At 39.4% G+C, this 57,671-nt stretch carries 50 protein-coding genes and 1 pseudogene (2 of these 51 cut by a window edge); 20 read left to right on the top strand and 31 right to left on the bottom strand.

Going from position 1 to position 57,671, the window contains the following annotated elements; all coding sequences use genetic code 11:
* The 10 genes from ATS75_RS05320 to ATS75_RS05275 all read right to left on the bottom strand — a co-directional run.
* Positions 1–1,073, bottom strand: the 5' portion of a protein-coding gene (locus ATS75_RS05320; protein WP_058559392.1) for a tetratricopeptide repeat protein. It extends 235 nt beyond the left edge of the window; only the first 1,073 of its 1,308 coding nucleotides appear in the window; its start codon is at positions 1,071–1,073; its stop codon lies off the left edge, out of view.
* A 31-nt stretch (positions 1,074–1,104) separates the two neighbouring features.
* The gene (locus tag ATS75_RS05315) at positions 1,105–1,710 is read right to left on the bottom strand and encodes an energy transducer TonB (RefSeq protein ID WP_201020949.1); all 606 of its coding nucleotides are present in this window, start codon (positions 1,708–1,710) and stop codon (positions 1,105–1,107) included.
* A gap of 15 nt (positions 1,711–1,725) precedes the next feature.
* Positions 1,726–2,136: an ExbD/TolR family protein gene (locus tag ATS75_RS05310; protein WP_058559390.1), complete on the bottom strand. Its 411-nt coding sequence runs from the start codon at positions 2,134–2,136 to the stop codon at positions 1,726–1,728.
* 48 nt (positions 2,137–2,184) lie between these two features.
* Entirely contained in the window at positions 2,185–2,712 is a 528-nt protein-coding gene (locus ATS75_RS05305) for a MotA/TolQ/ExbB proton channel family protein (RefSeq protein WP_058559389.1), read from the bottom strand.
* A gap of 3 nt (positions 2,713–2,715) precedes the next feature.
* Positions 2,716–4,083, bottom strand: a complete 1,368-nt coding sequence (locus tag ATS75_RS05300; protein ID WP_058559388.1) for a MotA/TolQ/ExbB proton channel family protein — start codon at positions 4,081–4,083, stop codon at positions 2,716–2,718.
* A gap of 12 nt (positions 4,084–4,095) precedes the next feature.
* A complete protein-coding gene (locus tag ATS75_RS05295; protein ID WP_058559387.1) occupies positions 4,096–4,848 on the bottom strand; it encodes a DUF3450 domain-containing protein in 753 nt (250 codons plus the stop codon).
* A 303-nt stretch (positions 4,849–5,151) separates the two neighbouring features.
* Positions 5,152–5,775 (bottom strand): DsbA family protein, encoded by a 624-nt coding sequence (locus ATS75_RS05290; RefSeq protein WP_058559386.1) that lies wholly within the window; start codon positions 5,773–5,775, stop codon positions 5,152–5,154.
* A 2-nt stretch (positions 5,776–5,777) separates the two neighbouring features.
* On the bottom strand, positions 5,778–6,866 hold the full coding sequence (locus tag ATS75_RS05285) for a GGDEF domain-containing protein (protein WP_058559385.1): 1,089 nt from the start codon (positions 6,864–6,866) through the stop codon (positions 5,778–5,780).
* Between the two features lie 24 nt (positions 6,867–6,890).
* Entirely contained in the window at positions 6,891–8,780 is a 1,890-nt protein-coding gene (locus tag ATS75_RS05280) for a methyl-accepting chemotaxis protein (protein WP_058559384.1), read from the bottom strand.
* Positions 8,781–9,222: 442 nt separating this feature from the next.
* Positions 9,223–10,497 (bottom strand): sugar MFS transporter, encoded by a 1,275-nt coding sequence (locus ATS75_RS05275; RefSeq protein WP_058559383.1) that lies wholly within the window; start codon positions 10,495–10,497, stop codon positions 9,223–9,225.
* A 289-nt stretch (positions 10,498–10,786) separates the two neighbouring features.
* Between ATS75_RS05275 and ATS75_RS05270 the strand changes: the two genes are divergently transcribed.
* A complete protein-coding gene (locus ATS75_RS05270) occupies positions 10,787–11,491 on the top strand; it encodes a hypothetical protein (RefSeq protein ID WP_058559382.1) in 705 nt (234 codons plus the stop codon).
* A gap of 2 nt (positions 11,492–11,493) precedes the next feature.
* Here the strand turns inward: ATS75_RS05270 and ATS75_RS05265 are convergent, their stop codons facing one another.
* From ATS75_RS05265 to ATS75_RS05255, 3 genes are all read right to left on the bottom strand, one after another.
* Entirely contained in the window at positions 11,494–12,006 is a 513-nt protein-coding gene (locus tag ATS75_RS05265) for an RNA methyltransferase (RefSeq protein ID WP_058559381.1), read from the bottom strand.
* Entirely contained in the window at positions 12,006–12,503 is a 498-nt protein-coding gene (locus tag ATS75_RS05260) for a YcgN family cysteine cluster protein (protein ID WP_058559380.1), read from the bottom strand. The genes ATS75_RS05265 and ATS75_RS05260 overlap by 1 nt, the downstream gene beginning before the upstream one ends.
* An 82-nt stretch (positions 12,504–12,585) precedes the next feature.
* Positions 12,586–14,412, bottom strand: a complete 1,827-nt coding sequence (locus tag ATS75_RS05255; protein ID WP_058559379.1) for a DUF885 domain-containing protein — start codon at positions 14,410–14,412, stop codon at positions 12,586–12,588.
* A 145-nt stretch (positions 14,413–14,557) separates the two neighbouring features.
* Here ATS75_RS05255 and ATS75_RS05250 point away from each other — a divergent pair, with 145 nt between their 5' ends.
* Both ATS75_RS05250 and ATS75_RS05245 read left to right on the top strand, forming a co-directional pair.
* Positions 14,558–15,823 carry a metal-dependent hydrolase family protein gene (locus ATS75_RS05250; protein ID WP_058559378.1) on the top strand — a complete coding sequence of 422 codons (1,266 nt, stop codon included), beginning with the start codon at positions 14,558–14,560 and terminating at the stop codon, positions 15,821–15,823.
* A gap of 194 nt (positions 15,824–16,017) precedes the next feature.
* Entirely contained in the window at positions 16,018–18,429 is a 2,412-nt protein-coding gene (locus tag ATS75_RS05245) for a TonB-dependent receptor (protein WP_058559377.1), read from the top strand.
* A gap of 57 nt (positions 18,430–18,486) precedes the next feature.
* On the opposite strand, the pseudogene adhP reads toward ATS75_RS05245, so the two are convergent.
* A pseudogene (adhP, locus tag ATS75_RS05240) lies at positions 18,487–19,496 on the bottom strand (alcohol dehydrogenase AdhP).
* 192 nt (positions 19,497–19,688) lie between these two features.
* On the opposite strand from adhP, the gene ATS75_RS05235 reads away from it, so the two are divergent.
* From ATS75_RS05235 to ATS75_RS05225, 3 genes are all read left to right on the top strand, one after another.
* A complete protein-coding gene (locus tag ATS75_RS05235) occupies positions 19,689–20,234 on the top strand; it encodes a GbsR/MarR family transcriptional regulator (protein WP_058559376.1) in 546 nt (181 codons plus the stop codon).
* 516 nt (positions 20,235–20,750) lie between these two features.
* Positions 20,751–21,143, top strand: coding sequence for a hypothetical protein (locus tag ATS75_RS05230; protein ID WP_058559375.1), 393 nt, complete (start codon positions 20,751–20,753; stop codon positions 21,141–21,143).
* Between the two features lie 115 nt (positions 21,144–21,258).
* On the top strand, positions 21,259–21,666 hold the full coding sequence (locus ATS75_RS05225) for a hypothetical protein (RefSeq protein ID WP_058559374.1): 408 nt from the start codon (positions 21,259–21,261) through the stop codon (positions 21,664–21,666).
* 261 nt (positions 21,667–21,927) lie between these two features.
* On the opposite strand, the gene ATS75_RS05220 is transcribed toward ATS75_RS05225, so the two are convergent.
* Together ATS75_RS05220 and ATS75_RS05215 are read right to left on the bottom strand one after the other, a co-directional pair.
* The gene (locus tag ATS75_RS05220; RefSeq protein ID WP_058559373.1) at positions 21,928–22,968 is read right to left on the bottom strand and encodes a lytic transglycosylase domain-containing protein; all 1,041 of its coding nucleotides are present in this window, start codon (positions 22,966–22,968) and stop codon (positions 21,928–21,930) included.
* On the bottom strand, positions 22,949–23,230 hold the full coding sequence (locus tag ATS75_RS05215; protein ID WP_058559372.1) for a YcgL domain-containing protein: 282 nt from the start codon (positions 23,228–23,230) through the stop codon (positions 22,949–22,951). Before ATS75_RS05215 ends, ATS75_RS05220 begins: the two co-directional genes overlap by 20 nt.
* Positions 23,231–23,399: 169 nt before the next feature.
* Here ATS75_RS05215 and minC point away from each other — a divergent pair, with 169 nt between their 5' ends.
* Genes minC through minE form a run of 3 tightly spaced genes read left to right on the top strand, consistent with a single transcriptional unit; the run spans position 23,400 to position 25,184 of the window.
* Complete coding sequence (gene minC / locus ATS75_RS05210; RefSeq protein ID WP_058559371.1) at positions 23,400–24,104, top strand: septum site-determining protein MinC; 705 nt, start codon at positions 23,400–23,402, stop codon at positions 24,102–24,104.
* A 5-nt stretch (positions 24,105–24,109) separates the two neighbouring features.
* Positions 24,110–24,919, top strand: coding sequence for a septum site-determining protein MinD (gene minD / locus ATS75_RS05205; RefSeq protein ID WP_058559370.1), 810 nt, complete (start codon positions 24,110–24,112; stop codon positions 24,917–24,919).
* 1 nt (position 24,920) lies between these two features.
* Entirely contained in the window at positions 24,921–25,184 is a 264-nt protein-coding gene (gene minE / locus ATS75_RS05200) for a cell division topological specificity factor MinE (protein ID WP_058559369.1), read from the top strand.
* Between the two features lie 240 nt (positions 25,185–25,424).
* On the opposite strand, the gene ATS75_RS05195 is transcribed toward minE, so the two are convergent.
* Both ATS75_RS05195 and zigA read right to left on the bottom strand, forming a co-directional pair.
* Positions 25,425–26,093: a DUF1826 domain-containing protein gene (locus ATS75_RS05195; protein ID WP_058559368.1), complete on the bottom strand. Its 669-nt coding sequence runs from the start codon at positions 26,091–26,093 to the stop codon at positions 25,425–25,427.
* On the bottom strand, positions 26,090–27,292 hold the full coding sequence (zigA, locus tag ATS75_RS05190; RefSeq protein ID WP_058559367.1) for a zinc metallochaperone GTPase ZigA: 1,203 nt from the start codon (positions 27,290–27,292) through the stop codon (positions 26,090–26,092). Before zigA ends, ATS75_RS05195 begins: the two co-directional genes overlap by 4 nt.
* A gap of 225 nt (positions 27,293–27,517) precedes the next feature.
* Here zigA and ATS75_RS05185 point away from each other — a divergent pair, with 225 nt between their 5' ends.
* Positions 27,518–28,177: an NADPH-dependent FMN reductase gene (locus tag ATS75_RS05185; RefSeq protein WP_058559366.1), complete on the top strand. Its 660-nt coding sequence runs from the start codon at positions 27,518–27,520 to the stop codon at positions 28,175–28,177.
* Between the two features lie 65 nt (positions 28,178–28,242).
* Here ATS75_RS05185 and ATS75_RS05180 read toward each other — a convergent pair whose 3' ends face one another.
* From ATS75_RS05180 to ATS75_RS05170, 3 genes are all read right to left on the bottom strand, one after another.
* Positions 28,243–29,241, bottom strand: a complete 999-nt coding sequence (locus ATS75_RS05180; protein ID WP_058559365.1) for an isoaspartyl peptidase/L-asparaginase family protein — start codon at positions 29,239–29,241, stop codon at positions 28,243–28,245.
* A 68-nt stretch (positions 29,242–29,309) separates the two neighbouring features.
* A complete protein-coding gene (locus tag ATS75_RS05175) occupies positions 29,310–32,159 on the bottom strand; it encodes a discoidin domain-containing protein (RefSeq protein ID WP_058559364.1) in 2,850 nt (949 codons plus the stop codon).
* A 116-nt stretch (positions 32,160–32,275) separates the two neighbouring features.
* Positions 32,276–35,257, bottom strand: coding sequence for a TonB-dependent receptor (locus ATS75_RS05170; RefSeq protein ID WP_082665406.1), 2,982 nt, complete (start codon positions 35,255–35,257; stop codon positions 32,276–32,278).
* A 392-nt stretch (positions 35,258–35,649) separates the two neighbouring features.
* Here ATS75_RS05170 and ATS75_RS05165 point away from each other — a divergent pair, with 392 nt between their 5' ends.
* Positions 35,650–36,390 (top strand): copper homeostasis protein CutC, encoded by a 741-nt coding sequence (locus ATS75_RS05165; RefSeq protein ID WP_058559362.1) that lies wholly within the window; start codon positions 35,650–35,652, stop codon positions 36,388–36,390.
* Entirely contained in the window at positions 36,383–37,261 is an 879-nt protein-coding gene (locus ATS75_RS05160; RefSeq protein ID WP_058559361.1) for a BadF/BadG/BcrA/BcrD ATPase family protein, read from the top strand. Before ATS75_RS05165 ends, ATS75_RS05160 begins: the two co-directional genes overlap by 8 nt.
* Here the strand turns inward: ATS75_RS05160 and ATS75_RS05155 are convergent.
* The gene (locus tag ATS75_RS05155) at positions 37,251–37,973 is read right to left on the bottom strand and encodes an AraC family transcriptional regulator (RefSeq protein WP_058559360.1); all 723 of its coding nucleotides are present in this window, start codon (positions 37,971–37,973) and stop codon (positions 37,251–37,253) included. The genes ATS75_RS05160 and ATS75_RS05155 overlap by 11 nt on opposite strands.
* A 161-nt stretch (positions 37,974–38,134) precedes the next feature.
* On the opposite strand from ATS75_RS05155, the gene ATS75_RS05150 reads away from it, so the two are divergent.
* From ATS75_RS05150 to ATS75_RS05120, 7 genes are all read left to right on the top strand, one after another.
* A complete protein-coding gene (locus ATS75_RS05150) occupies positions 38,135–39,295 on the top strand; it encodes a Gfo/Idh/MocA family protein (protein ID WP_058559359.1) in 1,161 nt (386 codons plus the stop codon).
* 7 nt (positions 39,296–39,302) lie between these two features.
* Positions 39,303–40,358 carry a sugar phosphate isomerase/epimerase family protein gene (locus ATS75_RS05145; RefSeq protein WP_058559358.1) on the top strand — a complete coding sequence of 352 codons (1,056 nt, stop codon included), beginning with the start codon at positions 39,303–39,305 and terminating at the stop codon, positions 40,356–40,358.
* A 13-nt stretch (positions 40,359–40,371) separates the two neighbouring features.
* Positions 40,372–41,589, top strand: coding sequence for an MFS transporter (locus tag ATS75_RS05140; RefSeq protein ID WP_058559357.1), 1,218 nt, complete (start codon positions 40,372–40,374; stop codon positions 41,587–41,589).
* Positions 41,590–41,625: 36 nt separating this feature from the next.
* Positions 41,626–42,318 (top strand): DUF1080 domain-containing protein, encoded by a 693-nt coding sequence (locus ATS75_RS05135; protein ID WP_058559356.1) that lies wholly within the window; start codon positions 41,626–41,628, stop codon positions 42,316–42,318.
* A 2-nt stretch (positions 42,319–42,320) separates the two neighbouring features.
* Positions 42,321–44,000 (top strand): GMC family oxidoreductase, encoded by a 1,680-nt coding sequence (locus tag ATS75_RS05130; RefSeq protein ID WP_058559355.1) that lies wholly within the window; start codon positions 42,321–42,323, stop codon positions 43,998–44,000.
* Between the two features lie 2 nt (positions 44,001–44,002).
* Positions 44,003–44,758 carry a gluconate 2-dehydrogenase subunit 3 family protein gene (locus ATS75_RS05125; RefSeq protein ID WP_058559354.1) on the top strand — a complete coding sequence of 252 codons (756 nt, stop codon included), beginning with the start codon at positions 44,003–44,005 and terminating at the stop codon, positions 44,756–44,758.
* A gap of 77 nt (positions 44,759–44,835) precedes the next feature.
* The gene (locus ATS75_RS05120; protein WP_058559353.1) at positions 44,836–45,708 is read left to right on the top strand and encodes a sugar phosphate isomerase/epimerase family protein; all 873 of its coding nucleotides are present in this window, start codon (positions 44,836–44,838) and stop codon (positions 45,706–45,708) included.
* A 48-nt stretch (positions 45,709–45,756) separates the two neighbouring features.
* Here the strand turns inward: ATS75_RS05120 and rnd are convergent, their stop codons facing one another.
* From rnd to ATS75_RS05105, 3 genes are all read right to left on the bottom strand, one after another.
* On the bottom strand, positions 45,757–46,887 hold the full coding sequence (rnd, locus tag ATS75_RS05115) for a ribonuclease D (RefSeq protein WP_058559352.1): 1,131 nt from the start codon (positions 46,885–46,887) through the stop codon (positions 45,757–45,759).
* Between the two features lie 50 nt (positions 46,888–46,937).
* Positions 46,938–48,590, bottom strand: coding sequence for a long-chain-fatty-acid--CoA ligase FadD (fadD, locus tag ATS75_RS05110; RefSeq protein WP_058559351.1), 1,653 nt, complete (start codon positions 48,588–48,590; stop codon positions 46,938–46,940).
* Between the two features lie 120 nt (positions 48,591–48,710).
* A complete protein-coding gene (locus ATS75_RS05105; protein WP_058559350.1) occupies positions 48,711–49,562 on the bottom strand; it encodes an alpha/beta fold hydrolase in 852 nt (283 codons plus the stop codon).
* A gap of 100 nt (positions 49,563–49,662) precedes the next feature.
* Here ATS75_RS05105 and ATS75_RS05100 point away from each other — a divergent pair, with 100 nt between their 5' ends.
* Positions 49,663–50,952 (top strand): alkaline phosphatase, encoded by a 1,290-nt coding sequence (locus ATS75_RS05100; protein ID WP_058559349.1) that lies wholly within the window; start codon positions 49,663–49,665, stop codon positions 50,950–50,952.
* Here ATS75_RS05100 and ATS75_RS05095 read toward each other — a convergent pair.
* The 6 genes from ATS75_RS05095 to ATS75_RS05070 form a co-directional block, all read right to left on the bottom strand.
* Positions 50,949–52,970: an EAL domain-containing protein gene (locus tag ATS75_RS05095; RefSeq protein WP_235591134.1), complete on the bottom strand. Its 2,022-nt coding sequence runs from the start codon at positions 52,968–52,970 to the stop codon at positions 50,949–50,951. The genes ATS75_RS05100 and ATS75_RS05095 overlap by 4 nt on opposite strands.
* Before the next feature lie 170 nt (positions 52,971–53,140).
* A complete protein-coding gene (locus ATS75_RS05090; RefSeq protein ID WP_058559348.1) occupies positions 53,141–53,473 on the bottom strand; it encodes a hypothetical protein in 333 nt (110 codons plus the stop codon).
* A 127-nt stretch (positions 53,474–53,600) separates the two neighbouring features.
* On the bottom strand, positions 53,601–54,311 hold the full coding sequence (gene tsaB, locus ATS75_RS05085) for a tRNA (adenosine(37)-N6)-threonylcarbamoyltransferase complex dimerization subunit type 1 TsaB (RefSeq protein ID WP_058559347.1): 711 nt from the start codon (positions 54,309–54,311) through the stop codon (positions 53,601–53,603).
* 13 nt (positions 54,312–54,324) lie between these two features.
* The gene (locus ATS75_RS05080; RefSeq protein ID WP_235591133.1) at positions 54,325–56,151 is read right to left on the bottom strand and encodes an ATP-dependent DNA helicase; all 1,827 of its coding nucleotides are present in this window, start codon (positions 56,149–56,151) and stop codon (positions 54,325–54,327) included.
* A gap of 321 nt (positions 56,152–56,472) precedes the next feature.
* On the bottom strand, positions 56,473–57,435 hold the full coding sequence (locus ATS75_RS05075; protein WP_058559345.1) for a sensor domain-containing diguanylate cyclase: 963 nt from the start codon (positions 57,433–57,435) through the stop codon (positions 56,473–56,475).
* Positions 57,436–57,520: 85 nt separating this feature from the next.
* Positions 57,521–57,671, bottom strand: the 3' portion of a protein-coding gene (locus ATS75_RS05070) for a hypothetical protein (RefSeq protein WP_058559344.1). Its footprint extends 83 nt past the window's final position; the window shows 151 of its 234 coding nt (coding positions 84–234); its start codon lies beyond the right edge, outside the window; the stop codon is at positions 57,521–57,523.

Genomic DNA, 57,671 nt, shown 5'->3' with positions numbered 1-57,671 from the left:
TTGTAATGCTGCGTATTAATTAGCACCTCAGCTAAACGTTGGTCAAACTTGCCATGAGTTGATAAGCCAGCAGCCTTTTCGAAAAACTGTGCTGATTTTTCATCTTCTTTCGCTTGTACCATTGCTTCAGCAATAAAAGCATAATTTTTAGCTGTTTTTTCGACTAAACCCGATGTCATAGCTTGCTGCATTACATCAGCTGCTTTATAGGAAAGACCGTTATACATATACACTTGTGAAAGCTGAGTTAACGCTGACTTAGAGGTTAAAAAGCCCTGCTGGTAAGCCGCTTCTAAAACAGCCAACTGTTTTTTCTCAGCCCCTGTTTCACCGTACATACCGCCTAATTGAACCCAGTACTCAGGTTTATTATAAAGTTTGACCATGCGCTCAAGCACGTCAACTACTTTTTGCGGTTGATTAAGCGAGTAGTACATTGCGCGCTGTAAGACTAACCAGTTCTCTTTAGGCTCTTTGCCTTCGCTATCAGCCTGAGCAATGGCTTGATTAATACTATTAATGCCTTTGCTGTAGTCTTTCATTTGGTAGAAAGCTTGGGCTTTTAGCACATAATATGCATCGGTTTTTGGCTTGGTGTTTATGTTATCCCAATCATCTAAAAATGAGATCACCTTGTTGTAATCACCATTGGCCATTGCCAACTGCGCTAAACTGAAAGTCGTGCTTAACCGTAATGTCTCAGGGATAGCCTCTGCATTAACAACATTCTCAAATGATGCAATTGCTTTCGCTAAATCGTTCTCGTTGTAATAAATAAAGCCATAAAAGTTATGCATCATGGCTATTTCATAGTCATTCATACTTGATGAACGCTCTTTGATGCTGTCTAGGGCGGCTAACCCGGCTTTTGCATCACCGTCATCCGCTAGCTTTTGCGCACGTGCTAGCTGGCTGTATACTTTTTCACGCAGTGCTGGCACGCGCTTAGTTTTTTGCTCTGCCGCATAAGCTGTCGCGATGTTTACGCCTGGTATAAAGCTAACAACTGTCGGCAACGCTATGCTAGTGGTAAATGCTGTTGCACAAATCAGTGCAATTCTCAATGGTTTCATAATCGCCTCGCTACGCTATCAAAATACCGGGTTAACCGCTAATTTGAAAAGAGATTTTATTCTGTACACCCGCGACTTCAACAGCTTCTCCGTTTACTACGCGTGGTTTGTATTTAAATTTAAGGGCCGCATCCATCGCAGCTCGATCAAACAGTGACTCAGGCTCTGCTCTAACAACCTGAGGGTCGCGAACCGTGCCTTGTTTTGTTACTGTAAATTCAACAATGACGTACCCTTCGATGCCTCTTGAAAGCGCTCTTCTGGGATAAACAGGCGCCACTTTTACAATCGGTAAGTATTCGCCATCACTTGATTCAAGTGCTAAACCGCCCGCAAGGTTTACGTCGGCTTCTACATTGGCACCAAAATCAAAATTTGATGCACTCGCGTTAGGATCACTGTTCTGCATTTGCGGCGAATCCATTGGCGGAGGCGGCTCTTTGGGCTTTGGCGGCTTTTGTGGTTTGCGCTCTTTCTTTTGTACCGTTTCTTCTTTTTTCAAACGTACAAAATCAAGTACATTGCCTTTAGCTGGCTCGCTCATAGCTCCTTCACCACCCGTTATCAACGCTTGCATGCCTAAAAACAGTAAGAAAGTAACAACACCTGCAATCACTAATGCAACTAAATATCGCAACATATCAGTTCCTTATCACGCTTCTTGCGCAGCAATTGAAACATCAAACGCACCTGCAGCACGTGATGCATCCATCACTTTAATTAATACTTCAGTGGTGGCTTTTTTATCTGCTTGAATAACTACACTACCTTGTGGGTTTTCTGCTTTTAAGCGTTCGATATTCGCTTGAACAGCACGCTCGTCTACCTTGCGTTTATTTATCCAAATTTCACCAGTATCAGAAATAGCAACTAAGATGTTTGCACGTTCTTTTTTAACAGCCGTTGCCGCTTCAGGGCGGTTCACATCGATACCCGCTTCTTTAACAAATGAAGCGGTTACAATGAAAAAGATAAGCATAATAAAAACAACGTCTAGCATTGGCGTCATGTTAATTTCTTCTGCTTCGTCTTCTTGTAATAAATTACCTAATGGGGCTCTCATTTTTTACTCCTTGGTAAAGCAGCCTTAAGCTGCTTTACAAAAATTATGTTAGTGGTCTAAAACCATATTATCTTCAAGTAGCTCTACTTCACGCTTAGCGCGGCGCTGTAAATAAGTAGAAGCAAATACACCTGATAACGCACCCACCATGCCCGCCATTGTCGGAATTGTCGCTTTGGAAACGCCCGACGCCATAGAACGAGCACTGCCTGTGCCAGTAATTGCCATTACATCAAATACTTCGATCATGCCTGTTACTGTGCCTAATAAGCCAAGTAGCGGACATAATGCAACCATTACATTGATAAGAGCTAAGTTAGAATTTAACTGCATACCAGCACGTGAAATCATTGCTTGGCGAATTTGTTCTGAATTCCAACTATTGCGCTCTTGGCGATTACGCCACGTTGCTTTTACATCGCGTTTGTAATGCTTATAACCTTGAAAGAAAAATATAAATCGCTCGAGTATCAATAACCACATCGCGAAGATTAACACTCCGATGACCAAGAGCACTTGGCCACCAGTGTCGAGAAAATCACGGATAGCATTGATTGAATCAATCAATAGCACCATGGTTTACGCTCCTTTCTCGCTACGCTCAGCGATAATACCTGCGCTTTGCTCTTGGATAATTAACAAGATGTTTTTAGCGCGAGTGTTAAGCAAGGTGTATAAAAATACGGTGGGAATTGCGACAACAAGACCCAGTACTGTTGTAACAAGTGCTTGTGAAATACCGCCTGCCATCAGCTTCGGGTCACCTGTACCAAATAAAGTGATTGCTTGGAAGGTATTTATCATACCGGTTACTGTACCAAGTAAACCAAGTAGAGGAGCCACTACCGAGATAATTTTAATCAACGTTAAGTTACGTGTTATTTTTGGCATTTCACGCAATATTGCTTCACTTAATTTAAGTTCTAGCGTGTCATAAGCAACATCTGGGTACTGATCTTTCACTTTCATTACACGGCCAAGTGGGTTGTCATCACGTGCAACGGTGTCTTTGAGTTGTCGACGTACTTTTCCACCAATCATTATCAACGATATGAAGCGTTCAATCGCAATCAGGAGGGCAATAACACCCACGCCTAAAATAACGTACCCTACCGTTCCACCTTGTTGTACTTGTTCAGTCGTGTCAGGCGCTTGTACTAATAAGCCAAGAATTGAACCACCTGTTGGGTCAAGCGCAAATTGAACAACACCACTATTTGCATTTTGAAGGTCTTGAGCCGTGGCAGTAAAGCGTGCTACAGGTTGACGAGTTAACTGGCTTATAGTGTTTGTACCCGCGTTATATTGTAGATATTTACCATCAGCAATAAGATTAAATGCACCAACACGAACAACCTCTTGTTGCTCTTTTGCGCCGCCATCGACAATAACCTCAGTAGTAAAGCGCGTCACTTTACCTTGCTCTGTCATTTCGCGTTGCAATTCATACCACACTTGTTCAATATCTTCGATAGAAGCAAGGTTTGACGTTGAACCCATTTTAACCGCAAGTTCATCCATAAATTTACTGCGATCTTGAATTTGCGCAGACACAACCGAAGTCATAAATTTATTGCTTGAATCACCGGCAACTTGTTGCAAAACACCAAACAACTCTTTTAGTGAGCCCATACGGTTTGATAACGTGTCAGTTAAATTAGCAAGCTTAACTTCGTTTTCTTCAAACTGTGTTTCAAGTCGCTCAGATTGAACAAGCATTTCATTGCGCTTTGCCTGCGTGTCTTGGAGCATTTGCACTTGTTCATTTTGACGTGATTTAAATTCTTGTTCACGTTGTTGATTTTGTACAGATTGCGCTGATTTACCTTGCTCTAAGGTTTTTAATAATGCGTCTAAATCCATTGGTTCTGCGGCGATACTCGTTGCAGCAAAGCCTAAGCCTGTTGCAAGTACGGCCATTTTTGTCATTTTGGTAAGTAATTTCATCGTAAAAACCTCTTATTCAGCCGCGTGTACTGGTAGTGTTAACATGTCTGGGGCAAGTTGCTTACGAGCAATTCGCAAGCCTTTACTGATTTGGCTAATTGTTGAATCAGGGAGTGCAACAAATGTCTTTGTTTGTTGATCCCAACTGCCTGCTTTTTTACCATCACGTGTTAAATAGATAAGCTCTAAACGACCAATGCGTAAAAAATCAACTTCACGCTCTTGACCATCCACAGACTGAAGAGCTGTGTACGCTTCAATAGTACGGCCGTAATCAACTTCAACTTGGTAAGCTTCTAAAAGACGACGAAACTTCTCGCTTGAATTTATATCTGCGCGGTCCATCATTTGTTTTAATGAACTGATTCGCTTAGCACGTTCATCTTTTAAAAAAGGCACATCAAGAGCGACAAATTGCTCAAGGCCTGTGATCATACGGATCATAAGAGGGGTTATTTGACGCTCAATAACAGACACTTTATCCATAGAAGCATTTAAGTCTCCCATTTCAGTCACTTGATTATTAAGTTGACGTGTTAATTGCGCGTTATAAACAGCTAAGCCATCAATTTCTTTATTAAGGGCCGTGAACTGTTGGAGACGACCTTGCATTGAATCTGCAATCTTGTCTATTTTTGTTTGTGATTGCGTAGCTGATTGATTTATTTCGCTACTTTTATCGATTACTCGGTCTAGTTCATTTGCATGTACTGTTGCAGTTGCTGCTACAATACCTGCTAGAATCAATGGTTTAACGCCTATCATCGCATACACCTTACTCGTTAATTACAATTGGTTTTATTTAATGAGCGAGATTTTATAGACTAAAAATGACAGGAGTGTTGCTTGAACAAGTCTATTTTATTACAACTGTAACAAATAATACAACTAACCCAACAATATCAAGGTAACGTATTGAAATATAATAATTAAATGAAAATAGAATAATAATAGCTTTATAAAAACATACTATTTTTGATTGTCATCTACTTGATATATATAATTAATTATTATGAAAGGGTCTATAGTGACATAAAGCAGCACACTCACTATAAGCAAGAGCTTTCATTAATTACTGATGATTTCGGCAATAGTGGCATACGTTACTTGCCAATCACTGTAATCAATCGAAATAGGAAGAATATTGGCTTGTACGTTTAAAACCAATGAGGGAAATCCTTGGATAGGTAATGAACGGGTGTATGTAACCTCTTTGAATAATTCAGTGTTTACGTCACAGGAGTCTAATTGTTGAATGAAATGTGTAACATCTGAGATACCAATTTCTTTAGCAAGCTCTGCAAGTACTGAAGTATCTGAAGGATTACGCGCATGAAGGTAATAAGCGTGCTGTATCGCTTGAATCATTTCACCCTCTTTACCAGCTCGACGGGCGAGCAGCACAGCTCTACACGCAAGATAGGTTGAACGCCTAGGCTGGCAATGATGCCAGAAATCAAAGTTAAATTGCGTGCCCAGCTTATTGCTAATCGAATGCCATGTATTTTGTAACATAGATTGCATGTCCAATGGCATTGGTTCTTCACTATCAGGGGCTAAGCCACCAACACGATATTCAATAGTTACAATGCCATCGAGGGCTTGTTTTAATTGCTGCCAAACAGGTGCATATCCCCAGCACCAACTACACATAGGGTCAAAAATATAAATAAGCTTGGCTTTGCTCTGCATTACTAAAAGTCATTCCCTGTAAAGACAACACAATTTCGACCATTTTTCTTAGCGCTATATAGCCTGTCATCAGCCAATTTAAGTGATTCATTAAAGTGTTTAATCTTAATCACTTCTGACACGCCAATACTACAAGACAGGTTTATTGGTGTATTATCATAAACAAATGATTTTTTTTGTACCTTTTCTTTTAAAGAATTAGCAATTTTTACAGCTGCAGAAAGGTTTAGTCCAGGTAAGATAACAAGAAACTCTTCACCGCCATAACGCACTTTGATATCCTGAGCGCGTAAATGTTCTTCCAGTAACGAAGCAAAATCGACCAACACATTATCGCCAATATCATGACCATGTGTATCATTAACCTCTTTAAAATGGTCTAAATCGATTAATAATAAACACATTGGTAAATACTTATCTGCATGCGTGTGTGCAAGCGGTAAAAAATGACTAATAATAAACCGTCGATTTGCCAGACCTGTTAAATGGTCTGTATGAGCATCTTGCTTTTGCAATAGGGTCATTCGTGCAATTTCTAAATGACTCTTATTCCTAAAATACTCACCAATAAAACTAAATAAGAAAACCAAAGAAAACGCGGCAAAAAAGCGACCTTTTTCTGTTTCAGGGTAATAAACTTGCCCAATGTCCGGGCCAAATAGTAAGAATGAAGACAAAATAAGCAGTAATGAAACAATTAAAAAGCCGATACGAAAACCCAAAGTAGAAAATGCCACAACCGGATAAAACATGACCCAGTATAAAGCGGTATTCTCCTTACCACCGGTGTAGACAAGTGCCAAGCACAATACGCAAATAATAGATAAAACAGTCACAGTGACTAATAAAAATCGACCTGTCTTATAAAAATACCATGCAAATAAGAGTAAGGTGATATCCGACACAATCAACATAACCGTTAGAAAAGTCGGGTATACATCGTGATTTGAGACAACTAATGATGTGATTAATACTAAAGCCACAAATATCATGGTGAAAAAAGTAAAAGCGCGGCGTTGGTTTTCCGCGCTATAAACATTTTCAATATTGATTAAATTTAACCAACTAGATTTACTATCTAATTTTGCCATTAACGATTTTTTATGCCTATAAAGTTATACTTTAAAACGAAGAACCATTTTTTCAAGCTCATCAAATTGTAGTTTCAATCGCGTACACTCTTCCAACGTGTTATTTAAATTGATTTGCCCTTGTTGTGATAATTCACTAATTGTATGAATATCACTGTCTAGTGATTGAATAACATGATTTTGCTCTGTTGTTGCATTAGCAACACTGTGGTTTACATTATCAATAGCCTCTATCGCTTTTGTGACATCTGCCATTTTATCACCCGCAACATGTGCTTGTTTAACACTATTACCACTTTCAAGTAAGCTGGCCTTCATTACATTTACCGCACTTTCAGACCCTTGCTGTAATTGCACTACTGTGTCTTCAATTTCTTTTGTTGATTGTTGTGTGCGATGAGCGAGTTGCCTTACTTCATCCGCCACAACAGCAAAACCACGCCCTGCTTCACCAGCACGAGCGGCTTCTATTGCTGCATTCAATGCAAGTAAATTCGTTTGTTCACTCACCCCTTTTATGACTTCCAGGACTTGCTCAATACTTGCAGAATGCTTAGCAACGCTATCAATTGTTGATTGCGCTTTTTCCATATTTGTAGACAGCGAATTTATTGCGGAAATATTTTCGTTTAACGATTTTTGGCTCTGCACTGATTGTGTATTTGCATCAGTTGCTAGGCTTGATGCATGGCTTGCACTGTTTGATATCTCAACCGCGCTTGATGAAAGTTCATTTATCGCTGTTGCAACGCTGTCTGTTCGCTTGGTCTGATCGCTATACATATTTAATGTTGATTCAGTTTGTTCAACAAGGCTTTCAACTGAGCGTTCTAATTGCACCGTAGTGGTTTTAACTTGATCAATAGAGGTGTGAATTTTATCAATAAACGCATTGAAGTAACCTGATAACTCACCAAATTCATCATCATTCTCAATTTCTAGGCGGCGTGTTAAATCACCTTCTCCCTGTGCGATATCTTTAATCGCATCATTGAGCCTTAACATTGGTCGCATTAAGTAGCGAAGTGAGTATTGCATCATTAGTACAATCGCAAACACACCTAACACCATGTAAATAGCAGCCATATTACGAAATGATGCAACAGAGGAGTAGGCTATCTCTTTGTTAATCACGACGCCTAAAAACCAATTCACATTTTCAATACCCTTAATTTTTGTAAAGGACACTAAAAAGTCATCACCATTAATTTCAACTTCAACGAACTCAGAATCCAACGGAAGGTTTTTAGAAAATAATTTATCCATATTTTGGTCATTTAATTTAGTATTAGGATGACTTAATATTCTGCCGTTACTATCAAGTAAAAAACCGTAACCAAAGCCTAAAAAGTCAATTTCATTCACTATTTTAGTGATTGTTTTCATGTCAATATCAGCACCAGCAACGCCATTGAACGATCCATTAATCGTGATTGGAGCAACTGCCGATATCGTCAATTCGTTAGTGGTTACATCTATATAGGGTGTGGTGAATGCAGTATTCGTTTTGTTTTCAACTAATTTGTACCAAGGTCGTGAAGTAGCATCATAGTCAGCAGGGAGAACCACGGTTTGATCATTTAAAACAAAAGTACCATCAGGCTTTCCTATGTAAGTATTTTTAAAACTACCTGCCATTTCGGCCATGTTAAGTTGGCTTAAAGTTAACGCTTGATTATCTTGTTGCTGGTGTGTCTTTGCAACAGATACAACAATAGCCAGCTTATTGTTAAGCCAGTTAGCAATATTTTGCGAAACAGACTGAGAACTTTCTTGTAAAACAGCAGAGAGCTGTTGCTGGGTTTGAGTTCTCATTGACATAAAGTTATTGATAGTAAACAAACCAAGCACCAACACTAATACAATCGATGCTGCAATGGTCACTTTGGTCGTAAACTTTAAGGAGCTTTGCATAGGGAGCCTATTTTATTTATTTTTGTTAGCATCTTAGTTTTAACAAAAAACAGTGAATTTGTCTCATTTAATCGTCACCAAGCGCGTTATCTTCAACAAAAATAAGTATTTAGTATTAATTACCGTAGTTCTGAAACTGACTAATCAGAATCTGATATACAATAAGTACAACTCAACTGCGCTAATGTTACTTTAAACATAACTATTTCAGTGTAGTAAATATTAAAATTTAGTCACGCTCAAAATTTTTGGAACGTTCTTTTTGGTTTTTTATTTTAATCTGCTGAATACGTATTCAGTGCTTTTAAGGTAAGTAGTTTTGTAACAAGTTTTTATCAATTAATGGTTTTTTGTTTTAGTGTCCGTTTGAAATTAAGTCTGGTTCAAATAAAAATGCACTAACCGAAGCGAGTGCATTTTAAAGAGTTAAGTTTATTAACGCTTATTTACTAATTTGTTGTTGCCATTTACTTGAAAGTTTAACCACATTAAGGCCATACCACGCAATGAAAACATAACACAACGCAGGAACAAAGAAGCTATCTTGAATGTTTACTGTATCCGCTACCACGCCTTGTAAAAGAGGTATTAACGCCCCCCCTACTATTGCTAAACATAACCAGCCAGACCCTTTACTCGTTTGAGAGCCCAAACCTTCAATTGCCAGGGAGAATATGGTTGGGAACATGATTGAGTTAAATAGACCAATCGCAAGTACGCTGTACAAGGCAACATTTCCTTGAGTAAAAATGGTCACTAGTAACAAGGCTATTACCGCAAATCCATTAAATGCCAGTACTTTAGACGGTGCAACTTTTTGCATCAGCGCTGAACCGATAAAACGACCAACCATTGCCCCCCCCCAGTAATAGGCGATAAGTGCTGAAGCAGCATGCTCTTCTAAGCCAGCAATATGCGCTTCACCGAAAAAGTTAACTAAAAAGCTACCAATGGCTACTTCTCCACCCACATAACAAAATATCGCAACAACACCCATAATTAGATGAGGTGCTTTTGTTAATGACTGATCTTTCGCTTTACAATCATCTTGAGTTTTGTGCGCGGTAATTTCTGGTAACTTTAAAAAGGCAAACACAACAGCAATGGTTAATAAGGCACCAGCGAGCATTAAATAAGGAATTTTGACTGATTCAGCTGAAGCAGCAGCGCCCGCTGTTAATGTGCCTGCGGCACCAAAAAAGAGGAGACCACCAACATAAGGACCCACCGTTGTGCCTAATGAGTTCAAAGCTTGCGCTAAATTAAGTCTGGATGAAGCTGTTTTCTCAGGCCCAAGCGCTGCAACATAGGGGTTTGCAGACACTTGCAATACGGTAATACCACCAGCGAGAACAAACAAGGCAGTTAAAAATAACCAGTATTCGTGTACAACAACAGCAGGGTAAAATAGTAGACAGCCTATTGAGGCAACAATTAATCCTGTTAACACCCCCTTTTTATAACCGAAGTTTTTAACTAATAATCCAGCTGGTAAAGAAACAATAAAATAAGCACCAAAAAAGCAAAACTGTACCAGCATCGCTTCGGTGTAAGATAAATCAAAAACGCCTTTTAACCGCGGAATTAACACATCATTGAGAACTGTTATAAATCCCCATAGGAAAAACAGGGTCGTCATCGCAGTCAAAGCTGGCAGATAATTTTTATTTTGCTGCTCATTCGTGTCAAAGCGTTGGTTTGTATTTATTTCACTCACGTGATTTTCACTCCATTAACAAGTTACATTTAATTCTACACATCAGTTCAAGAAGATCACAAAATATTATTAGGAACGTTCCAATTAAATACCTTTTAATTTTCTAGGTATCCTCCCCTTTTCTACGCTTATCTATTTTTTAAATGTACTTCTATTAATGTTCATAAACATCAATTCGATAATTTAATCACTTCATTAACCAGACTTCATATTTGTGACTATAATTTGATTTAACGGTGAAGGTTCTATCGCAGAAAATACTTTTAATTGTAATGATTTTAGGGTACCCATGAACAAACACGTAATTTATACCTCTGTGTTACTTATGAATGTGTTTTCGGTTGATGCCGTGTGCGATGAATTGCTGTTGAATAACTACACTCAATTAAAAAACCAAAGTTCAACTATAAACATAGACAGCCCACGTCTAAAAAACTCCACTCTAGTGCACCCTGAATTACGCATAAACAACGCGTTAGATAATTCAATGCCACGCTCAAGCTCTAATAGACAGGTACTTTCTTTTTTTGATACAGCAAAAACGCAAACTAAAATCATCGTGCATGTCACACCATTTGAAATGAACAAAAACACACTTTTAGACGAATCCAATTGGCAAAACACCATTGCTTTACAAAAATCCACATCCCTTGTTGAGCAACAACTGGTAGATTCCATACCAATGACGAGTTTAATTGGGCCTAAAGAATCAAATTCATTAGGCTTAGTACTTGGTTATTCATTGCACACACCTCTTAATTACAATTGGCAATTTACGTCATCGGCAGATATTGGCGGGTATGGTGTAAATGACACTATTTCGGGCAGTATAAATTTAGGGGTAAGTTACAAAATCAGCGCTCACTGGGATGTGTCAGCATTGTATAAGGGAAGTTACACAGAGTTTGATAATGACAGTACAGTTCAAAATTTTAGTTATGAACACGAAGCACTTACCCATGGGCCAGTAATAAGCGCTTCATTTCAATTTTAGGTCTAGGCTTTTTTCCAGCTCATTTTATTATTAGTGTCACGGCTTTGAATTATGGTGGAGTCTGAACTTTCAACACCGCCTAGCTTAGCGAGCCTATCGTATAAAACCACATTACACGTTGCTGCCAAATTCATACACCCAATGGTAGGCACATAAACGACTTCATCACACCATTTGAGAATATCTTTGCTTATTGAGCCATCTTCCGGTCCAAAAATATAAAACGCATTGTCAGGGTGTATGAACTCAGGTAACGGTGTTGCTCCCTCAATCAGTTCAATAACGACAACGGTTGCCCCTTCAGGTTGTGCATCTTTAAGGCTGTCAATCGGTGTTAAAGGAATACGTTCAATGACATTTTTTGTATCAGTATGAAACTTTTTGGCGTTTAAATAACGCGTGCCTGTAAAAAAAACATGATTGGCATTATAGCAACCTGCGGCACGCAAAACGCCGCCCACATTCGTCGGGCTTTTTGGATTAATCAAACCAATTGTAGAAAGTAACTGTGTCATTAATCAATATCCTGTGTCGGCCAGTGTGCTACATACAAATCAAAATCATCTAGGTCGACATCACAGTCTTTCACCGTTTTATCACGAACAGATATACCCAGTTCGTGCATCATTGCTTTACTGCCATTATTATTTAAAGGGTGCCAAGAGGCTAATCCTCGCCCTTCATGTAACCGACGGTAGCCACAACTTTGAGGCATAAAGAAAATATCTTTTAAATTTTCTTTGGTAAGCTTAACGCAAGACGGTACTAAAGTTTGTCGATTTGCGTATTCACTACACCCACATGTATCGTTGTCTAAATACTGGCAAACAATATTAGTGAAGATAAGTTCTTCACCTTCGCGAAGTTGATCCGTTGCGCTAAATTCTTCTTCGTCTTCGCTGTCGATGAATGTGTTTAAGCAACATTTACCACAGCCATCACAAATGGCTTCCCATTCAGGTTGTGACATTTGTTCTAATGATTTTTTTAGCCAAAATTGATTTTCTAACATGTTAAAACTCAGCGCCCCTAAGAGCGCGCATTTTAACGTAAACCACAGCAAGGCGCAAAGCCAGAGACCTTGCGCATAAAGATTAAAGCTGTTTCGCTACCCAGCGTTTAATTTTTGCTTCTAAAATTGGCATAGGTAAAGCGCCATCCACCAAAATTTGTGTATGGAAAGCCTTAATATCAAACTTATCTCCAAGAGCTTGTTGGCAGTAATCACGAAGCTCTTGAATCTTAAACTGCCCTAATTTGTAAGACAGTGCTTGCCCGGGCCATGCAATATAGCGCTCTACCTCAGCCACAATATCACTTTTAGCCATTGATGAATTGGCTAGCATGTAGTCAATACCTTGTTGGCGAGTCCAGCCTTTTGCATGAAAGCCTGTATCAAGTACTAATCGCATTGCGCGTAACTGCTCGTCCGATAAACGTCCGTACCACATATAAGGATCTGTAAACAAACCCAGCTCTTTACCTAGGCTTTCAGCATATAAAGCCCACCCTTCGGCAAACACCGTATAGCCACCAAATTTACGAAATAATGGTAAACCTTCAATTTCTTGCTGCAACGCAATTTGAAAATGATGCCCAGGTGCTGCTTCATGAATAGATAGTGTTTCTAGTAAAAACTTTGGCTGTGCTTTTAAATTAAATGTATTGATATAAAAAATACCAGGGCGTGAGCCATCTGGCGCAGGTGATTGATAAGAAGCCCCCGCCGCTGACTCGGCTCTAAAATCTTCTACCGCTTTAACAATGTAGTCAGCCTTAGGAGCGACATCAAAGAGTAAAGGGACTTTGGCGTCTATTTTAGCTTTAACTGCTTCATAGGCAGCAATTAATTCCTCAGGCGTGTCATAATAAAATTCATCTGAGGTACGCAAATGTTCAAAAAACGCGCTGAGATCACCGTCATATCCAACGGTCTCTTTCACTTTGTTCATCTCACTTAAGATGCGTGAAACTTCATCTAAACCAATTTGATGAATTTCATCAGCATTCAGTTCAAGCGTAGTGTGTTTTTTTATTTCATACTCATACCATGCCTTACCGTTAGGTAAATCAGCGTACCCAATTGTGCTTCTAGATTGTGGTATATATTCGTTAGCTAAAAAGTCGCTCATTTGCTGATAAGCAGGCACTAAGGTTTGCATAACCAATTTATTATAGGCAGCACTTATTTCAACACGTTGTTGTTGCGTAAAGTCATCAGGTAAATTATCTATTGGTCCCCAGAATAAAGAGTCTGGAGCAGTTGATACAATATGCGCTTGAAATTGAGGGAGTAATTTTTCAGCTAGGGGCCTAGGCAATACAACCCCGTTTTTCACCCCTTCTCGCATCATATTTTCAACACTTTGCAACCACGCAGTATATGCATGGGCGCGTTCTATGAATGCAGTATAATCTTGTGCAGTGTTAAATGGTTGTGCACTTTTACCTGAGCCAAAACCAGCGAACGTGTTATGCGCTCCCCCCATTTGGTTAATGGGCATAAAATAACTAGGAAACTCTGCACTTTGTAATGCTAATACAAGGTCACGTGCAAGAATTTCATAACTTAATAAATCTTGCCCTTGTAAAGCTGACTTATCAATTTTACTCAGTTTTTGTTGATACAACGCATAAAAGTCACGTTGTGAATCAATATTGCTTTGCGTCAACGGCGCGATGAATTGATTATTGTACTCAGCACGTCCTAAAAATGTGCCACCAAGGGGATTAAATGCCAATGCATCATCAAAATACTGTGTTAATAACAAGGTTAGTTTTTCGCTCTCATTCATTATCTGATCTGAACTGGCTGATGTTTGGGTATTGTCACTGAGGTTAGTTTCATTATTTGGGCCTTTACATGCACTCAGAGACAACACAATAGCAGTACTCAGAACGGCTAATTTTACTTTTTTCATAATTTATTCCTTAAATGAGAGAGCGATTGATTATGCAGTTTGAGCATATTACTTAGCAAGCTTTGTCTTTGCATTGACATTTTATTTACTTGTGTGGTGTGCGTTGCTAAATTAAACGCATTAATTACGCGGTAAAAATCAACTAATGAACATAAAAATAATCACGCTAAGCTTAAGTACGCTTACCTTTTGTAGCCCATTCGCTCAGGCAACAACTTATATAAGTGCTAAAGCAATGGTTGACGTGCAAACTGGTAAGTTAAAAAACAACCCACTTTTGCGCATTGATGATGGGGTAATCACCCATATTGAATTTGGTAAACAACCACACTTAAAACCTGGCGATGACCACATCAACCTCAGTGAATTAACCCTACTGCCAGGCTTGATGGATATGCATGTGCATTTAACTAGTGACCCAACGGTACCTAGGAGTGAACGCATTGGGCAATCAATCCCTCGTAAAGCAATTAAGGCGGCCTATTTTGCTAATAAAACTTTAAAAGCCGGCTTCACAACCGTACGCAATGTAGGCGCTGAAGGTTATAGTGTCATCGCTGTACGAGATGGCATTAATTCAGGTGATATTGTTGGCCCTCGGATTTGGGCTGCTGGTCCCTCGTTAGGTGTGACTGGTGGCCACTGCGATAACAATCGACTTCCGCCAGCGCTAAAATACACAGCAGAAGGTGTTGCTGATGGACCTTGGGCGGTTAGAACAAAAGTACGCGAAAATATAAAATACGGTGCCAATGCCATAAAGTTTTGTGCAACGGGTGGTGTGTTTTCAAAAGGCACAAAAGTCGGTATTCAACAATATAGCCAAGATGAAATGAACGCCATCGTCGATGAAGCCCATATGCGAGGTTTAACCGTTGCAGCACACGCACATGGAACCAGTGGCATCAAAGCAGCCATCGTAGCCGGTGTAGACAGTGTTGAACATGTTAGCTACGTAGATGATGAAGCCATCGCGCTTGCTAAAAAGCATGGTACGTGGTTTTCAATGGATATTTATAATACGGAGTACACTCTTACCTATGGGGAAGAAAATGGCGTAGCAGAAGAAAATCTCGCCAAAGAACGTCTCGTTTCTAAAAGACAGCGAGATAGTTTTTCTCGTGCCGTTAAAGCAGGTATAAACATGGTGTTTGGTACTGATGCAGCGATTTACCCGCATGGCGATAATGCTAAACAATTTTCACGCATGGTCGATTTTGGCATGACGCCACTACAAGCACTTCAATCAGCAACAATAAACAGCGCCAAACTATTAAAAGTAGAAAACCAACTTGGGCAACTAAAACCTGGTTTTGCTGCCGATATTATTGCTGTGGATGGCAACCCGCTTGACGATATAACACGATTAGAAAGTGTAAAGTTTGTAATGAAAGCAGGTATTGATTACTAAAACGTATTTAATAGGGGCTATTTAGCCCCGTAACACCCCATGATGGCTTTAATATGCTTTGCCAAGTAAATATATATTAACCAATAGGTTAATAAGGTGTAACTTAAATTTTAATTACCTTAAAATGGTAAAAATACATTGAAATGCAAATAAAACTAATTATCATTGCGATAAATTCACAATGGTAATTACGTATGACAACACATAAACTTTCTTTAATCACCCTCGCCTGCTTCGCGTCCTTCAACGCAATGTCGGCACAAAATTCTGACATCGAACACATTACGGTCTATCAAAAACAAAATCAGGTCGTCTTAAACTCAGGTTTAGCCACCAAATCAGACATGTCACTGATGGAAACGCCTGCACCGATTGTTGTTATTGACCAAGCACTTATTAATTCACAAGGTGTTGATAACTTACAAGACCTTGCACGCAATGTAAGCGGTGTAACCCAAGCAGGTAATAATTATGGCATTGGCGATAATTTAGTGATCCGTGGTTTAGGTGCAAACTATACGTATGATGGCATGTATGGCGGGGCCGGATTAGGGAATACTTTTAACCCTACTCGCTCGCTTACGAACGTGGAAGCGGTTGAAGTGCTAAAAGGCCCCGCGACCGGGCTATATGGCATGGGCAGCGCTGGTGGTGTAATTAATCTTATTGAAAAGAAGCCACAATTTGAAGCACAACATACTGTTAAAACGCAAGTGGGGCAATGGAATACATACGCCATCGCTATGGATAGTACCGATGCAATCACGGATAACCTTGCTTACAGAATCAATGTTAAAACTGCGCGTAGTGACGGCTATCGAGATTTAAAAGATGACAGAGATGAAATTTACAGCTCACTAAAGTATGTGTTCAATGACAGCAACGACATCATGCTCTCTGCGGCCTATATTAAGGATGCCATTGCGGTTGATTCTATCGGCCACCCAATTCGTATTTATAATGCAGAGTCTGTGGATGGGAAAACAGCTGGTCTTGTCACAGGAGCTGATTTAGTCAATGACCCGACCACTTCAGGCTTACAATTAACAGATACACAACGCCAACAGTTAGCAAACTCTTTAGCAACCTCAGATGGATTAACCCCTTATACATTCGGACATCGCGGTATTATCTCCCCCATGGCAAATGATAACGAAGGGGAAGAGTTACGCTTCAAACTGACTCATAACTATTTTTTAACTGATAATTTGTTTTTAAATCAGCAGCTACAATACCGTAACTATGAGTCGAGTTTCGCTCGTCAAACAGGCGCCTATAACTATGTATATTGGAACCGCAGAGGTATTATTAATGCAGATCCTCGCGCACCATTAGTGATTGACGACGTATTATATCCTTTTGCTGCGCGTCGCCAAGAATACCGCCAAGTAGAGGCTGATGAAAAGTCCTGGCAATACTTTGCAGATTTGCGATACGACTTTAATCTTGGTGCTATTGATAATGAGTTATTAGTGAATGCCAATTATGAAGATCGTGATATCCGATTTACACAATATTCTATTTGGGATAAAGATTATGTGCTCACTGATAATAACGGCGACATTACGTATCAAGGATCACTTCCCTACATTTTAGATATTCGCAACCCAAACTGGGGCGAAGGTAAATTCAGTGACTTTGACCCTCTCAAAACAAGTAATTACAACAAAAAAGTACAAGCATGGGGCTTAGGTATTCAACATGTTGCCTATATTCACGATACTGTAACTACCCGTGTAGGCTTTGCCTATAACGAGATAACGCAAAAATATGAACACTTTGGCGTTGATGCGCGCTATCGTGCAAGTGCCGCTGCTGCCACGCCAGAGGCTAGCACCTCAGATAACGGTTTAACTTTTAACCTAGGTGTAACCTATAAGGCCACAGATGACATATCATTATTTATAAATCATTCAAAAGGCCGCACAGCTTACAGTGTTTTAGGGTCTGTATCAGGTAATGAGGCAGACAGAGGCGATGCCGAATCACTCAGCACTGATCTAGGTTTACGTGTAAAAGGGTTTGACGATCAACTACTCGCCTCTGTCGTCGTGTTTGATACTGCGCGTACTAACTTAGAATATGCAAACCCTGACTACGATGAAGCAACATCACCCGCATCAGTACCACAAAGTTATTTTGATGGTGAAGAACAAACTCAAGGTGTGGAGCTTGATTTAAATGCGTATTTAAATGAACAGTGGAAAGTGAATATCAATGGTGTTTACCAAGATGCCCGAGATAAGAAGAACCCTAATTCCAGCGCATTTGATACTCGTCAAAAAGGCGTGCCTTATGTGACAGCAAGTACATGGCTAACCTACAGCGCACAATGGTTTGAACTATCAGAGCCGTTAAAAATAAGTGCCGGTGTTAAATATGTGGATGATCGCAGTACAAATTCATCATCATTCGGTATTCCTGACGGGTATGTACCCAGTTATACCGTTTATGATGCTGCACTGAGTTACAACACCGAACAATGGGGCGTACAGCTAAACCTGAACAACTTATTTAATGAAGTATATTATTCAAAAGCCATGTTTTTGGGTGGCATGCCAGGTGAAGAGCGTAATGCTAAATTAACGTTGAGTTACAAGCTTTAGGCTATCAGACTTCTTTTTTATAAAGCGCACGTTTAGTGCGCTTTAATTTATTCTTGTTCAAATAGCAACCACTACCCGGCCGTTAATTTCACCTTTTAACATATCGTCAAAAATCTCGTTAATGTCATCAAGGCGTTTTTCTTCAATTATTGATCTCACCTTACCCTGTGCTGCAAACTCTAAACATTCCTGTAAGTCTTTACGCGTGCCCACAATTGACCCCACGACAGACACTCCATTTAAAACTGTATCAAATATTGGCAATGGCATATCTTCTGGCGGAAGACCGACTAATACACACTTACCACCGCGCCTTACACTTTTATAAGCTTGCTCAAATCCCGGTTTTGAAACAGCAGTGCACACTACTGCATGGGGTCCACCTACTTTTTCAAAAATTGTTTCACTTGGCACACACTCTTTAAAATCAAGTGTAATATCTGCACCTAATTCAGCAGCTAAAGCGAGTTTTTCTGCCCCTGTATCAACCGCAATTACATTAAACCCATCGCTTTTGCATATTGCACAGCAAGGTGCCCAAGGCCAGCTACGCCAACAATGGCAACCCATTGGCCGGGTTTCGCATCAGACACTTTTAAAGCCTTATAGGTCGTAACCCCTGCACAAAACAAAGGGGCGGCTTCAGTGAAACCAAGGTTATCTGGAATTTTAACGACGTAATCACCATGGGCTAAGCAATACTCAGCATACCCACCATCAATTGAGTATCCTGTATTGTGCTGTGTCAAACAAAGCGTTTCTTTGCCGTCTAAACAAAATTCACAGTGCCCACAAGCACTTTAAAGCCAAGGCACACCGACCCTATCCCCTACTTTTAAATGCTGAATATAACTGCCTAACTTTTCAATCACCCCCATCCCTTCATGCCCCGGTACTAATGGCATTTTAGGTTTAACAGGCCAATCACCATGACATGCGTGCAAATCCATATGACATACACCACAAGCTGCAATTTTTACCAACACATCATTTACACCGACCGATGGAATAGGGAAATCAGTAATTTCTAAACGCCCTTTAAATTCAGTATTTATAGCAACTTTCATCTTTAATTCCTTGTGATAGCTGTAGACGTTAAAGGTACAGATTACACCAATGTAAAGGAATGTGATTTAATCTAAATCAAACTTTGGTCGCACGAAAAACAGCCAGCAGCACTCGTTAGAGCTTGAATTGCTTGCTATCGGGCTTAGGCATGCTAGCATTAGTTTCATTATTTATTGAAACTTAGAAAAGCCATGACACTATCAGATAAAAACTTTGCCTTTGTAATGCACTGTGGAGAAATGGGCAGTCGCTGGGGTTTTAATCGCACTATCGGCCAAATGTGTGGCTTACTCATTATCACTAAAGAGCCAATGACCGCCAATGAAATAGCCGAAGGGCTGAGCATTTCGCGCGGTAATGTCAGTATGGGCATAAAAGAGTTACAATCGTGGCGCTTGATTAAAGTTCAGCATATTCCCGGCGACCGTAAAGAGTATTATGCCCCTGCGGGTACAATTTGGGACATGGCTAACCGCGTATTTGAAGAGCGCAAAAAGCGTGAGATAGACCCAACACTCAGCCTTCTCCGTGACAACATCCTCGAGACACCCACTAACGATGATGAGAAATTTGCCCAACAACAAATGCATGAAATTCACGACTTGCTCGAAACTGTCACAAAATGGTCTGCTGAATTGCAGCGTCTCAGCCCAGAACAACTCCAAAGCTTAATGAAGCTCGGCTCAGGCATAGGAAAAGTACTCGACTTTAAAGATAAGATATTGAAGAAACCGTAGCAGCGATTTAATATCGCGCCTGTGTTTATTAGGTTCTAGGTTCTAGGTTCTAGGTTCTAGGTTCTAGGTTCTAGGTTCTAAAAAAGTTAACCACAGAATTCACCGAAAAGTAAATAAAATCAAAAAAGATTACTCTGTGCAGCACGAAGCGCCTTTGTGTTCTCAGTGTTGAATAAAAAGATAAGTTGTGTCAGATATAAAGCGCAGATAAGTACTTTACTTGACCTTATATAAATTCTGCTGACGGAGCTCTTTGAGCAAATTATAGTCATTGATATTGGCTAATAATTTACTGATTAGTCAAACAATTGTTTGCTCACATATTCAAGGATATGAGCGACACGCGTATATTGTTCCACTTAGCTTTGTTTAAAAGATATTAGAAAACTTAATGATAGTAATATCTTAGTTAATTTGTTAAAAATATATAAAGTATAAATATGAGTGTGGTTTGAGCAGAAATATCCGCCCTTCGCGCACTATAAAATTGTTAGTTGGCAAGGAGATTCGAATAAAATGGAGTTAACTGAAGAGGAAAGATCTTTATTGATTGAGCTTACCGACTTTGGAATGCCACTTTCTGAGGTTATAACAGATATACACTTCACTTATCCTAAAGCTTCGATTTCTCAGAAATACTCTATTGCTGAAAAACTAATCACAAATGTTATTGAAAAGGGAATTGTTTGTCTTTGCAAATTAACTTTAGAAAACACTGAAGATAATATTTATGAAATCAATGATTCTACAATCATGACAATTGAGGAAGTTACCGAGCATATTGCTAATCCACTGAATTGGCTGCAATATCAAGATAAATTTGATAAAACAATTTCATTTGAGCTAGCACCAACAAAGCTCGGAGAAAAAATTTTAGACGACATATTTACAGTCAAAAATGGCAACTAACATGTCGTTGTTTCCGACCGCTATTCTTGGCTCCTTTTTTTGCAAAAGAGCCGCAAAAAAGCAGCCAAGATCGGCGGCAAAACTTAGCGTTAAATGACAAAAGGATTTGCTGAAATTGCGTGGTATATGGTCAGGAAAAATAGAAACACCTCATGTTCCATTAGGTATTCCAATATCTGATGCACTAGATATTCTTAAAAGTGTACATGATGATATTTGTAAAACCGTTGAAGATGAAGAAGTGTCTTACAAAATATCAACAGCTTTCTTTGAGGTTGCTGTTTATGAAAAGAACGGAATAGCTTCGTCTGTTTGGTATAACGATCCTACAGGCCGTTTAACGTTCCTTGGAAAGAGAAAGAAAATTAAACTTTATCTATCACGTTATGGCCAGTCATCAAATTGGGAAAAGCGAATGAATAATGGTTGGATTACGTTCTATTTCAATGACACTGATAAATTGGCTATGGCATATGGAAATGACATGGATGTAATCCGTTTCAATAAAATATGTAGCCGATAATTGGCACTTAAAAAATAAAGGTGTCAAGGCTTGTTAATGCTAAGCCGAGGTGAAGGCTGATAGGATATTTTTTTGTTTGGTTTCGTTACACTCTACCCAACCTACATAGCCAAATTTAACTCCGAGCTTACAACTTAAAGCTTACCGCTCCTAGCTCGCTTATATTCTTTATAAACAAAAGCGCGAGATATACTCGCGCTTTGTGCAAACACCCTAGCACCTAGTTACCTAGATCCTAGCAATCTATCACCCAATAATTTACTAAATCGCTGGGTAACCAATGCGGTCTGATAAGTAGCCAACGCTGGTGGCGAAGTAGTATGAACGGTTCCAATGCATCAGTGATTTATAGTTATCATATGCAAGGTACATGCGCCCGCCCATGTCATCTGGCATGACGAGAGCGGCTGTCACTTCAACATTTGGAAGGTCTGTGCCATCCATTTTACGTAGGCCAAGTGCTTGCCAGTCAGCCAATGAACGCTCTGAGTCAGCCCAGTATTCTAGCCATTGCTTACGGGTGCGCGTGCCGCGTTTTAATACATAGTTTTTATCAAAGCCATCTGGTAGCTTAACTTGGCGCCCCCAGGTTAGATCGTCATTCCAACCTGCTTGTTTTAAGTAATTTGCGATTGATGCAAAGGCATCAGCCTGTGTGGTCCAAATGTCTTTACGGCCATCCTTATCATAATCAACCGCGTAGGCATTAAATGAGGTTGGCATAAATTGCGTTTGGCCCATTGCACCAGCCCACGACCCTTTGAATTTATCTAGCGTAATATGCCCTGCTTCTAAAATATCCAGCGCAGCCCACAGTTGGTTTTTGTACATGGTTTCGCGGCGGCCATCAAACGCCAATGTTACCACTGATGAAATAACATTATGCCCACCTTGAATTTTGCCAAAGTTACTTTCAAGCCCCCAAAGTGCAACAATAAAGCGCGCTTGCACGCCGAACTCGTCGGCAACTTGCTCTAAAATGTCTTTATTTTCAGCATATAATTTACGGGCACGATCTATTTTCCATTGCGGAACACGTTTTGGTAAGTAAGTTTCAAGGGTTTCTTTCACCTCAGGCTGGTTTTTATCCGCTGAAATTACTTTTTTCTTAAACTTAGCCGTTGCAAATGCCGCTTCAATCAATTGGCTGTCATAGCCTTTTTGAGCAGCTTCTTGTTTAAGGTTTGCAACATATTCATCAAATTTTGCTTGAGTATTGGCCAGTGCCGATGTGCTTATGCACGCACTGCAAATAATAGCGGCCAATTTTGTTAATACTTTTTTAGTCACTCTCAACTCCATTTTGTTTTTTAAACTCGCAAAGTAAATTATCTTCAGGTGGTGGAAGCTGCAAGTAAAACCCATCTTCTGTTAACGCTTGCTTAACTGTATTTAAATCAGCGCCACCTAAATGCTCTCGTTTTGCCAAGTTAATTAGCATGACATAAACAGGTTTACCAAACATCCCCATTAGAGGTTCAGGTACCTTGCTAAAATCATCTCTTTTTTCGACAAAAAGAAAGGTATCCGCTTTTTTCTTACTTTTATATACCGCAGTGAGCATTATGACCCTATAAATTCTTGCGTAACAGTGCGGCACACTATACCATGAGAGTAATAATAAGTTAGAAAAAATAGATTAGAAATTTCAAGTTAATCCACATAATTTAGGCCCTATTTGGGCTTTGTTTATTTAGATTTAATTTCTAATAAAATAATACAACTGAGTGTATATGTCGGACCAAATTTTTGAGTTAAAGGGAAATCTATTCACGCTATCAGTCTTACACCTGTACAGCACTGATATTAACCTTTTAGCAGAACAACTTTACATAAAAATATCGCAAGCCCCACGGTTTTTTGAAGGCGCGCCTATTGTTGTTAACTTAATTGAAGTTAAGAACAGCGAAATAGACTTTGCGCATCTTAAATCATTAATTGAGCGGCTCAACTTTAATGCTGTTGGTGTATGTAATGGCTCCGATGAACAACATACACTCGCTAAATCAGCAGGTTTATCTGTTTTAAATTATTCACAAGACGTTAAGAGTGAACCTGTTAAACAGGAACCTAACACGTCAATTGTTGAAAAAGCCGTACACCTACCTGCACAAATAATTAATGGCACGGTTCGTTCAGGGCAACAAGTCTACGCAAAAGACCGAGACCTTATTGTACTTGGCGCTGTGAGCCATGGTGCTGAGGTTATTGCTGATGGCAACGTACATATCTACGGCACACTCCGTGGCCGCGTAATTGCTGGCGCACAAGGTTTAAAAGAAGCGCACATTTTTTGCCAAAAATTAGAAGCCGAATTGGTATCAATTGATGGTAATTACTGGATCAGTGATTCATTGCAGGGTGAACACTGGGGACAGGCTGTGCAGATACAACAAAAAAACGAATCTTTAGAAATTTCAGCTTTGGTTAAAGGATAAATCTTATGGCAAAAATAATTGTCGTTACTTCGGGTAAAGGTGGTGTAGGTAAAACTACGTCAAGTGCTGCAATCGGCACAGGTTTAGCTCTTAAAGGCTATAAAACAGTTATCATTGACTTTGATATTGGCTTACGAAACCTTGATTTAATCATGGGTTGCGAGCGTCGAGTCGTGTATGATTTTGTAAACGTAATTAACGGTGAAGCTAACCTTAACCAAGCGTTGATTAAAGATAAGCGTGTAGAGAAGTTATTTTTACTTCCCGCTTCACAGACTCGTGACAAAGATGCACTTACGCGTGATGGCGTGGAGCGCGTGCTTAACGAGCTGAAAAAAGATTTTGACTACATTGTGTGTGATTCACCGGCCGGGATTGAAGCTGGTGCAATGATGGCGATGTATTTTGCTGATGAAGCAATCGTAACGACGAACCCTGAAGTATCATCTGTTCGCGATTCCGACCGTATTTTAGGTATTTTACACAGTAAGTCTAAACGTGCTGAAGAAGGCCTTGAGAATATCAAGGAACACCTTTTACTTACGCGTTACAACCCTGAGCGTGTTGAAAAAGGCGAAATGCTATCTGTTGAGGATGTACAAGACATTCTATCAATACCATTATTGGGTGTGATACCAGAGTCTCAAGCGGTACTTAGTGCCTCAAACTCGGGTCAGCCTGTTATCTTAGACTCTGAATCTGATGCTGGTTTAGCCTACGCCGATGCAATTGAGCGTTTATTAGGTGAGACTGTCGACTTTCGCTTCTTAGAAGTTGAGAAAAAAGGGTTATTTAAACGGATATTTGGAGGTTAATGTGGCTTTACTTGACTACTTCCGCTCAGAAAAGAAAAACACCGCATCTTTGGCAAAAGAGCGTTTGCAGATCATTGTTGCGCATGAGCGCTCACAACGTGGTACACCCGATTACCTACCACAGTTAAAACAAGACATTCTTGATGTGATACGTAAATATGTCAATGTGAGCACAGATGCAGTACAAGTTCAGTTTGATCAAAATGAAGATGATTTAGCCGTACTAGAGCTTAACGTCACTCTGCCTGACGAAGAGAAAAAATAGCTTTCACAAAAATTAATGTTTAATCAAAGGGCGCTTCACTGCGCCCTTTTGTTGTTAATTATTCGGGCTCATTTTTATACCAATCCGCAATACTACTTAATCATTTTGCGGGGCTGAACATGTCGCTACCTGCGTTATAAAATTTTCATTTAGAACAACTAAATAGCAAATTTTTTGCCTAGCTATCAACACGTTTTTCCATCCTCAAAATAGATCACTTAATTAAGCGAATCGGTATTACTACATAAAGTCCAACGTTAATAAAACACGCTGAGTATTATTTTTTACTGCTGGAGAGCGATGAACTAAACCGGCGCCTTCTGTATCTTGCCAATTCTCTCCTTTTAATAATGCAACATCACCTTGGGTTAATTGTTGTATATGCTCAGATTTATCAAATAAACCCGAGTCTTCATCCTTAAGACCATTATTGCCAGCACCTAACTTAGTCCGATCAACATGCTCAAGTGCAAGCCACTCAGTAGCAACGCCTTGGTAGGTTGAAACTAATCTACACGGTATTTTATCAACGTGAAAACGTGGGCACATCGCTTTGTCGAGCATGGTTAAGCGTAAGCCTGCTCTTTTTAAATCAAACAAACAACAAAACATATCCACTTGCAACGCAATATCTTGGCTCAAAATTGATGCAGCTTCAGAATCACCGAGAATACCAGTGAGCTCGTCATATGTATTCTCGGGTGTAACCGCTATTTCTACTGGTTTTAATTGCTTGGTATTTATTAGGTTATCGACAGCCGCACAAAGTGTGTCAGCAAGTTGTCTTTGCCAAATAACAATGTTTACATCGGGTTGATAAATATCAGCAAATATACTGGGTTGAGTATCTATAGCCGCACGACGCTCTAAAATATCTTCAGCTATTGTAGCAGTTGCAAGGGAATTCATACATCTTCCTCCCATACTGGAAATGGATCATTTAACGATGCCCAAAACTCTTTGCCTTTAAGCAAAATATCATCGTTTAATAAACAAGCATCAAGCGCGCCTTTCATCGCACTTTTATTTAATGACTGTCCTATAAATACTAACTCTTGGCGCATATCACCAAATGGCTCTTGCCATTTTTCATTAATTTCAGCTAACGTTTCTTCATCAGTCGGCCATTCACTTTTAGGCAAAGCTTTATAAAACATGCCTGCAAAACCATGATCGGCAATGCCGCCTGCTTGATTCCACTGACCACAAAAATCAGGCCGTGTTGCTAGCCAAAAATAACCTTTTGAACGAAGCAATTTGCCATATTGCTCAGTAGAGTGTAGGAACTGATAAAACTTATTAGGATCAAAAGGTTTATGTGCAACATAATTAAAACTGCTTATTCCGTACTCTTGTGTCTCTGGGATATGCTCACCTCGCATTTCTTTTAACCAGCCAGGTGCTTGATTTGCTTTATCAAAATCGAATAAACCTGTATTCAAAATTTCTTCTATCGCAACATTACCAGCCGTTATAGGAATAATCTTAGCCTGTGTATTAAGGGTTTTTAAGATTGCGGTGAGCTGAGAAACCTGATTTTCGCTAACCAAATCAGTCTTACTAATCAAAATAACATCTGCAAACTCAACTTGATCGACAAGCAAATCAGTAATGCTACGTTCATCTTCTTCGCCCAAAGACTCCCCGACTTCATGCAGTAATTGAGCTTGCTCATAATCTCGTAGAAAATTAACAGCATCAACAACTGTCACCATTGAGTCTAATCGTGCTACATCTGATAAAGAGACATTATTTTCATCGGCAAACGTAAACGTTTCAGCAACAGGTAGAGGCTCTGAGATACCTGTCGACTCAATGACTAAATAATCAAATTGCCCTTGATTGGCAAGCTTTGTAACTTCTATTAGAAGGTCTTCTCTTAAGGTACAACAAATACAACCATTACTCATCTCTACTAGTTTTTCATTGCTGTGGTTAAGTGACACTTCATTTTTAATAACCGCAGCATCGATATTAATATCGCTCATGTCATTTACGATGACAGCCACTTTTAAATTATCTCGGTGATTTAAAATATGGCTTAGCACGGTTGTTTTACCAGCGCCGAGAAAGCCAGATAAAACTGTGACGGGCAGTTTTTTATTCATTTTTTGGGCTCTTTAGTTAAACACTCACAGCAATGTTATATTATATCAACACTATTTACTAGCTCACTTATTTTTCATAAATAGTGAAATAGCTTTAATCTAAAGCAGGCAAAATGTTTTCTCCTGTATGATAAGGTAATTTACAAATAAACGTTTAGGCTGCTTACTAGAGAGCATTTAAAAGCACTTTTCTGTATTCTAAAATGACGAACAGGAGTATAAAGGATGAAATTTCTTATTTTTTTAGGCACAGTACGCGACAGTACCCCACCAAAGCCAGCAAGATTAGGTTTACGCGTTGCGAAATCTACTCTTAGTTATTTGCAAAACACTTATTCAGAACACCAATTTGAATTAATTGACCCACTAGATTATTCACTAGAACCTGTGTTTAAACCGCAATTCGCCTATGCCAAAGGTAAAGCTCCTGAGCCGCTCAACACCCTTGCAGAAAAAATAGCAGCAGCGGATGGTTACATTATGGTAAGCCCTGAATACAACCACTCTATGAGCCCTGCACTTGCTAACTTACTGAACCATTTTGCCAGCTCATCATTTTCATACAAACCAAGCGCGATTGTTACCTATTCAGCAGGACAATGGGGCGGCATGCGTGCAGCGGTTGGTATGCGTACATTTTTAGCTGAACTTGGTTGTTTATCAGTCTCAGCAATGATCCATATTCCTAAAGCTCAGGAAGTATTTGACGAAGATGGCTCAGTGCAAGCAACTGAAGACAAAAGTGCATGGGTGAACTACTACAGCCGTACATTTAACCAGTTAATGTGGTGGGCATCAGCAACACACCAATATAAACAAGAGGTTAACCCAAATGATATGGTCGGTGACTTTAAAAGCGCCCCATCACAACGAAATGCGCCTTAGTTGCTAAGATTAAGGCTTTATAAAGCTAAAGTTTAGCCCGACTATTAAATTATTTAATGCTATGACTAAACCAAGCTATTGGCATCGATTAATTTATTTTCATGTTTTGATTTAACGGCATAATTAAAGCCCGGTTGAATACAGTATGATCCATAATCACCCGTTTTATTTAATGCTAAGAACCCTACCTGAAATCGCTTATAATCACCTAACTTGCTGGCAATACGTTCAACAGCTGCCTTGCATGCATCTGTTGGTGACATTCCTTGGCGCATCATTTCGACTACAAGGTGACAGCCAACAGTTTTCATCATTAATTCGCCCATTCCAGTTGCTGTCGCAGCACCAATGTCATTGTCTACATATAAGCCAGCCCCAATAATAGGTGAATCACCTACTCGCCCTGCCATTTTGAAAGCTGCACCACTAGTGGTACATGCTCCTGATAAGTCACCATGACTATCTAGTGCTAACATACCTATGGTGTCATGATTTTCAATATTGATAACAGGTGCGTATTTTGATTCCACCCGCCAATCTTGCCAGGCTTTCTTGGCGTTTGCTGTGAGTAAGTTTTCCTCTAAAAATCCCTGTGTTTTAGCAAATTGCAGCGCGCCTTCACCAACCAACATCACATGCGGTGTTTTGTCCATTACAAGACGAGCAACTGAAATTGGGTGTTTTATATTTTGCAGATAGGCCACTGAACCACAGTTTTGGTTTTCATCCATAATACATGCGTCTAATGTAACGTTACCTTCTCGATCAGGGTAACCACCATACCCAACTGTCATCACATCTGGGTCCGCTTCAGGGATTCTAACACCAGCTTCAACGGCATCAATCGCTTTTCCTTGTTCAGCAAGCACTTTCCACGCAGCATTATTTGCCGCTAAACCATGTTCCCATGTCGAGACTACAATAGGTATATCCCGTATTATAGTCCTATCGCTATTGAATGATAAAAGCGCAGACTCTGCCATACTTTTACTCGTTAATGTTGAGGCACCTAACGCAAGTAAAGTTGTAATTGATTGTTTTAAAAATGTTCGCTTAGTATTCATTCTTTAACCTAGCTTCTCATCCATAATAAAAAAGGCCAGAATAAGCTCTGGCCTTTGGCCTGTTAAAATTACTGCCCTAAGCCAAGTAACTCAATTTCTGCGATTTGAACGAGCCCATCATTGTTTGCATTTTTACTAATGTTTAAACGATAGCTTAAATAGCCAAAACCGTTAGCGAAATCAAAACTACGGCGTTCAAAACGGGTATCCCAGCTTTCTCCTACCCATGCTGCAACTTCAACCCATGTCTCTCCACCATCATTTGAGCCCAGTAAACTAAAGTTTTCTGGGTCACGCTCTGGCGCATCATTTGCACTTGTAATAGCTAGGCCGCTAACAACTTGTTTTTGAGTAAAATCTACTTGTATCCAGGAAGGGTCATCAGTTGTAGGTGCACCTTGCCACTCATTGTGATCAAGCCATTTTGTATTAACATCACTATCAAACGCTTTATCAGCACTTTCACCATCACCAATGCTATAGCGAGCGCTGTAAATAGCATCAGGCAAGCGACTTAAGTCTGTGTAGGCATAATCAGGGCCAACCGTTGCAATTTCAGCAATTTGTACCAAACCATCATTATTCGCATTTTTACTCACTGAAAGACGATAATAGCGATAAGCTACTGCATTACTAAATGTGAGGTTTTTTTGTTCATAACGCTGCTCAAATGTTTCACCTACCCACGAAGCTAAATTAACCCAATCTTCTGCATTATTAGAACCCAAAATACTAAACGATTCCGGATCACGCTCTGGTGCATCGCCAGCACTGGTTATTGATAATGCATTCACCGCTTTTTCCTGTGGTAACTGGATTTGAATCCAAGCAGGGTCTTCATCAGTAGGTGCGCCTTGCCAATCATTGTGGTCAAGCCATTTTGTGTTAACGTCATTATCAAAGGCTTGAGCAGCACTTTCACTGTCGCTAATACTATAGCGCGCACTATACTTCACGCCATCTGCTTTGCTGTGATCTAAACCTGGATTCACAGGGCCGATTAAGTCTATATTCGCTATTTGTAGCAACCCATCATTAGTCTTATTTTTACTGATTTCTAGTCGGTAGCTTGTAAATGCTAATTGATTTTGAAATGTAAAAGATCTTCTTTGCGCTCGTTCATCAAATGATTCACCTACCCAATTTGCAAGTTTACGCCAAATTGTTCCGCCATCATTTGAAGCAAATAATGTAAAGTTTTCTGGATCGCGCTCTGGCGCATCATTAGCACTTGTAATCGCTAACGTATCAACGGCAACAGCACTGTCAAAATCCATTTGTATCCACGATGGATCCGCTTCGGTTGGAGCGCCGTTCCAGTCATTATGATCAAGCCATTTAGTCGACGGGTCGTTATCAAATGCCTTATCTTGGTTTTCTGCATCGCCAATGCTGTATCGAGCCGTTGCTGCGCCATTCATTTCATTCGTATGGTCAACACTATTAAACACTGGGCCAACCATTTGAATATCTGATAACTGAACTAAGCCATCATTATTTTTGTTCTTTGTTATGTTAATGCGATAGCTTTTAAATTTTTGAGCATTAGTAAAGCTGAACTCTTGTCGCAAAAGACGTTCATCAAATGATGCACCGACAAAGCTGGCAAGATTTGACCATGTTTCTCCAGCATCATTCGATCCTAAGATTGTGAAGTTTTCAGGGTCTCGCTCAGGAGCATCATTAGCACTGGTAATAAATAGACTGTTCACTGCATGAGGATTTGTAAAATCAACCTGTATCCACGAAGGATCATCCTCAGTAGGTGCACCTAACCAATCATTGTGGTCAAGCCATTTAGTATCAATATTTGAATCAAATGCCTTTACTGCATCCTCGGCATCACTTATTGCATTTCTTGCTGTGTAAACAGCACCCGCTAAATTTGCTTGTGTTGTCACCTCTTGTAATGGTCCCGTTGATACGGGTTCATCAAATAATGACAGTGATACATCTACAATTACATCAGCCGTTAATCCAAGTTGTTCTGTTAACGGATGAATACTGATAGCATCAAATGTTGTTTGACGAAGCGTCTCTAAAGCAACGCTATCCTCTGCGAGTGCCAACTGAATATTCTGCTGAGCAGAATCTAAAACTGTTTTTAATGTTTGAGTGTCATTAAATTGAGCAAATGATGCATTAAGTAAAGACAATTTAATGGTTTTTTCATCCGCATATTTAATTGAACAGATCTGCTCACCAGCATCATTTTCTTCGCAGTTTTCACCCTCAATAAAGTTTTCAAGTTTATCTGCACCAATCACCGGTGTTGTAAATACATTACTGTTACTTGTGTTCCAACCTAACACTCTTAATAACAGATCAGACACCTGACTTTGTGCTAATACCATCAATTCTGGTGTTGATACATTCTTACCTTCATTAATCTGTTGTTCTAATAATTGTGTTGCAAGTGTGGTAAGTGCATTAGCTTGGAGTGTTGCATCCTCTACGCCATTGTTTGTATTACCATAATCAACAGATAATTGACCTAAAGTGGTAAAGGTGTTTCCTGTAATTGCTCCTTCTGCTGTTAACTGTGCAAAGTCTGTCTCACCACACTGCAAAGCGTCGCACAACATAGTTGAGCTCTCACTCGTTACAACATTTAGCTTAACTGTGGTGTTAATTCCAAAGCCTGGGGCTGATGCCAATTCGACAAAAAACTTTCCCTCATTGTCTGTAAATTGAGTGCCACTAATTATTAGCTCAGTACCATTTAATGTACTTACTGATATATCTGCGTTTGCAATTGAACCTTTTACTACTGAACCAGCAATTTCTGCATATGTCACATCGGGTGTAACAGGAACATCCTCTTTTTGAGGATCGTTACTCCCTCCTCCACAGCCACTTAATAATCCAGCAGCGAGAATAGGAGCCCCTACAAGTTTAAAAAATTTTAGTTTATTCATAATAGTGCCTTAAAAATTCAGGTATTGTTTACACACTAACTTGCCCTAGTCGTTATTTTTTATGGCATAGGCAGCTTATTTTATTAGTGTATTAACATGTACTTATTGATATGGTTTTAAAAACGATAAGTCATGCCGGCATAGTATCTACGTCCGCTGTAACTACTACTACGCAAGCGATCTTTACTATCGTCACCATAATAAGTACGCGCTTCTTCCTTGGTTAAGTTGATTACCGATACAGACAGAATTAGATTTTCTATAATGTTATAAGACGCGTTCAAATCAACTTGTTGATAGGGTTCTTGTGAAACTGTTAAGCCATCTGCAAGGCCTAATGCCATTTTTCCTCGACGGTTATAAGAAGCTCTAACGCTGTAGTCTTGATTTTCAAAGTATGCAGAAAAGTTAAATTGATCATCTGCGCTACCAACAAGTGCAGATTCACCAACTTTCTCGCCATCCACGCTAACATCAGCTTGGTTAGTATCATTCAAGGTGTAGTTTGCATTGATCCCAAAACCATTTTCAAAAGAATGTTGTGCAAAAATTTCGATACCGCGAGATGTTGCATTAGTACCATTTGCTGTTGTAGTGAATGGAGTAACGGTGATATTACCTGCAGGCACTATTTCTTCATTTGTGAATGGGTTTGTGAAGCCTTCATATGGTCGTTCTGAGGTTATAATTAATGGCACAATAAAGTTATCAACATCTTTATTAAATAAAGCAACACCAACGGCAGAGCCAACACCATAGTAATATTCAGCCGACAAATCTAATTGTACTGATTCAAATGGTTCAAGGGCTTTATTGCCGCCCGAGCCACTCCATCCTTGATCAACTGGGTTACCTCTAAACTCAAGGCGATCATCAGCCCATTCTTGCGATATAAAAGTGAGTTGTTCTGGCGCACCTAAATCATTAAAAGGCGCTCGTGACATGGTTTTAGCTGCAGCGGCTCTAACTACAAATGAGTCATTTGCTTCCCAGACCAGATTTAAACTAGGTAGAAATCGCTCATCTTTTACACTGCGTGTTGTCATTGTTTCAACATCAACTAAACGTTCATCGCCCAAGATGTCTTCGCCAGTTGCGTCGTTTATATCATCCAAGAAATAATTAATCTTATCTGACGACATGATTTGGGTTTGTGTTTCAACATAACGCACACCCACATTACCGCGGAAATCACCAAACGAAAAATCTGCTTGTAAATAAGCTGCTGTGATTTCTTCTTCAATATCAAATACAAAATCAGGCTCTCGTCTGGTATATTTAGCGTATTCACTGGTAACGAGATCGCGGTACTTTTGCCAGTTGATACTTGGCATAGTATTAACGTCAAAACCACCCGCTATGTTTTGTTCTGACTCTGCATTAAGCACGTCTTGTAAGCTTGGCATTCCACCAATCCATTGATAGGCTACTTCGTCAATCGCACCTTGGCTGAATGGGTCTAAATCTCCACTCGCGATGCGGTTAGCGCCCTCTTGTGTTATGAAAAATGTATTGTTCGTTTCACGGTGTAAGCTTGCTTTTCTATATTTAACACCCACGCGAATTGTATCTACGATGCCATAAGCTATGTGGTAATCTAAATCCAATTGGCCGTAATCTTCTACCAAGTCACTGACAATAAAGCTTGAGCCTGTTGAGCCAGGATCGGGGTCGCCTGCAACGCCCGATTGTAAGTTTGCTAATAGCGCAGGATCTGCATAAAGTGATACGCGATCACCTAAACGCCAACCTGCAAACGATGCGGCATTTTCATTAACGCCTGAATCACTTCGGCTTGCTGGTTGACCACTTTTATAAGCCGCATTAAATGACTCAGAAGGCCCTCCACTTGCTTCTGTTCGACCAAATTTACCACTTAAATCAAACACGTCGCCTGCATATTCAAATGAAAAGTCATAGGTATCTGATGTGTCTTTTTCCTTTGTATAGCTACCTAAAATCCAAGGGAACTCTAAATTACCCTCACTGCCACCTGCCCCGCTGGTAAAGTCCATTCCGGTAACAATTGTTCCTGTTTCATCGAGTAAAACACCCGTTAAGTAATCTGGATTGTATTTCCACTCTGGGATCATTAATTGAGATGTCGTGCGATCTTGGCCCAGTTCAAAGTGAAAATGATTAAAGGTAAGTTCTAAATTATCTGATGGCCGCCATTGAAAAGTCGCTTGAATTCCAACTCGCTCGCGGGCCTCTTGCGTTATTCCAACACCAGCAACTTGAGGCGCCCAAACATCATCGTATGTGTTGCCATATGCATCTTCTAATGCATCAAAACGTCGAGTGCTATCTGTGATTTCGTTGCCATTAGTATCTGTTGCTGGTAAATCACTGCTCGTTGCCCAGCGCCACCCCCCGCCGCCTGACATATTGCCGGTTAACGTTCTGTTTGTACGTTCTTGATTAGTGTATCCAAGTAAAAAACCAAGGTTTTCATCTTCATTTTTCCAAGAATAGACACCACTAAAGTTAGGTTCATACTCTTTTGTAACATCCGCGTAAGTATACTCAACATTCAATACACCAGAGTTAGCTTTCATGTCTAAGGGTGTTCGGCTATTAAGGATAACTGTTCCACCTACTCCACCTTCATCTAATCTAGCTTCCGATGATTTAAATACTTCAACAGACTTAACCATGGTTGATGGTAATAAAGAATAACTAAAGGAACGTGATGGAGAGCCCGGAGACGACGCAATAAAATTACCGTTTAACTGAGTAAGGGTTAAGTCAGATGAGAGCCCTCGAATACTCACATTTTCACCTTCGCCACCACTTCTTGAGATCACAACACCTGGTACACGCTGCAAGGAGTCCGCAACATTTTTATCAGGGAACTTACCAATATCCTCAGCCGTTATAGCATCAACAATTGAATTTGAAAGACGTTTTATAGCTAGGTTCTCTGCCATTGAAGAGCGAATACCTCGCACCTCTATAACTTCTATTTCATCGTCTTGTTCGATATTTTGATTTTGCGCCAATGCATTACTCGAGCTTGCGATTATCGCTAACAGCAAAGCTGACTTCATAAACCGCCGAGGAAGGTTTGGCGATTCTAAACTATTATTATTGTTCATGTTTATCTCCATTCATTGTGTGTGTTCTTATTTCGTGTGACGCTTAACAAAAGTAAAAATATTATTTATATCTAAATAACAAATTATTTTAGAGGTTAATTTGTTGTTAAATCACAATCTCAGAATAGGGTTTTACCATTAAAAGCGATAATAGAAATTCGGTGAACACTGAGACAAATTCGGCGTTGAGTATATTTTAGCGTCTATTTTTTTATGAATTGGTTTATAGTCTTAATCCGATAAAACTTAAACTAGTTACTGTGAAACGTATTATATTCACAAAAAACAAATAGCTATATCATTAATTAAAAAGGGTTTTATAGTTTATTTTAAAGTAACGTGAAGCAATAAATAATTTATAAACAATAAATGATTTATTTTTAGGAAGCGTAGTGATAGGTAAAAATTTAGAAATTTGTATAAATTCCGACAACCTTATAACCCTCCCTATTAATTTGAATAGTGCATTTATCGGAGGAGCAAATAGAATTGAGTTGTGCAGTGCAATGCATCTTGATGGGCTAACACCAGAAAGTACTGCAATCAAAATGTGTGCACAACAAATACCTGCACACGGTGAGCTTCTCGTAATGATAAGACCTTTAGCAAATAAGTTTACTGTTAATAAAACACTATTAAATTCGATGATCTCTCAAATAATGAGTGCAGCAGATTGTGGTGCAACCGGTGTAGTATTTGGCGCAATATGTGGTTCAGAATTAGATAAAAATGCAACTCAACAACTTGTGTCATGTGCACAAAAGCACGGTTTAAAAACAACATTTCATCGCGCATTTGATTGTATAAGTAATAAACAACAAGCAATAAAGCAACTTATTGATTTGGGTATTGACCGAGTCCTAACCAATGGCAATCATTGGAATGAAGATCAGCCTATATTGCATAACATATATCAATTAGAACAACTCATTGAGGAGGCACAAAATAACATAGAAGTCGTTATAGGTGGTGGTGTAACCAGCCAAAACGCAGCTAAACTATGGCAACTCGCGGATGGCAATTTAGTATCGCTTCATACACACTCAGGCGTACTTAATAGCAAGGGCTTTATCAATCCATTATTGATAAGTAAAATTTTAGACAATACTGAAAAGCAGGCATTAAATGATTGATAAAAAACCACAGTTATTTTTGGGTATTGATGGCGGCGGAACAAAATGCCGTGTCAGGCTTGAAAACGCAGGAGGCGATTTACTCGCTCAAGCACAAAGTAGTGCTGCAAATATTGCAACGTCAGTACAAATAGCACAAGAATCTATTGTTGATGCAACAATGCAGGCACTAAAAGAGGCAAATTTACCCGCCTCTGTATTGCCTTCTATCAATGCTTATGCGGGACTTGCAGGGGCAAACATTGAAAGCGCAAAAGTTGCTATGTCAGAATGGTTGCATCCTTTTGCACAATTTAATTTCTCTACAGATTTACATATAGCCTGTCATGGTGCACACGGAAGTAAAAATGGCGCCATTATCATTCTGGGTACAGGTTTTTGCGCTGGTGTAATTAATAATAACCAAGTAACAGAACTAGGTGGCCATGGACTGCTTTTAAGTGATGGTGCCAGCGGTAGTTGGATTGGTCTTGCTCTTTTTCGTCATACTTTAGAAGTGCTAGATGGCCTTTTTTCAAGTACGCCATTAATTGAGGAGTTTTTAGCTCAGACTAAGTTTGCCAATGCACACCAGTTAACTCAACGTGCAATGAACGAAAAACCAGCTTATTTCGCATGTTTCGCACCACTGGTATTTGCTATGCATGAAGACCCCATTGCTAAGTCTATTATTCAAAAAGCTGCAGATTACACCACCCGTTACATCGAACATTTAGTACAGCTTGGATTTACAGATATATCCCTAGTCGGTGGCGTCGCAGATAAAATCAGCGCTTGTTTATCCACCAATATAAAAGGATACCTTTGTGATGCGAAGTATTCACCAGAGCAAGGGGCTATTCAACTAGCTAGAAATTACGCTAACGGTTAATGTTTTCACGCATTTGTGAAGGTACTTCACCAAATAAACGTCTAAATTGTTTACTAAAATAACTGGGTTCTGCAAAGCCACATTGGTAAGCTATTTGTGAAATAGGTAAACGTGTTTCAACTAACAATTTTCGTGCATTTTCTAAACGTATTTCGTTAATAAATTGGTTCGGCGTTTTCGCTAAATGTTTTTTGAAGCGCCTTTCTAATGCACTCACAGATAAATGAGCAAGATCCGCTAAGTGTTCTATGTTGATAGGCCGTGAATAATGTTCGCGAATATAATCTACCGGCCCTTCTATTGCCCTAACATGAGACAAGGCTTTAGAGGTTTTTTGAAGGTGGCGTGTAACACCATAAGTTCCGACAATTTCTTGATCCAAATAAATTGCTTTTTTAGATGTAGAAAACCAAGCTAGTTCTCCATTTGATGTGTGGTTTAATTCAAGCCTGTCGGTGACAGTTCCCCCCAACATCACTCGCTTGTCATCGTTTACATATTGGAACGCGAGGTGTTTTGGTGAAAAATCGTAATCAGTTTTGAACGCTATTTGATCAAACGTTTTATAACCCTGATGTTCAATAAAATGTTGATTAGCAAAAAGAACCCGGCTTTCAGTGTCTTTTACCCAAAATAAAATATCAGGCAACAAATCAAATGCCGAGATTAGTTGATTGACCCCTGCTCTATCAATAATTTGTTGAATATCCAATGCTTTTGACCTCGATAATTAACTTTAAACTAAATATATAAAACGCCGATTTTGTTGCATTGTCAACCGAATTTTTATTACCCCTAATGATCACCAATCTCTATTATTAATAACATGATGTTAACTAAGTTCAATAGATTACTATTGAGGTGATATTTTAGATGAATAATCCCAAAATCAGAATGGGAATGGTGGGTGGCGCTGAAGGCGCATTTATCGGTGCCATTCATCGTATTGCAGCTAGGCTCGATGGATTAATTGACCTTGTAGCAGGTTCTTTTAGCTCTAATCCTGCTCTCACAGAAAAAACAGCTACCATGCTTGGAATTGACTCCAGTAGGAGTTATGACACTTACCAGCAAATGTTTATTGAGGAAGCAAAGTTACCGGTTGATCAGCGTATTGATTTTGTAGTAATAGTCACCCCCAATCACCTACATTTCCCTATCGCGAGATTAGCGATTGAGAGCGGTTTTCACGTTTTATCAGATAAACCTGCCACATTAAACTTAAATGAAGCACTGAGCTTAAAACAAAGTTTAGATAAGAGTGATTGTTTATACGGCTTAACCCATACCTATACCGGTTACCCAATGATCAAAGAAGCGAAATATCGCATCTCCCAAGGCGAGATAGGCACTATTCGTAAAGTCATTGTTGAATACTCTCAAGGTTGGCTTTGTGATACCGAGGACGAACAAGTAAAGCAAGCCCAATGGCGCTTAGACCCAAAGCAAGCTGGAATAAGCTGTTGTATCGCTGATATTGGCGTGCATGCAGCTAATTTAACAGAGTATGTTAGCGGCCTTGAGATTAGCTCACTTTGTGCTGATCTCAATCACGTTGTGCCAGGGCGAACACTCGATGATGATGGTACAGTTTTGCTGTGCTTCAATAATGATAGTAAAGGTGTGCTACTCGCGAGCCAAGTCGCACTTGGCGAAGAAAATAATTTATCTCTTCGTATTTACGGTGATAAAGCAAGTTTAGAGTGGAACCAAATGGAGCCAAATAGCTTATGGCTTAAAAATCATAACGCGCCAACAATACTATTACGTGCGGGTGTTGCGCTAAAAAGTGAAGCAGCACAAAACGCACTTCGTGCACCCGCAGGCCACCCAGAAGGTTACCTTGAAGCATTTGCCAATATATACGTCAACTTTGCTAATCAAATAATCGCCAAAAAAGCCGGGAAAACAGCAACAAATGATGACTTCGATGTACCAGGTATAAAAGATGCGATTAGAGGCATGGCATTTATTGAAAATGCAGTAGCCGCCTCTAAAGAAGAGACTAAATGGCACACATTTAAAATTGGATAGAGAAAGTATGAAAAAAATAAAAGGCCCAGCAATATTTTTAGCGCAATTTATCAGCGATGAAGCGCCATTTAATAATTTTAAAGATATTTGCCAATGGGCGGCAGAGCTCGGTTATAAAGCAATTCAACTACCCACATCAGATACTAAGATATTCGATTTAGAAAAAGCAGCTCAAAGCCAAGAATACTGCGATGAAGTGACTAGCATTGCTAAACATGCAGGGCTTACAATCTGCGAGTTATCAACGCATTTACAAGGACAGTTAATTGCTGTACACCCTGCCTATGATGAAATGTTTGATAATTTTGCGCCAGAAGCGTTGCGTGGTAACCCAACAAAGAGAACTGAATGGGCAATTAAACAATTAATGTTTGCTGCCAAAGCAAGTAAAAATTTTGGACTTAAAAACCATGTCACATTTTCGGGTGCGCTACTTTGGCATACCTTCTATCCTTGGCCGCAACGACCACGAGGCTTAGTTGAAGAAGGCTTTAACGAGCTTGCTAAACGCTGGCTACCGATACTTGATTACTTTGACGAAATGGGAATAGATGTTTGCTATGAGTTACACCCAGGCGAAGACTTGCACGATGGTATTACATTTGAGCGCTTTTTAGCTGCAACAGGTAATCATCCAAGGGTAAATATTCTATACGATCCAAGTCATCTAGTATTGCAGCAACTTGATTACCTTGCATTTATTGATATTTACCATGAGCGAATAAAAGCTTTTCACGTTAAAGATGCAGAGTTTAATCAAAGCGGCCGCAGTGGCGTTTATGGTGGCTATCAAAATTGGCAAGATCGACCGGGCAGATTTCGCTCGCTCGGTGATGGTCAAATAGATTTTAAATCAATATTCAGTAAATTAACCCAATATGGATTTGATGGCTGGGCTGTTTTGGAATGGGAATGTTGCATTAAAGATTCTGAACAAGGGGCTAAAGAAGGCGCACCATTTATTGAACAGCACATAATTACACCTGCCAGCAAAGCGTTTGATGATTTTAGTGCAATGAATACCAATCCCCAACGTAATAAGCGGATATTGGGTATTAACTAGATAGGACTACACAATGAATAACAATAATAATCAGAACCTCATTTTTCGCCTATGTTGTATCGCGTTAATAGTCACCTCAATGACATTCGCGATTCGTGCCGGTATTTTAGGCCAACTTGGTGAGCAATTTGGCTTAACGAGCACCCAACTTGGTTGGGTCAATGCCATGGCTTTTCTAGGTTTTCCGATAGCGACGATGCTCGGCGGTATTATCTACAACGCCATTGGCGCTAAAAAATTAGTAGCACTCGCGTTTGCTTGTCATTTACTTGGCCTGTTACTCACAATCTCAGCAGATGGTTTTTGGGCGTTACTGATCTCAACATTTCTAATTGGTTTTGCAAATGGCTCTGTCGAAGCAGGTTGTAATCCGCTCATTGCGCAAATGTACCCTAATAATAAAACAACAATGCTGAACCGATTCCATGTTTGGTTCCCCGGCGGTATTGTTATAGGCGCATTAGCTTCAAGCGCAATGACATCATCTGGCTTCAACTGGCAATGGCAAGTGGCTTTAATATTAATACCCACTGCCATTTATGGTGCAATGATGCTAACAGCACAATTTCCTAAATTTGATGCCCAGAAAAACTCCACCAGCAGCAACGTGAAAAACCTGCTTTCACCCTTGTATGTATTTTTAATCATTTGTATGACGTTAACTGCAGTGACGGAGTTTGGTACTCAACAATGGATTGAACAAATTTTAGGTTCTTCTGGTGCCTCGCCTATGGTTATTTTAGCGCTTATTACAGGTCTTATGGCGCTGGGCCGTTACTTTGCAGGTCCAATTGTTCATCGTTTTAGTCCATCTGGCGTTCTACTAGGCTCAGCGGTATTCTCAACCATCGGTATATTTTTAATGAGCCAAGCTCAAGGGAACGCAATTTACTTTGCTGCAGCGCTATTCGCCATTGGTGTAACGTATTTCTGGCCGACCATGATTGGCTGTGTTGCCGAATATACACCTAAAACCGGCGCATTAGGTATGTCGTTAATTGGTGGAGCAGGCATGTTTGCAATGAGCCTGTGGAATCCAGTAATAGGTTACTGGATTGATGATGCCAAACAACAAGCGCAAGCGAGCAATATCTCAATTGAACAAATTGAAATCCTTGCCGGACAAGCTGTTTTAGAGAACCTATTAATCTTTCCAATTGTACTAATTGTTGTATTTTTTGGTTTTCACCTGTTTATTACAAAACAAAAAAATGTAGAGAAATGCGTTTAATAGCAATAAGTAGCACACAAAATAAAGGGGTAATATATGCTTAAATCAATTTCGATTATGTCACTTGCACTGCTCTTCAGTAGCAGTGTAATTGCACACACTCAAGATAATGAGTTAACAAAAGAAGAACGCGCTACAGGCTGGCAATTACTATTCAATGGTAAAGATATGTCTCATTGGCGTAACTTTAAAAGTGATGAACTTAGCTCAAAATGGAAAATAGACGATAGTGCAATGTTACTTACAAAAGGTGGTGGTGACATTTTAACAAAAAAAATCTATAAGAATTTTGACCTAAAACTCGATTGGAAAATTAGTGAAGTTGGCAATAGTGGTATTTTTGTCCTTGCTGATGAACTAGGCAGTTATATTTACTCTCACGCCCCAGAAATTCAAATAATTGATAATGAACGTCATGCGGATACCGAAATAGACTCGCATTTAGCGGGGTCAATTTACGATTTACTCTCAGCACCAACGGCTGCCCATAAACCAGCGATGCAATGGAATACGATGCGTATAAAAATGCTCAATAATCACTTACAAGTTTGGCAGAACGGCGTAAGTACAGTCAGTATGGTTATAGGCAGTAGCCCATGGAATACATTAGTAAAAAACAGTAAATTTGCTACATGGTCTAACTTTGCAACCTCAAAACAAGGCCACATAGGCCTGCAAGATCATGGTGATAAAGTCTGGTTCAAAAATATAAAAATTAAGGAGCTATAACGATGGCAAAATTCAACCATAAAGTGCTTGTTGTTGGCTCTGGTGCCGGTGGTGCAATGGCTGCATATACACTGACTAAATTAGGCCACAAAGTGTTATTGCTTGAAGCCGGTCGTGATTATGACCCTAAAACGGAGAGCCCGATGTTTCGCCGTAACAGTGAAGCACCTTTAATGGGCGCTGGAAATAAAGATAAAAACTTTGGCTTTTATGATGCAACCGTTGATGGTGGCTGGCAAGTACCTGATGAGCCATACACGAGTGCAAAAGGCAGTGATTTCTATTGGTGGCGTGCACGCATGTTAGGAGGTCGTACAAACCACTGGGGGCGTTATTCACTGCGCTTTAGTGAACACGACTTTAAAGCTAAAAGCCGGGATGGCCATGGTGCAGACTGGCCATTTGAATACGATGATTTAGCCCCATGGTATGACAAAACAGAAGAGTTAGTGGGTATATGTGGTACAAATACCGGTCATGATGATATGCCAGATTCTGGCCCTGGCATTTTACAGCCGCCACCTAAACCACGAGTGCCAGAGCTTTTAATTGCCGCTTCAGCAAAGAAAATGGGGATTCAGGCAGTGCCTATGCACCGTGCAGTATTAACACGCCCTAAAGATGACCGCTTAGCGTGTTTTTATGCAACACCTTGTGGCTCTGGTTGCTCAATTGGCGCTGCATTCCAGACCACCACTTCATTGTTACCAATGGCAAAAGCAACCGGTAATCTTGAAATAATAACTGATGCTATGGTTAAATCTGTAGCCGTTGACGATAATGGTAAAGTGACTGGTGTAACTTATGTTGATAAAAAGTCAGTAACTGAACATTCACTAAATGCAGATATCGTTATACTTGCTGCAAGTGCCTGTGAATCAGCGCGTATTTTACTTAACTCAAAACACAAAAAGCATCCTAAAGGCCTTGCTAACTCGAGTGGTCAAATTGGTAAAAACTTGATGGACTCAACGGGTGCATGGTTAGGTGCGCAAATTCCAGCGCTTAAAGGCCGCCCACGATATAATGAAGATGGGCATACAGCCAATCACTTATTTATTCCTTGGTGGGGCCACCAAGCGCAAGCCAAAAATGAACTCGATTTTCCGCGCGGTTATCACTTTGAAATTGGTGGTGGTTTTAGGCAGCCAGGCTCTGGTGTATCCGGTGATAAACAAGGCTATGGCCCTGCCCTTAAGCAACAAATTCGTGATGCGTATGGTTCGTATGTTGGTTTTGCACTGCGCGGTGAAATGCTACCAAACAAAGATACCTACATGGAAATTGATGAAACTGTCAAAGATAAATGGGGTATTCCGGTTTCAAAATTCCACTTTAAATGGTCAGACCGAGAATTAAAGCAAATCGAACATGGTTTAAAAACAGCAAAGCAGCTTTTAGAAAACATGGGTGCAACCGTTGGAGAGCTGCCACCTGCTGAAAAAGCCATATCAAAAGGGGGTGAAATCATTCACGAAGTGGGTACAACCCGGATGGGTAGCTCGCCTAAAGAGTCGGTCACTAATCAATGGGGTCAAACATGGGATTGTAAAAACCTTTTTGTTATGGATGCTGGTGTATTTGCTTCTAATCCGCATAAAAACTGTACGCTCACCATCATGACGTTGGCAATGCGTAATTCAACGTGGCTGGCTAAACAAATTGATAACGGAGTACTTTAATTATGCATCATCGTAACGAAAATGAATCATATAACTATGTTTCAAACATGAGCCGCCGTGAGTCATTAAAATGGCTTGGTTTATTAGCGGCAGGATCTGCGGTTGGTTTAACAGCAGGCTGCACAAAGGCACTTGAAGATGATGGAGCAGTTTCTGTAAAAGAACATTGGCCTGATTTAGATATTAAGCCAGTGACAGCAAAAGGCTATGGTCAAGATCCAAACTTAGTGATGCCACCAGAATCCCCTTGGCCATTGACCTTAACGAGAGACGAAATTACCTTAGTAGCGCTGTTAGCTGATTATATTGTACCGCGTGAAGGCGATATTCCATCAGCAAGTGAACTTCAAGTACCCGCAGTGATTAATGAATGGGTGAGTGCACCTTATGAAGGGCAACAACGAGATCGCATTAAAATATTAAACTCACTCGCTTGGCTTAACGATGAATCAAAGCTTCGTTTCAATATGCAGTTTGTTGCGCTCAATGAGCAACAGCATCGCGCAATTTTAGATGATATTGCATATTTAAATGAAAATACCCCAGTCCAATTTAAACGTATTGGTAAAACGTTTTTACGATTTAAAGAGTTAGTGCTAGGCGCTTTCTTTTGTACACCAGAAGGCTGTAAAGACATTGGTTACTTAGGTAATGTGCCCATAGCTGGTGATTACCCAGGCCCTACAAGTGAAGCAAAGCAACATCTTGATAGCGTATTAAATGAACTTGGTTTAAGCCAATATGCTTATACTGACTAATTAGTAATCTGAGTCCCTTTTTTCTTAGCCCAGTCCAAGCAGGGATTCATTCCCTGCTTATATTTAGGTGTAATCTTATGTTCAAATTCTCTCATTCCTTCTTAATTAATTCTATTGCGAGCATTTTAATCATACTCATGCTGCTACCTTTAACAAGTAACGCTAGTTCGTTCGAGTCGGCTAAGGTAAGCGTGCAATTATGGTCAGTTAAAGATGATTTAAAGGCAGATTTTAATGCAACCATTAAAGCACTTGCTGATATGGGTTTTGAAGGACTTGAGTTTGCAGGTGATTTTGGCCCCTATGCAGATAACCCAAGAGCATTAAGGAACAAACTCGATGATTTGAACTTGGTTGCAAGTAGTGCACATATTGGTTTTGATAAACTTTCAGACACCCAATTAATGGGTACTCTATTATTTTATAAGACACTCGGCGTTAGTAATTTGTTCGTGCCGTGGGACGAGCGAGCATGGGATCCTACAGGTATAATGCCATTAGCAAAACAACTAAAAGAACTTAATGAGATTGCACAAAAATATGATATGTATATTGGTTTTCATAATCACAACAAAGAGTTTGAACAATTTAATAATGAAACTTATTGGGATGCATTAGCCAGCAATACACCTAATGAATTGCCACTGCAACTTGATATAGGTTGGCTACATTATGCAGGTAAAGAACCTGTTTATTTTATAAAAAAATACGCGGGTAGAACCTATGCAGCTCATTTAAAAGTACGCACCCACAAAGATGACGGCTTAAACCCTATATTTGGTGAAAACAACTATCCATGGAAAAAAATTATCAATTCTCTTATTACCGATGGAGGCACAAAATGGTTGGTAATAGAACAAGAGGAGTTTCCTGCGGGTATGAGTCCATTGCAAAGCGTTGCTAAATCAAAAGCAAACTTAGATAAAATCTTAAAAGCCATGCAAAACTAAACTGAACTAATGGAACTCGTTTAATGTAAAACGAGTCCCTCAATCTATTTAAACATCCCATTCCTTGAGAGCATCTTTAAGGTATTCATAGCGCCAAGAATTGAGTAAATCTGGCTTTAAATGTGTTTTACGTTGCTCAGGTGTGAGCTTCCAGTTCCAACTGATAAGCTGATTAACTTGCTTTTTTGATGCCATGACATCCTCAGGAATGCCCTGCTCTTTCGCAACCTTTGTAATTGTTTGTTTAATGTCCTTCGCCACTTTTTTGTACGCGGGAAAATCGATTAATCGTTTTAATTGCTCAGGATAATCTGACACCGGCACTACTTTTGCCTTTTCAATGCATTTTAATATTTCTACACCTGAGCGATTAACTTCAATATTTTCTACTTCAGGAATGTTACGCAGTGCGTTGAGGCTCGCAGGCTTACGTTTGGCAATCTCAACCAGATTATGCTCTTTAAGCACAAAGTTAAGTGCAAGATTTTTGTGTATTGCTTTATTTTTTCTCCACGCAGCGAGTACTTTTAGAACAACAAGCTCTGATGGTTTTAACTGCCATGCATTTTTTATATCTTTATAGAGCAATTCATCGGGTAATTGATAAGCACGTTTTTGAGCAACCAAGTTGCTTTCATTGATCACGAGATCAAAATAACCTGCATCGTTTATTTGCTCAATAATAATGGCAAAACACGGTAATAAATGAAACACATCAGCGGCAGCATAATCAAGCTGACTCTCTGTTAGCGGGCGTTGCAACCAGTTCGTTCTTGACTCACTTTTATCAATTTCGATGTTCAATAATGACTTAACTATATGGGCAAATCCCATACAATTTCCATGACCTAATAATTGTAAGGCAAATTGTGTATCAAAGAGCGGAGACGGAACAAATCCAGCGTATTTTTGGAAAACTTCGATATCTTCTGAAGGTGAATGGAGTATTTTTAAAACATTCTCATCACGAAGAATCTGCCAAAAGTCGAATAACGATAGCTCAGCAAGGGGATCGATAAGCGCTAAATGCTCACCATCGTACACCTGAATAAGTGCGACTTCTGGATACAGAGTTCTTCTGCGCATAAATTCCGTATCAATTGCCAGCAATGGTTTATTGCGAATTTGCTCAACAAATTCATTTAATTGATTTTGTGTTTGGATCAATTGGTATTGCACTTTTGCTCCTACAATAAAAAAACCGGCAGTTGCCGGTTTTTTTATAGTTGCTAATCTTTCAAAGCTCTTCTGAGTATTTTGCCAACGTTTGTTTTAGGCAACTCATCCTTAAACTCAACGAGTTTAGGAACCTTGTAGTTAGTTAAATTATCACGACAGTGCTTTATTATATCTTTTTCAGTTAAAGAAGGGTCTTTTTTAACAATAAAAACTTTAACTTGTTCGCCACTGATATCATGCGGTATGCCTATAGCCGCACATTCAAGTACGCCCTCATGCATTGCAACAACTTCTTCTATCTCGTTCGGGAAAACATTAAAACCGGACACTATAATCATGTCTTTTTTACGGTCAACAATGTAGAAAAAACCTTCATCATCATATGTTGCAATATCACCGGTTGCAAACCAGCCATCTTTTAAACACTCAGCTGTCGCATCTGGACGATTATAATAACCTAACATGACCTGTGGGCCTTTAACCCATAACTCACCTGGTTCGCCTTTTGCGGCCTCTTCGCCGTTATCTAAAACTAGCTTAAGTTCTGTGCTCGGTGCAGGTAAGCCAATAGAGCCATTATATGCATCTAAGTCATATGGGCTGATTGTAACGAGTGGCGCACATTCTGTCAGGCCATAGCCTTCCATTAGCTTAGAATTAGTCACTTTTTGCCACTTCTCAGCAACAGGACGTTGAACAGCCATTCCCCCACCAAGGGACATTTTAAGATGGCTGAAGTCTAAGTCTGAAAAACCGGGTGTATTTAACAAGCCATTAAATAACGTATTAACACCCGTGATGGCAGTAAATTTATGCTGACTAAGTTCTTTAACGAAACCAGGCATATCACGAGGGTTAGTTATTAGTAAGTTTAACCCGCCATACTTCATAAACGTTAAGCAGTTAGCTGTGAGGGCAAAAATATGATAAAGCGGTAAAGCCGTTACGACAACTTCTTGTCCACGAGTTAACACTTTATCTAGGCAACCTGAAACCTGCTCAAGGTTACCGACCATATTGCCATGGCTTAGCATTGCCCCTTTGGATACACCAGTTGTGCCACCGGTGTATTGAAGAAAAGCTAAGTCAGTCAGATTAACATCTGGTTTTGTATAGCGGCTTTCATCACCTTTTAAAACCTGTGAAAACTTAATCGGATTTGGCAAGTTATAGGCTGGAACCATTTTTTTAACGTGCTTGACAACTAAATTAACAATGTGCTTTTTGAGCCCACCCACCATGTCACCCACTTGAGTAACAACAATATGTTTTACGTTAGTTTTATGCAGACATTTTTCTAATGTATCTGCAAAGTTTGCAAGTATGAAAATAGCTTCCGATTCTGAGTCGTTTAACTGATGTTCAAGCTCACGTACGGTGTAAAGCGGGTTAACGTTAACGACAACACAGCCAGCACGTAAAACACCTAAAATAGTGATAGGTGTTTGTAATAGATTAGGCATCATCACCGCAACTTTAGCGCCTTTTTTAAGGCCTAAATCATTTTGAATATACGAAGCAACGCGTTTAGTTGCTGTGTCTATTTCATCATAACTTAGTGTCTTACCCATATTTGTAAAAGCAGGTAAGTCTTTATAATCCGAGAAGCTTTTCTCAAATACTTCTAATAACGAGTTGTAGTGTTCAGGGTCGATAGTTTCAGGCATACCTTCTGGGTAGCGCTTAAGCCAGATCTTTTCCACTCTTAGCTCCTGTTCTGTTTATAATTTATTTTTATTAAACCTTAAACTAAGTAAGGCACTTTAACAATTGAGCAAATACTCTAATGAGTAAATAATCCCACATTTGGGGCAGATATACAATTAACATGCACCATTTTGCTGCATAAACCCTTGAACTTGCAATAAGCACTGCTGGGAACTTTGCATATGGCAGTGATGCCCTCCCTCTACAGAGATAACATCTAACCCATTGAAATATCGATCATACTTCTCAAGATTCTCCTTAACAAAAGGGTATCCATTTTCTCCTATTATTAACTGGCAAGGTACATTTATTTCACTTATTACTGCTATACATTGTTGTTCGTCAAACCTAAATCCTGAATGATTTTTAAGCTTTGGATCCGTTGTTAGCTTAATACCTTGACTTGTAAGAGATAAATTTCTGTTCATTAAAAGCGCAATTAACCGTGGTGGCAAATCAGTTGATAAAGCCCTCGCCTTAAATACGTGTTCTTTAGATTTGTATAGCTTTGTAGCCCGATTTTTAAGCTCATAGCGCTTTAAAATAGCCTGTCTAAGTTGTTTTACGACATCTTCGCTGGGTGTGGTTATCACACCAAACCCTTCAATCATCGTCACTGACTTTACTTGATTGGGAAAACAACTCGCAAAAAGCCCCGCAACCATGGCCCCCATCGAATGACCCACTAAATGCACCTTTTCTGCACCAATTTGATTTATCAAATTAAAAACATCATCAACATAATCTACAAAATAGTAGTGCGCGTCGTCACTTCTCCAGTCAGATAAGCCATGTCCTGGAAAATCTACACAGTACCATTTTTCATTCAGTTTTGCGTTTTCAAGCATGGGTGAAAAGCTATTACAGTTATCCAACCAACCATGAAGTGCAATAACAATTTCAGTCCCTTCGCCATAGGTTAGGCCACGCAATGTTAATTTGCCACTGTGAATTGAAAATGATTGCACTATGTTATTCCTCTTTATTTTAAGTATGTTCAGCGAAAAAGACATTTAATTAATATACATTGGGTATACAATAACACCACATAATGAATAGGGTACAAAAATGAAAAAACAAATAAGCCTATTGGCGTTACTATGTTCAAGTGCAGCCTACGCTGAAGAAACACCTAAAAACATCATCTATATGATTGGCGATGGTATGGGGCCGGCTTACACAACCGCTTATCGTTATTATAAAGATGACCCTGCAACAAAAGAAATTGAAAAAACTGTATTTGATTCTATTCTCACGGGCATGGCGCACACCTACCCTGATGATCACACTGTTGTTACAGACAGCGCAGCAAGTGCAACAGCATTAAGTTCTGGTCATAAAAGTTATAATGGGGCCATTGCGGTCGATACGAATAAAAAACCGCTTAAAACCATGCTTGAAATGGCCAAAGAAAAAGGCATGATTACGGCTTTAGTGGCTACTTCTCAAATCAACCATGCAACGCCCGCTAGCTTTGCATCTCACAATGAATCTCGCCGTAATTATGACGAAATTGCAGATGATTATATTGATAATAAAATTGCCGGTAAGTTACCCGTTGATCTAATGTTAGGGGGTGGCACTAAGTATTATATTCGTGACGATCGTAATTTAGTTGCAGAGTTCCAAGCTGCGGGCTATCAGTACAGTGATAAATTAAGTGAATTGAATAATATTAAGCAAATACCGGCAATAGGTTTATATGCACCAACAGGTATGCCCTTTGCACTTGATGAAAACCCAACTCGCTTAGCAAAAATGACAAACAAGGCCCTAAGTTTACTCGATAACAAGAAAAACAATGGTTTTTTCGTGATGATTGAAGGCAGCCAAATTGATTGGTGTGGTCATGCCAATGATATTGCCTGTGCAATGGCTGAAATGGATGATTTTGCCAAATCAATCGAGCTGGCGAAAACGTACATTGATAACAACCCTGATACATTGCTAGTTGTAACAGCTGATCACTCAACAGGTGGATTAACGCTAGGTGCACACGGGCAATATAAGTGGGAAACTGAGGTCATTAAGGGGGTCAAAGCAACCGCCGGTAAACTGACAACATTACTGCAAGATGCGTCAGACCTTCAGCCTGTTTGGGAAGCAAATACAGGCATAGACTTTACCCCCGAAAACAAAATAATATTAGAACAAGCCAAAAAGATGGGGGAAAAACCATTAAACCTTGCCGTAAAAGACATTATTAGCAAAGCGAGTTTTACGGGCTGGACCACTGGCGGACACACTGCGGTAGATGTGCAAATATTTGCTTATGGTAAAGGCGCAAATAACTTTGTTGGTTCAATGGATAATACTGACATTGCAGAAAAGCTTATTGGTTACATCGAAAAAAATTAACCCTTTGGACTCAGTAAAGCCATTGCCACATTGAATGGCAGCGCTTTGTTGTATAAAAAGCCCTGTGCAGATTGTATCTGGGCTTTTTTAACCACACTTTCATGCAGCTCATTTTCAACCCCTTCTGCAACAATATTAAACCCAAGCTCTTCACAGATTTTCGCTAAATGTTGGTACAATACAACCGACTTCTGGTTGTCACCATTAGGTAACAAGCTCCTATCTAATTTTATAGTATTCACATTAAGTTTAGACAAAACGGACAAACATGAATACCCCGTGCCAAAATCATCCATTGCGCATTTAATATTATGTGAATTTAAATAATCTACAAGCTTTACTGTTGCTTCAAAGTCTTCAATATAGCTGGATTCAAGGATTTCAACTTCAACTTGATTTGGAAATCGAGCGAACGCATTTACAACTCGTTTATAGCCACCAGCTAAAAGATTTTGAGGCGAAATATTAAAACTAATATTTGGCTTAAATCCTTGTGCAGCAAAATTACTCAAATCAACTTCAAGTTGGTCAATAACAAAATCATCGATAATATGCATTAATTTATGTTGTTCTAGGGTCTCTAAAAACCAAGGTCCAACCACTTTTCCATCAGCTTGAATTAACCTAAGTAAGGCTTCAAAACCAACTACTTTATGTGTCTTCGGATCTATTTTTGGCTGGTAATATAATGATAATGCGCCTGTATTTAGCGCATCAGTTACTGACTTCAAACTATATTGTTCTATTTGACTAAGAGAATGTGAACGCGCAAAGGAATGTTCCGATTGCCCCTCGATGCCCTCACCTGCGCTGTAACGTTTAACCAACATATCTAGCGCCTTTCCTGTAATGTTATGGCGTTTATTGGCTAAAACAAACGGAAGATAAACAATCACATTAAGTAAAATAAGCCCTATCTGTAAAGCAACACCTGTCCAACTATGTGTTGCCATCCACCCGCTTAGAATCACGGGTGTAAACCACGGAATTTGCTCACTTGTGTTTAAAATTAATAAACCACTATCAATTAACGAAAATGAAATAAGACCATTAAGGATCGGCGTAAGTAAAAATGGCACTAAGAAGTAAGGATTAAATACAATGGGTAGAGCATAAACCATAACTTCACTAATATTAAAAACTGCAAGTGGCATAGAGATTCGTGCAATTCTTTTCTCATGCTCAGCATCTTTAATTATAAAACAAGCAATAATTAATCCCCATAGGCAACCTGTTCCACCAAATAAAACAAAGATACTAAAAAAATTATAACTACTTAAGCCATCGAATACATCGTAATTCGTGTACGCTATTGGCGCTAATATATGATAGGCATTATCGCCGTGGATACCCACAAACCAAAGTAGGTGAGCGCTGATCATTTGTAAGGTCAATTTATCGAACAATGAAGCTTGATGATTTGAATCAACAACATACGTAAGTGAAGTATCCCCTATATTAGAAATAAAAGGAATTAACATTAAGGTAATGATACTGACCAATAAATAAGGAAATATTAAGTTTAGATGCTTTCTTAAAAATAGGCTGATGGTGCTTATACCGACAATTTTAAGTCCATTAAAAGATGAGAAGTACTTCAATAAATAGCAACAAAAAATCGGCATTAAAATTGAATACAAAACACCTGAACGATTATTTACCAATACTTTTGCACCTTCTGTCGTTATGTAGCCCGTACTAACAGAAAAACATGTAAGGACTAAAATAGGACCAGCAATAGTATGTAAGCGTAAATTTTTTGATAGGTAGTAACTAAAAGAAATAAGTGTAATAAGGGGTAGAAGTGCCCAAATCATTTGATTGAAATTATTTAGATAAGCATGATCTCCACCTTTATCTGCTAAGTTAAACCACTGGTTTAGTAAAGTGATAACGGACGCAACAATGAAAAATGGAATCAGTGCGATATAACCTTCTCGCAGTGATAATATTACAGTATTTGAGGAAACCTTTACTGCACTTTGATTAAATTGATGAAAAATTTTAGAAAACAGCACGATAAAATCTTATTATTTTTTATCTACAATACCTAATTAAGGAAATATGACAACAAAAAACCAAGACATTAAAATGAATAATATTAACGTTATTTAACCTTGCATTTACAAGGGTGCTCATTTGTAGGATTTAATGCCGTTTTATTCAGTAATAAGGATTTTATATAAAATTATGCGTATATATCCACACCGATAAGGTTTTGCACTTCAGCTCGACGTTCAAGGTTTGCAAACTCTGTATAAGTTGAAATGGCTTTGCTGACTTTGGGTGATGGTTGATCATAAATTGTTTGTTGATATTCTGGTAAGGCCTTACCACTATTTAACTGAAATTGATTAGCAAGCTCGATGCCTGCTTGGCTTGATTTTACAAATTCTGTCTTTTTATCGATGGCAGCAGATTGCTCTAATAAACCTTGAGGTCTATTAACAACGTTCTGTTTTGACGTAATTCTACCGGGTATATCCCCAGTAAAAAAACCTGAGCCGATTGGTAAAGTCACAGCTATCTCTAAGTCATCATCATACAGTAATTATGTGCCAAAATTACCATCCTTGCAAGTATGTTAGTAAGCTCGCTGCCCCAATAAGAAAACACAATTATTGAGGCAAAGAAAGTAAATTGGGTTATTACTCTCTACCGGGAAGTTTTTTCCAAGTAACTGTATCCCTTACATACTTAGGCTGTGCTTGCGATGCCTCAACCGTATTCCCTATTTTAAAATTGTTCACTGTAGAGGCTGACATAAACAATGCATCTGGCAATGTAATGGTTGAACTACGTGTAATGTGCATGGAATTTTCTAATGTCTCAGGGTATGTTTGCCAGCCTGTCCCAACTGCAATACCTTGCAAACCGTCGAGTGATAACTGTTCTGGCTTTAAAACCTGCTCCTCACCCACTAGCTTCATCACGTTGTTATCATCTAACGCGTAGTGTGCAAAATATATTTCACCCATGCGCGCATCAATTGCACTCAATACCACTTTTTCACCCGTATCTTCATAAGCCTGTTGTGCCATCATTTGCAGTGTTGAAACCCCTACTAATGGTAATTTACAGGCGTATGCTAAACCCTGAGCTATGGCGACACTGATCCGTACGCCGGTGAAACTACCTGGCCCTTGTCCAAAACCAATGACATCAAGATCCTTAAGGCTACAATTTGCTTTTGCTAGTAGTGAGTCTATTAACGGCAATATTTTTTGGCTATGCTGCTGTGGGCATTCTTCAAAATGATGAAAAACAACACCATCGACACTTAACACTATAGAGAGCGCCTCTGTAGATGCATCGAGCGCTAAAAAATTAACATCTGCTTTATTATTTGATTTACTCATTTAATCACAATCTCTAAGTTATCTGTTCTAAAAATTTACTCGCTTGTTCAATGCTGCGAGTTCGGCGCATTGGCGGTAGGCTTTTCAAAAATACTTGCCCATATTGACGAGTTACTAAACGATTATCACATATTACTAAAACACCCTTATCACGATTATCTCGTATAAGCCTGCCAACGCCCTGCTTAAGTGCGATAACTGCTTGTGGCAGCTGAATATAGGCAAATGGATCATGCCCTTGAAGCTGTGCATCTTGCATTTTAGCTTGTAATAATGGATCGTCCGGAGCCGCAAAAGGAAGCTTGTCAATAATAACACAACTTAGCGCACTGCCTCTAACGTCAACCCCTTCCCAAAAGGAAGCTGTGCCTAATAGGACCGCATTTCCATGGCGTGTGAACTTTTCTAATATGATACGTTTAGACATTTGACCCTGCATGTATATAGGGTAATCAATTTGCGCACTCAAGCCCTCTGCAACTAAATGCATCATTCTATAGCTGGTGAACAACACAAAGCATCGGCCTTTGGCAGCTTTTATTAAGTTCAATGTTAGTTTGATTATCGCATGCGGCATGTTTGCAGCATGTGTTTCAGGCAAATAACGAGGTAAACATAATAATGCTTGATTATAATAATCAAACGGGCTATCAACCATCATACTTTGAGCAGGTTTTAAGCCTAAACTGGCATTAAAATGCGCTAGCGCATTGTCTACTGACAACGTTGCTGAGGTAAAAACAAAGCCGGCTCCAGTATCTTCCATCATTTGTGCAAACTTTACAGACACATTTAATGGTGTAACGTGAACAGTCAGGTAGCGACGGGTTGTTTCATACCAATAGCTATAGCCCGTTTGGCTAATATCAAAAACACGCTCTAACTGGCCTTTAAAGGCAAGCGTTCGCTCGAATGGATGCTCAATTTTTTCGCTACGGTCTAAACAATGTTTGAGTACTTGATACAGAAAATCTAAATCACTAATAACCCGGTGTAATGCCGCACACACCTCTTTATCTGCTAACATTTGACGCCAATCACCTCGGCTACCATCAACACCAAATTGTAATCGTAGATCAGCAACACTCGTTTCTAACTTATTGAGCGTCTTACCTAATTGCAACATATCAGGTATATCTGAGCGATATATAGCGCGCAGATCAGTGATTAAATCCACCAGCTTTTTAGTACTTACACTTTCGCCAAAGTAATCGCTAGCAATCTCACTTAATTGATGTGCTTCATCAAAAATATAGGCATCTGCCGTGGGTATGAGTTCTGCAAAACCGGTGTCTTTTACAGCCATATCAGCAAAAAAGAGATGGTGATTAACAACCACAACATCTGCATCCATCGCGGTGAGTCTGGCTTTACGAATGTAGCACGCTTGAAAATCTGGGCACTCTTTTCCTAAGCAGTTATCTGCCGTCGAACTTACATACGGTAAAACTTTTGCATCCTCTTCAATACCAATACAATCGGCTAAATCTCCTGTGTGAGTTTCGCTTGCAAACTTTGCCACCATTGCCAATTGATGCATAACATCTGAGTCATCAGTAGGTACATGAGCAACATGCTGATTCAATCGGTATGAACACAAATAGTTACTGCGTCCTTTTAGTAGGGCCGTTTTTTTCGATGCTTTAAGGGCTTTGACTAACTGAGGTAAATCACGATGATAAAGCTGCTCTTGCAGGGCTTTGGTCCCTGTTGAAATAATAGTTTTACCCTTAGACTTAAGAGCTGGAGCAAGGTAAGCATAAGTCTTACCTGTACCCGTTCCTGCCTCTACGACTAACTGGGAACGATTTTGTAATGCCTTACTTACTGCAACAGCCATATCTATTTGGGGTTGACGAGGTGTGTACCCCTCTAAAGATAACGCTAATGGTCCTGTTGCACTAAAGAGCTCTTTGATAGTAACGTCCGTTCGACGAATAATGATAAACGGATTTTACAAAAGCAAGGTGTTCAGAGCAAGCTAATACATCGTATGTAAAGGAATATCCTAACGTATATATTTTATACTTCAGGACAACAAACCAAATAAAATAGAAGAGGAGCAGATTTATAATATATTTAATTATGATAGATAGGAGCTTTGAATAATTTTCAAAAACCGACAAGGCGTAAATCGACTAAATTATAAATATATTTACAGTTATTTGCGTTTCGCCATTTTGCATTTGTACATTTTACTGTCTGCGGCTTCTATTAATTGCTCAAGTTCAACGGGATTTTTTGGATTAAACTGAGCAATACCATATGAAAAACCGAGCGTTTCAATATATGATTGGAGCCTAGGCTCGTTAGCAAAAAAATCCTCGATGCGTTTTATCAATAACTGGCATTCGTTTATGGTTACCTGCGTGAGCATGATCACAAATTCATCGCCGCCAAAGCGACCATACAAATCAGACTTACGACAAGATTGAGCAATAATTCTGGCAAAAGTACGCAACACATCATCACCCGAGGAGTGACCATATTGATCATTAATGAATTTCAATGAATCAAGATCAATAAATATTGTTATTGCGTTGGTTTGCTGACGAATACATAGATCAAGGTAGCGCTCGGCTAGCAAGTTAAACCCTCTACGATTTGGAATATCTGTGAGCTCATCACGAGTTGCTAAGCGCATTATTGATAATTCTCGTTGTGTGACGAGTACTAAATCCTTTAATGCTTGTATATCTTTTGCTGAAAACTCGCGAGGCTGCGAATCTATAATGCACAGAGTGCCAATACTAATACCACCTGAAAGCGTAATGGGGTGACCGGCGTAAAAACGAATATGAGGGTAACCAGTAACCAACGGATTATCTTCAAAGCGTAAATCATTCAATGTGTCATTCACAATGAGTGAATTCTCATTCAAAATTGTATGTCCGCAGAATGAAATTTCCCGTGGCGTTTCATTTACATTTAACCCAATGCATGATTTAAACCATTGTCTTTGTTCATCAACCAGCGATATTAATGCAATTGGTACATCAAATATGTACTTTGCAAGTCGTGTTACACGGTCAAAACTTTCCTCTGGTTGAGTGTCTGAAAGATTAAGTGATCTTAGCATTGCTAATCTAGCAGTTTCATTTTCTGGGTGCTTGGGCTTTTCCATGTAAAACCTTACTATCACATTATTTAACCGTACCTTATAAAAATAGCAGACTAATTTTGTGCATTATCTACTATTTTATAAAAGCTTAAGCCCATGTATCGAGGTGCTTTTGACCATATTCATCCGTTGTCACAGCAGTTTCCTGTTTTTTAGGCTGATTTTTTTCTAACATTTTTTTTCGTTCATAAGCGGCTTTCTTTCGCTTTTCGAGCTCTATTTGCGATATTTTAGAGTCC

The organism is Pseudoalteromonas sp. H105, assembly GCF_001469215.1.
GTDB lineage: Bacteria > Pseudomonadota > Gammaproteobacteria > Enterobacterales > Alteromonadaceae > Pseudoalteromonas.
Note: the sequence above shows the minus strand (reverse complement) of the source record. Positions and strands in the feature narration are given on the sequence as shown.

What these genes read in the sequence shown, in the direction of transcription:
- ATS75_RS05145 (WP_058559358.1), top strand. Translation starts at nt 39,303, where the DNA reads ATGAAAAAAATAAAAGGCCCAGCAATATTTTTAGCGCAATTTATCAGC.
- ATS75_RS05185 (WP_058559366.1), top strand. Translation starts at nt 27,518, where the DNA reads ATGAAATTTCTTATTTTTTTAGGCACAGTACGCGACAGTACCCCACCA.
- ATS75_RS05285 (WP_058559385.1), bottom strand. Translation starts at nt 6,866, where the DNA reads ATGGCAAAATTAGATAGTAAATCTAGTTGGTTAAATTTAATCAATATT.
- ATS75_RS05245 (WP_058559377.1), top strand. Translation starts at nt 16,018, where the DNA reads ATGACAACACATAAACTTTCTTTAATCACCCTCGCCTGCTTCGCGTCC.
- ATS75_RS05125 (WP_058559354.1), top strand. Translation starts at nt 44,003, where the DNA reads ATGCATCATCGTAACGAAAATGAATCATATAACTATGTTTCAAACATG.
- ATS75_RS05270 (WP_058559382.1), top strand. Translation starts at nt 10,787, where the DNA reads ATGAACAAACACGTAATTTATACCTCTGTGTTACTTATGAATGTGTTT.
- ATS75_RS05310 (WP_058559390.1), bottom strand. Translation starts at nt 2,136, where the DNA reads ATGAGAGCCCCATTAGGTAATTTATTACAAGAAGACGAAGCAGAAGAA.
- ATS75_RS05265 (WP_058559381.1), bottom strand. Translation starts at nt 12,006, where the DNA reads ATGACACAGTTACTTTCTACAATTGGTTTGATTAATCCAAAAAGCCCG.
- ATS75_RS05120 (WP_058559353.1), top strand. Translation starts at nt 44,836, where the DNA reads ATGTTCAAATTCTCTCATTCCTTCTTAATTAATTCTATTGCGAGCATT.
- minD (WP_058559370.1), top strand. Translation starts at nt 24,110, where the DNA reads ATGGCAAAAATAATTGTCGTTACTTCGGGTAAAGGTGGTGTAGGTAAA.
- ATS75_RS05135 (WP_058559356.1), top strand. Translation starts at nt 41,626, where the DNA reads ATGCTTAAATCAATTTCGATTATGTCACTTGCACTGCTCTTCAGTAGC.
- ATS75_RS05300 (WP_058559388.1), bottom strand. Translation starts at nt 4,083, where the DNA reads ATGAAATTACTTACCAAAATGACAAAAATGGCCGTACTTGCAACAGGC.
- ATS75_RS05280 (WP_058559384.1), bottom strand. Translation starts at nt 8,780, where the DNA reads ATGCAAAGCTCCTTAAAGTTTACGACCAAAGTGACCATTGCAGCATCG.
- ATS75_RS05215 (WP_058559372.1), bottom strand. Translation starts at nt 23,230, where the DNA reads ATGCTCACTGCGGTATATAAAAGTAAGAAAAAAGCGGATACCTTTCTT.
- ATS75_RS05100 (WP_058559349.1), top strand. Translation starts at nt 49,663, where the DNA reads ATGAAAAAACAAATAAGCCTATTGGCGTTACTATGTTCAAGTGCAGCC.
- ATS75_RS05150 (WP_058559359.1), top strand. Translation starts at nt 38,135, where the DNA reads ATGAATAATCCCAAAATCAGAATGGGAATGGTGGGTGGCGCTGAAGGC.
- ATS75_RS05170 (WP_082665406.1), bottom strand. Translation starts at nt 35,257, where the DNA reads ATGAACAATAATAATAGTTTAGAATCGCCAAACCTTCCTCGGCGGTTT.
- ATS75_RS05220 (WP_058559373.1), bottom strand. Translation starts at nt 22,968, where the DNA reads ATGGAGTTGAGAGTGACTAAAAAAGTATTAACAAAATTGGCCGCTATT.
- ATS75_RS05290 (WP_058559386.1), bottom strand. Translation starts at nt 5,775, where the DNA reads ATGCAGAGCAAAGCCAAGCTTATTTATATTTTTGACCCTATGTGTAGT.
- ATS75_RS05175 (WP_058559364.1), bottom strand. Translation starts at nt 32,159, where the DNA reads ATGAATAAACTAAAATTTTTTAAACTTGTAGGGGCTCCTATTCTCGCT.
- ATS75_RS05305 (WP_058559389.1), bottom strand. Translation starts at nt 2,712, where the DNA reads ATGGTGCTATTGATTGATTCAATCAATGCTATCCGTGATTTTCTCGAC.
- ATS75_RS05255 (WP_058559379.1), bottom strand. Translation starts at nt 14,412, where the DNA reads ATGAAAAAAGTAAAATTAGCCGTTCTGAGTACTGCTATTGTGTTGTCT.
- ATS75_RS05195 (WP_058559368.1), bottom strand. Translation starts at nt 26,093, where the DNA reads ATGAATTCCCTTGCAACTGCTACAATAGCTGAAGATATTTTAGAGCGT.
- minC (WP_058559371.1), top strand. Translation starts at nt 23,400, where the DNA reads ATGTCGGACCAAATTTTTGAGTTAAAGGGAAATCTATTCACGCTATCA.
- zigA (WP_058559367.1), bottom strand. Translation starts at nt 27,292, where the DNA reads ATGAATAAAAAACTGCCCGTCACAGTTTTATCTGGCTTTCTCGGCGCT.
- ATS75_RS05160 (WP_058559361.1), top strand. Translation starts at nt 36,383, where the DNA reads ATGATTGATAAAAAACCACAGTTATTTTTGGGTATTGATGGCGGCGGA.
- ATS75_RS05080 (WP_235591133.1), bottom strand. Translation starts at nt 56,151, where the DNA reads ATGGCTGTTGCAGTAAGTAAGGCATTACAAAATCGTTCCCAGTTAGTC.
- ATS75_RS05140 (WP_058559357.1), top strand. Translation starts at nt 40,372, where the DNA reads ATGAATAACAATAATAATCAGAACCTCATTTTTCGCCTATGTTGTATC.
- ATS75_RS05075 (WP_058559345.1), bottom strand. Translation starts at nt 57,435, where the DNA reads ATGGAAAAGCCCAAGCACCCAGAAAATGAAACTGCTAGATTAGCAATG.
- ATS75_RS05230 (WP_058559375.1), top strand. Translation starts at nt 20,751, where the DNA reads ATGGAGTTAACTGAAGAGGAAAGATCTTTATTGATTGAGCTTACCGAC.
- ATS75_RS05295 (WP_058559387.1), bottom strand. Translation starts at nt 4,848, where the DNA reads ATGATAGGCGTTAAACCATTGATTCTAGCAGGTATTGTAGCAGCAACT.
- ATS75_RS05130 (WP_058559355.1), top strand. Translation starts at nt 42,321, where the DNA reads ATGGCAAAATTCAACCATAAAGTGCTTGTTGTTGGCTCTGGTGCCGGT.
- ATS75_RS05260 (WP_058559380.1), bottom strand. Translation starts at nt 12,503, where the DNA reads ATGTTAGAAAATCAATTTTGGCTAAAAAAATCATTAGAACAAATGTCA.
- ATS75_RS05235 (WP_058559376.1), top strand. Translation starts at nt 19,689, where the DNA reads ATGACACTATCAGATAAAAACTTTGCCTTTGTAATGCACTGTGGAGAA.
- ATS75_RS05250 (WP_058559378.1), top strand. Translation starts at nt 14,558, where the DNA reads ATGAACATAAAAATAATCACGCTAAGCTTAAGTACGCTTACCTTTTGT.
- tsaB (WP_058559347.1), bottom strand. Translation starts at nt 54,311, where the DNA reads ATGAGTAAATCAAATAATAAAGCAGATGTTAATTTTTTAGCGCTCGAT.
- ATS75_RS05180 (WP_058559365.1), bottom strand. Translation starts at nt 29,241, where the DNA reads ATGAATACTAAGCGAACATTTTTAAAACAATCAATTACAACTTTACTT.